The 55,881-nt window shown below is 62.7% G+C and carries 54 protein-coding genes (1 of these 54 only partly in view); 40 read left to right on the top strand and 14 right to left on the bottom strand.

The genetic code is table 11. The annotated features are described in order from the left end of the window. From AC1DYR_RS16050 to AC1DYR_RS16035, 4 genes are all read left to right on the top strand, one after another. Nucleotides 1-1,068, top strand: partial view of an HPP family protein gene (locus AC1DYR_RS16050; protein WP_477705980.1) — the 3' portion only. Its footprint begins 90 nt before the window's first position; the window shows 1,068 of its 1,158 coding nt (coding positions 91-1,158); its start codon lies off the left edge, out of view; its stop codon occupies nt 1,066-1,068. A gap of 347 nt (nt 1,069-1,415) precedes the next feature. Next, nucleotides 1,416-1,757: an Hpt domain-containing protein gene (locus AC1DYR_RS16045; RefSeq protein WP_477705979.1), complete on the top strand. Its 342-nt coding sequence runs from the start codon at nt 1,416-1,418 to the stop codon at nt 1,755-1,757. Between the two features lie 30 nt (nt 1,758-1,787). After that, a complete protein-coding gene (locus tag AC1DYR_RS16040; RefSeq protein WP_477705978.1) occupies nt 1,788-4,688 on the top strand; it encodes a PAS domain S-box protein in 2,901 nt (966 codons plus the stop codon). A gap of 3 nt (nt 4,689-4,691) precedes the next feature. Beyond that, nucleotides 4,692-5,075: a response regulator gene (locus AC1DYR_RS16035; protein WP_477705977.1), complete on the top strand. Its 384-nt coding sequence runs from the start codon at nt 4,692-4,694 to the stop codon at nt 5,073-5,075. Between the two features lie 222 nt (nt 5,076-5,297). Here the strand turns inward: AC1DYR_RS16035 and AC1DYR_RS16030 are convergent, their stop codons facing one another. After that, complete coding sequence (locus tag AC1DYR_RS16030) at nt 5,298-6,164, bottom strand: exodeoxyribonuclease III (protein ID WP_477705976.1); 867 nt, start codon at nt 6,162-6,164, stop codon at nt 5,298-5,300. 11 nt (nt 6,165-6,175) lie between these two features. Between AC1DYR_RS16030 and pyrE the strand changes: the two genes are divergently transcribed. Continuing rightward, a complete protein-coding gene (gene pyrE, locus AC1DYR_RS16025) occupies nt 6,176-6,916 on the top strand; it encodes an orotate phosphoribosyltransferase (RefSeq protein WP_477705975.1) in 741 nt (246 codons plus the stop codon). A gap of 9 nt (nt 6,917-6,925) precedes the next feature. Further along, nucleotides 6,926-7,594, top strand: a complete 669-nt coding sequence (locus tag AC1DYR_RS16020) for a DUF4124 domain-containing protein (protein WP_477705974.1) — start codon at nt 6,926-6,928, stop codon at nt 7,592-7,594. A gap of 39 nt (nt 7,595-7,633) precedes the next feature. On the opposite strand, the gene gatB is transcribed toward AC1DYR_RS16020, so the two are convergent. From gatB to gatC, 3 genes are read right to left on the bottom strand one after another with little or no spacing between them, the layout of a single operon-like run. Beyond that, a complete protein-coding gene (gene gatB, locus AC1DYR_RS16015) occupies nt 7,634-9,094 on the bottom strand; it encodes an Asp-tRNA(Asn)/Glu-tRNA(Gln) amidotransferase subunit GatB (RefSeq protein ID WP_477706203.1) in 1,461 nt (486 codons plus the stop codon). Nucleotides 9,095-9,134: 40 nt separating this feature from the next. After that, the gene (gatA, locus tag AC1DYR_RS16010) at nt 9,135-10,649 is read right to left on the bottom strand and encodes an Asp-tRNA(Asn)/Glu-tRNA(Gln) amidotransferase subunit GatA (protein WP_477705973.1); all 1,515 of its coding nucleotides are present in this window, start codon (nt 10,647-10,649) and stop codon (nt 9,135-9,137) included. An 8-nt stretch (nt 10,650-10,657) separates the two neighbouring features. Further along, the gene (gene gatC, locus AC1DYR_RS16005) at nt 10,658-10,957 is read right to left on the bottom strand and encodes an Asp-tRNA(Asn)/Glu-tRNA(Gln) amidotransferase subunit GatC (RefSeq protein WP_477705972.1); all 300 of its coding nucleotides are present in this window, start codon (nt 10,955-10,957) and stop codon (nt 10,658-10,660) included. A gap of 283 nt (nt 10,958-11,240) precedes the next feature. On the opposite strand from gatC, the gene AC1DYR_RS16000 reads away from it, so the two are divergent. From AC1DYR_RS16000 to mrdA, 4 genes are all read left to right on the top strand, one after another. Beyond that, on the top strand, nt 11,241-12,284 hold the full coding sequence (locus AC1DYR_RS16000; RefSeq protein ID WP_457281706.1) for a rod shape-determining protein: 1,044 nt from the start codon (nt 11,241-11,243) through the stop codon (nt 12,282-12,284). A 58-nt stretch (nt 12,285-12,342) separates the two neighbouring features. After that, complete coding sequence (gene mreC / locus AC1DYR_RS15995; protein WP_477705971.1) at nt 12,343-13,263, top strand: rod shape-determining protein MreC; 921 nt, start codon at nt 12,343-12,345, stop codon at nt 13,261-13,263. Continuing rightward, complete coding sequence (gene mreD / locus AC1DYR_RS15990) at nt 13,260-13,778, top strand: rod shape-determining protein MreD (RefSeq protein WP_477705970.1); 519 nt, start codon at nt 13,260-13,262, stop codon at nt 13,776-13,778. Before mreC ends, mreD begins: the two co-directional genes overlap by 4 nt. A gap of 94 nt (nt 13,779-13,872) precedes the next feature. Then, on the top strand, nt 13,873-15,951 hold the full coding sequence (gene mrdA / locus AC1DYR_RS15985) for a penicillin-binding protein 2 (protein ID WP_477705969.1): 2,079 nt from the start codon (nt 13,873-13,875) through the stop codon (nt 15,949-15,951). A gap of 168 nt (nt 15,952-16,119) precedes the next feature. Here mrdA and AC1DYR_RS15980 read toward each other — a convergent pair whose 3' ends face one another. Next, nucleotides 16,120-16,878, bottom strand: a complete 759-nt coding sequence (locus AC1DYR_RS15980) for a TSUP family transporter (protein WP_477705968.1) — start codon at nt 16,876-16,878, stop codon at nt 16,120-16,122. A 485-nt stretch (nt 16,879-17,363) separates the two neighbouring features. On the opposite strand from AC1DYR_RS15980, the gene AC1DYR_RS15975 reads away from it, so the two are divergent. From AC1DYR_RS15975 to AC1DYR_RS15930, 10 genes are all read left to right on the top strand, one after another. Beyond that, nucleotides 17,364-18,872, top strand: coding sequence for an ammonium transporter (locus tag AC1DYR_RS15975; RefSeq protein ID WP_477705967.1), 1,509 nt, complete (start codon nt 17,364-17,366; stop codon nt 18,870-18,872). Between the two features lie 40 nt (nt 18,873-18,912). Next, nucleotides 18,913-19,374 (top strand): hypothetical protein, encoded by a 462-nt coding sequence (locus tag AC1DYR_RS15970; RefSeq protein ID WP_477705966.1) that lies wholly within the window; start codon nt 18,913-18,915, stop codon nt 19,372-19,374. 251 nt (nt 19,375-19,625) lie between these two features. Continuing rightward, entirely contained in the window at nt 19,626-20,459 is an 834-nt protein-coding gene (locus tag AC1DYR_RS15965) for a phosphate/phosphite/phosphonate ABC transporter substrate-binding protein (RefSeq protein ID WP_477705965.1), read from the top strand. Nucleotides 20,460-20,782: 323 nt separating this feature from the next. Beyond that, complete coding sequence (locus AC1DYR_RS15960) at nt 20,783-21,556, top strand: crotonase/enoyl-CoA hydratase family protein (RefSeq protein ID WP_477670249.1); 774 nt, start codon at nt 20,783-20,785, stop codon at nt 21,554-21,556. Between the two features lie 68 nt (nt 21,557-21,624). Continuing rightward, nucleotides 21,625-23,481, top strand: coding sequence for a feruloyl-CoA synthase (locus tag AC1DYR_RS15955; protein WP_477705964.1), 1,857 nt, complete (start codon nt 21,625-21,627; stop codon nt 23,479-23,481). A 19-nt stretch (nt 23,482-23,500) separates the two neighbouring features. Beyond that, on the top strand, nt 23,501-24,763 hold the full coding sequence (locus AC1DYR_RS15950; protein ID WP_477705963.1) for a thiolase family protein: 1,263 nt from the start codon (nt 23,501-23,503) through the stop codon (nt 24,761-24,763). A gap of 73 nt (nt 24,764-24,836) precedes the next feature. Further along, nucleotides 24,837-25,622, top strand: coding sequence for an SDR family NAD(P)-dependent oxidoreductase (locus tag AC1DYR_RS15945; protein ID WP_477705962.1), 786 nt, complete (start codon nt 24,837-24,839; stop codon nt 25,620-25,622). A gap of 5 nt (nt 25,623-25,627) precedes the next feature. Beyond that, nucleotides 25,628-26,047, top strand: coding sequence for an acyl-CoA thioesterase (locus AC1DYR_RS15940; RefSeq protein ID WP_477705961.1), 420 nt, complete (start codon nt 25,628-25,630; stop codon nt 26,045-26,047). A gap of 96 nt (nt 26,048-26,143) precedes the next feature. Then, the gene (locus tag AC1DYR_RS15935; RefSeq protein WP_477705960.1) at nt 26,144-27,136 is read left to right on the top strand and encodes a Bug family tripartite tricarboxylate transporter substrate binding protein; all 993 of its coding nucleotides are present in this window, start codon (nt 26,144-26,146) and stop codon (nt 27,134-27,136) included. Between the two features lie 144 nt (nt 27,137-27,280). Continuing rightward, nucleotides 27,281-27,739 (top strand): MarR family winged helix-turn-helix transcriptional regulator, encoded by a 459-nt coding sequence (locus tag AC1DYR_RS15930; RefSeq protein WP_457281691.1) that lies wholly within the window; start codon nt 27,281-27,283, stop codon nt 27,737-27,739. 60 nt (nt 27,740-27,799) lie between these two features. Here AC1DYR_RS15930 and AC1DYR_RS15925 read toward each other — a convergent pair whose 3' ends face one another. Then, nucleotides 27,800-29,533, bottom strand: coding sequence for a GMC family oxidoreductase (locus AC1DYR_RS15925; protein ID WP_477705959.1), 1,734 nt, complete (start codon nt 29,531-29,533; stop codon nt 27,800-27,802). A gap of 373 nt (nt 29,534-29,906) precedes the next feature. On the opposite strand from AC1DYR_RS15925, the gene AC1DYR_RS15920 reads away from it, so the two are divergent. From AC1DYR_RS15920 to creD, 6 genes are all read left to right on the top strand, one after another. Beyond that, complete coding sequence (locus tag AC1DYR_RS15920; RefSeq protein ID WP_477705958.1) at nt 29,907-31,037, top strand: MlaE family ABC transporter permease; 1,131 nt, start codon at nt 29,907-29,909, stop codon at nt 31,035-31,037. A gap of 142 nt (nt 31,038-31,179) precedes the next feature. Continuing rightward, on the top strand, nt 31,180-31,968 hold the full coding sequence (locus AC1DYR_RS15915) for an ABC transporter ATP-binding protein (RefSeq protein ID WP_477705957.1): 789 nt from the start codon (nt 31,180-31,182) through the stop codon (nt 31,966-31,968). Nucleotides 31,969-32,002: 34 nt separating this feature from the next. Next, nucleotides 32,003-32,935 (top strand): MlaD family protein, encoded by a 933-nt coding sequence (locus tag AC1DYR_RS15910; protein WP_477705956.1) that lies wholly within the window; start codon nt 32,003-32,005, stop codon nt 32,933-32,935. A gap of 95 nt (nt 32,936-33,030) precedes the next feature. Beyond that, a complete protein-coding gene (locus tag AC1DYR_RS15905; RefSeq protein WP_477705955.1) occupies nt 33,031-33,645 on the top strand; it encodes an ABC-type transport auxiliary lipoprotein family protein in 615 nt (204 codons plus the stop codon). A gap of 13 nt (nt 33,646-33,658) precedes the next feature. Further along, on the top strand, nt 33,659-34,219 hold the full coding sequence (locus AC1DYR_RS15900) for a Crp/Fnr family transcriptional regulator (RefSeq protein WP_477647965.1): 561 nt from the start codon (nt 33,659-33,661) through the stop codon (nt 34,217-34,219). A gap of 266 nt (nt 34,220-34,485) precedes the next feature. After that, nucleotides 34,486-35,862 carry a cell envelope integrity protein CreD gene (gene creD, locus AC1DYR_RS15895; RefSeq protein ID WP_477705954.1) on the top strand — a complete coding sequence of 459 codons (1,377 nt, stop codon included), beginning with the start codon at nt 34,486-34,488 and terminating at the stop codon, nt 35,860-35,862. Between the two features lie 14 nt (nt 35,863-35,876). On the opposite strand, the gene creC is transcribed toward creD, so the two are convergent. From creC to AC1DYR_RS15875, 4 genes are all read right to left on the bottom strand, one after another. Then, complete coding sequence (creC, locus tag AC1DYR_RS15890; protein ID WP_477705953.1) at nt 35,877-37,274, bottom strand: two-component system sensor histidine kinase CreC; 1,398 nt, start codon at nt 37,272-37,274, stop codon at nt 35,877-35,879. Between the two features lie 118 nt (nt 37,275-37,392). Next, a complete protein-coding gene (creB, locus tag AC1DYR_RS15885) occupies nt 37,393-38,076 on the bottom strand; it encodes a two-component system response regulator CreB (RefSeq protein ID WP_477705952.1) in 684 nt (227 codons plus the stop codon). A 115-nt stretch (nt 38,077-38,191) separates the two neighbouring features. Continuing rightward, a complete protein-coding gene (locus AC1DYR_RS15880; RefSeq protein ID WP_457281681.1) occupies nt 38,192-38,824 on the bottom strand; it encodes a MarC family protein in 633 nt (210 codons plus the stop codon). A 151-nt stretch (nt 38,825-38,975) separates the two neighbouring features. Then, entirely contained in the window at nt 38,976-39,722 is a 747-nt protein-coding gene (locus tag AC1DYR_RS15875; RefSeq protein WP_477705951.1) for an SDR family oxidoreductase, read from the bottom strand. Nucleotides 39,723-39,863: 141 nt separating this feature from the next. On the opposite strand from AC1DYR_RS15875, the gene AC1DYR_RS15870 reads away from it, so the two are divergent. From AC1DYR_RS15870 to AC1DYR_RS15855, 4 genes are all read left to right on the top strand, one after another. After that, nucleotides 39,864-40,478: a DsbA family protein gene (locus AC1DYR_RS15870; protein ID WP_477705950.1), complete on the top strand. Its 615-nt coding sequence runs from the start codon at nt 39,864-39,866 to the stop codon at nt 40,476-40,478. Between the two features lie 47 nt (nt 40,479-40,525). Then, on the top strand, nt 40,526-41,215 hold the full coding sequence (locus AC1DYR_RS15865) for a dienelactone hydrolase family protein (RefSeq protein ID WP_477647970.1): 690 nt from the start codon (nt 40,526-40,528) through the stop codon (nt 41,213-41,215). Between the two features lie 77 nt (nt 41,216-41,292). Next, nucleotides 41,293-42,141 (top strand): amidohydrolase family protein, encoded by an 849-nt coding sequence (locus AC1DYR_RS15860; protein WP_477705949.1) that lies wholly within the window; start codon nt 41,293-41,295, stop codon nt 42,139-42,141. Nucleotides 42,142-42,286: 145 nt separating this feature from the next. Then, a complete protein-coding gene (locus AC1DYR_RS15855) occupies nt 42,287-42,952 on the top strand; it encodes a glutathione S-transferase family protein (RefSeq protein WP_477705948.1) in 666 nt (221 codons plus the stop codon). 4 nt (nt 42,953-42,956) lie between these two features. Here AC1DYR_RS15855 and AC1DYR_RS15850 read toward each other — a convergent pair whose 3' ends face one another. The 4 genes from AC1DYR_RS15850 to hemB form a co-directional block, all read right to left on the bottom strand. Next, nucleotides 42,957-43,517 carry a DUF1003 domain-containing protein gene (locus AC1DYR_RS15850; RefSeq protein WP_477705947.1) on the bottom strand — a complete coding sequence of 187 codons (561 nt, stop codon included), beginning with the start codon at nt 43,515-43,517 and terminating at the stop codon, nt 42,957-42,959. 40 nt (nt 43,518-43,557) lie between these two features. Beyond that, nucleotides 43,558-44,316, bottom strand: coding sequence for a DUF72 domain-containing protein (locus AC1DYR_RS15845; protein WP_477705946.1), 759 nt, complete (start codon nt 44,314-44,316; stop codon nt 43,558-43,560). A gap of 45 nt (nt 44,317-44,361) precedes the next feature. Further along, nucleotides 44,362-45,477, bottom strand: a complete 1,116-nt coding sequence (locus AC1DYR_RS15840) for a magnesium transporter CorA family protein (RefSeq protein ID WP_477705945.1) — start codon at nt 45,475-45,477, stop codon at nt 44,362-44,364. A 113-nt stretch (nt 45,478-45,590) separates the two neighbouring features. Further along, nucleotides 45,591-46,607 carry a porphobilinogen synthase gene (hemB, locus tag AC1DYR_RS15835; RefSeq protein WP_477705944.1) on the bottom strand — a complete coding sequence of 339 codons (1,017 nt, stop codon included), beginning with the start codon at nt 46,605-46,607 and terminating at the stop codon, nt 45,591-45,593. A gap of 471 nt (nt 46,608-47,078) precedes the next feature. Here hemB and AC1DYR_RS15830 point away from each other — a divergent pair, with 471 nt between their 5' ends. The 10 genes from AC1DYR_RS15830 to AC1DYR_RS15785 form a co-directional block, all read left to right on the top strand. Continuing rightward, entirely contained in the window at nt 47,079-47,507 is a 429-nt protein-coding gene (locus tag AC1DYR_RS15830; RefSeq protein WP_457281673.1) for a CopD family protein, read from the top strand. A gap of 137 nt (nt 47,508-47,644) precedes the next feature. Beyond that, entirely contained in the window at nt 47,645-48,760 is a 1,116-nt protein-coding gene (locus AC1DYR_RS15825) for a VanZ family protein (protein WP_477705943.1), read from the top strand. A gap of 173 nt (nt 48,761-48,933) precedes the next feature. Next, a complete protein-coding gene (locus tag AC1DYR_RS15820; protein WP_477705942.1) occupies nt 48,934-49,206 on the top strand; it encodes a DUF2798 domain-containing protein in 273 nt (90 codons plus the stop codon). Nucleotides 49,207-49,257: 51 nt separating this feature from the next. Next, nucleotides 49,258-49,596, top strand: a complete 339-nt coding sequence (locus AC1DYR_RS15815; protein WP_477705941.1) for a (2Fe-2S) ferredoxin domain-containing protein — start codon at nt 49,258-49,260, stop codon at nt 49,594-49,596. 115 nt (nt 49,597-49,711) lie between these two features. Continuing rightward, on the top strand, nt 49,712-50,353 hold the full coding sequence (locus AC1DYR_RS15810) for an alpha/beta hydrolase (protein ID WP_477706202.1): 642 nt from the start codon (nt 49,712-49,714) through the stop codon (nt 50,351-50,353). A 62-nt stretch (nt 50,354-50,415) separates the two neighbouring features. Continuing rightward, the gene (locus tag AC1DYR_RS15805; protein WP_477705940.1) at nt 50,416-51,636 is read left to right on the top strand and encodes a D-alanyl-D-alanine carboxypeptidase family protein; all 1,221 of its coding nucleotides are present in this window, start codon (nt 50,416-50,418) and stop codon (nt 51,634-51,636) included. Nucleotides 51,637-52,031: 395 nt separating this feature from the next. Beyond that, the gene (gene rpsL, locus AC1DYR_RS15800) at nt 52,032-52,409 is read left to right on the top strand and encodes a 30S ribosomal protein S12 (RefSeq protein ID WP_092130055.1); all 378 of its coding nucleotides are present in this window, start codon (nt 52,032-52,034) and stop codon (nt 52,407-52,409) included. 225 nt (nt 52,410-52,634) lie between these two features. Next, nucleotides 52,635-53,108, top strand: coding sequence for a 30S ribosomal protein S7 (gene rpsG, locus AC1DYR_RS15795; RefSeq protein WP_011481226.1), 474 nt, complete (start codon nt 52,635-52,637; stop codon nt 53,106-53,108). Nucleotides 53,109-53,330: 222 nt separating this feature from the next. After that, nucleotides 53,331-55,433 carry an elongation factor G gene (fusA, locus tag AC1DYR_RS15790; protein ID WP_457281667.1) on the top strand — a complete coding sequence of 701 codons (2,103 nt, stop codon included), beginning with the start codon at nt 53,331-53,333 and terminating at the stop codon, nt 55,431-55,433. Nucleotides 55,434-55,580: 147 nt separating this feature from the next. Beyond that, nucleotides 55,581-55,881 (top strand): GTP-binding protein (locus AC1DYR_RS15785; protein ID WP_477705939.1); only part of this gene is annotated, 301 nt, incomplete at its 3' end.

Raw genomic sequence — 55,881 nt, 5'->3', positions numbered from 1 at the left:
ATTGTGATCGGTTCGCTGCTGGGCATTTTCGTGACAGGGCTGCTGTGCCACCTGGCTGACCGGATGATGCCGGGCCTGCCCTGGCTGGTGGCGCCGCTCGGCGCCAGCGCCGTGCTGGTGTATGCCGTGCCGGCCAGCCCGATGGCGCAGCCCTGGAATGTGGTGGGCGGCAACACGTTGTCGGCGCTGGCGGGTATTGCGGGCGTGCACGGCATGCATCTGCTGGGCTCTGCGCAACTCGCTGCCGCATTGGGCGTGGGAACCGCCATTGCGCTCATGCTCGCCTTGCGCTGCCTGCACCCGCCAGGCGGCGCTACTGCCTTGATGGTGGTGCTGGGCGGCGTCTCCGACCCGCTGTTTGCGTTTTATCCCGTGATGCTCAACTCGGTGTTGCTGGTGGGTGTGGGTGTCGCCTATAACAACGCCACGCGGCGGGCCTATCCCCACACGCAACTGGCGCCCCCAGGCCCCACGCCGTCCGCAGAAGACCAACTGCTTGATGCGGACCTGGACGCCGTGCTGGCGCGCTACAACCAGGTGCTGGACGTCAGCCGCGACGATCTCAAGACCTTGCTGGCCGAAACGCGGCTGCGCGCTTACGACCGCAAACTGGCGGAAGTCCGCTGCGCCGACGTCATGTCGCGCGATCTCGTCACGGTGGAATTCGGCACTCCGCTGGAAGAGGCATGGGCCCTGCTGAGGGAGCGCCGCATCAAGGCCTTGCCGGTGGTGGACCGCAGCTTCCGCATCGCAGGCATCATCACGCAGGCAGACTTCATGCGGGCGGCAGAACTCGATTTGTACGAAGGCTTTGACGCCAAGCTGAGGCAGCTGGTGCGCACCACGCGCAGCGTTTATTCCGACAAACCCGAAGTCGTTGGCCAGATCATGACCCGTAATGTGCGGGTGGCGGGCATGCACCGGCGGCTGCTGGAACTGGTGCCGCTGTTCGGCAGCACCGGTCACCACCACATTCCCATCATCGGGGAGGAGGGGCGGCTGGTGGGAATTATTACCCAGTCTGATGTGGTGGCCGCACTGGGGCGGGCTGCCGATCCATCGGTTTGATGCGCGCAATGCGCCCAGTTATTGAATACTAATATATTCATTTACCACGTAAATTCCGGACTTCACTCCATAAAGCAATCCACAAGAATTAGTGAACTGCCGTTGCAGATGATCTACTCATGACATCCGGACGGAAGGGGTGCATCCCAAGGCGAAACCTCGTACTTGTCCTACGCTGTGTTTTGGAACCTGAGCCGTAAGATAAGCCGCATGTGCTTTCTTCTTCATCAGGGGCAACCTGCGTGCCCGCGTTGCTTGCATGCCAAGGCGATTTCGGGGTTGGCCGCCAGTTGCTCCTACGGCACTGCATCAAATAGCGCACGGCGGACGCCAGCTTTCCGGATGCCATGACGCAACCCAACCCGGCCCTGCTCGCATTTATGGAGGAGCAGCGCGCCGACTACAGCCGCTCGTTGCCGCGCCGTCTTGAGCAGGTGGCGGCCTTATGGCAACAAGTCCTCAACGGCGACGATCTGGCACAGACTCTGCCAACCCTGGAGCGCCATGCGCACAGCCTGGCTGGATCTGCGGCAACCTTCGGATGGGCCGACCTCGGCCTTGCGGCCCAGGCGCTGGAACTGGCCATAGAACCTCATGTCGGTGCCGGCCAGCCGCTCTCGCCGCAGGTGCAGGCCGAAGTCGGACGGGCAGTTAAGGCACTGCAGCAGCGCTTTCCCGGTACTGCGTGAACGCCTACGATCAGATCGCACAAAATGTCCATGTTTTCCTCCAACGCTTTTCTGGTCAAGATCAAAATCGCATTGGCTGCAGGCCTTGTGCTGATGATGGTTGTGGGTGCGGCCTCGTACATCGGCATCGACCGCCTGATTGAAACGGCGCAATCCCGGGTGCGCACGGAAGACACGCTGGTGATGCTCGAGCGTGCGGACTCCGGCCTTCGCACGGCCGAGTCCACATTGCGGCAGTATCTTCTGAGCGGCAGCCCCCAGGAGCTGGAGGAGTTCCAGCGGGCTCGGGTCGAGTTGCGCGCGATCAGGTCACGCATGCGCAGCGCCAACGTGCTGCAGGAGGCCGTAGAGTTTGACGAACTGATCAACCAGCGCGCCCTGATCGCGAACCAGTCCATCGCGGCGCGCAAGGCGTCCGGCCCCGAAGCCGCTGCGACCGTTCTTGGCAGTGATGCCAGCCGGCAATTGAGGCTGCGCACCGACGGGTTGCTGGAAAACGCGCGTAATCGCGAGGTCCATAAGTGGCGTGACGCGCAGGCCGCGGCGGAGCATAGCGCCCAGTGGGCTCAGGGCTTCATCATCGCGGGAAACCTGCTGTTTGCCTGCATGCTGGCCTGGATGGTCTATGTGGTCAAGCACTATGAGCACGTGCGAAAACGCGGCGAAGAGCAATTGCGCGACACAGAAGTCATGAGCCGCAGCATTACCGAGGGAATGGTCGAAACGGTGATCACCACCACGTCCGACGACATCGTTCTGGAGGCCAACGCGGCGGCTTTGCAACTCTTTGGGTACGAGAAAAGCGATCTGATCGGCCGTGACGTGTCGGAGTTGGTGCCGCCGCGGTTTCGCCAGCAATACAAGGATTTCACCTCCATGATGCGCGAGCAGCCGGAAACATTCCGGATATCCGGGCAGGAAGTGCGCGCCCTGCGCAAAGATGGCAGCGAGTTCATGGTCAGCGTGTCCTTTAGTGATGTGCAGGTCGGCGGCCGCCGCCTTTTCACCGCGTTGATGCATGACATTACCGAGAGCAAGCGCATCAGCAAGGCCTTGCGGGCGAGTGAGTCCCAGCTGCGCCAGGTCACCGATACGGTGCCGGCCCTCATTGCCTACCTCGATACGGAGCAGCGCTTTCGCTTTCACAACCGCGCTTACGAAGCTGCTTTCGGCCTGAGCTTCGAGCAGATCGACGGGCACCCCCTGGCGGAAGTCCTGGGTCCGCAGATTTACGAAACCGTACGGGAGAAAGTGGAAGAAGTGCTGAGCGGCAAGCCGGTCCGTTACGAACGCACCCAGGTGACGCCGCAAGGCGACCGCAGGCACTTCGCGATGCAGTATTTCCCCCGCTACGGCGAAGGCGCCGCCAAAGACAAGGTCATCGGGTTCTTCTCAATGGGCACGGACATCACCGAGCTCAGGCGTATCGACCGCATGAAGACCGAATTCGTGTCCACTGTGAGCCATGAGTTGCGCACGCCGCTGACGTCCATACGCGGCTCTCTGGGGCTGATTTCCGGCGGCGTGGCCGGTGAGCTGCCTGCGGCGGTGAAGAACCTGGTGGGCATTGCCCAAAGCAACTGTGAACGACTGATCCGGCTGATCAACGACATCCTGGACAGTGAAAAAATCGAGTCCGGCAAATTGCGCCTGGACCTGCAGGTGGTGGACCTGCGGCAACTGGTGCAGCAGGCGCTGGTCGCCAATGAGGGATTTGCCAGCCAGCACCGGGTAGATCTCGTGTTGCGGGCGCCTGACGTCGCCCTGCAGGCACGGATCGACGCTGACCGCATGACCCAGGTTTTGACCAATCTTCTGTCCAACGCGGTCAAATTTTCGCCACCGGGCAGCCCGGTGGAGGTCAGGCTGTCACGGTCGGCGCAGCGCGTTCGGGTCGAAGTGATTGATGTCGGCCCCGGCATTCCCGAAGAGTTCCACGGGCGCATTTTCCAGAAATTCTCGCAGGCGGATTCTTCCGACACCCGGCAAAAGGGGGGAACCGGCCTCGGCCTGAATATTTCCCGCGCGCTGGTGGAGAAGATGGACGGCACGATTGGCTTCAGCAGTGCGGAAGGCGTGGGAACCACCTTCTTTTTTGAGGTGCCGGAATGGACGAACCCGGTGCCACTGCTGCAGCCCGTGCGGATACAGCCGGCTGTTTCAACCCGGCCCCGCATCCTGATCTGCGAAGGTGATCCCGACGTAGCCAGGCTGATCAGCATGATGCTGAGCAAGGCCGGTTTCGACTCCGACATGACACACAGCGCGGAGCAGGCGCTGGCTTGCCTGGCGGCCAATAGCTACGATGCGGTGACGGTAGACCTGAAACTGCCTGGGCAAAACGGCGTGGCCTTTATCGGCCAGCTGCGGGAGGACGAAAGAACCCGCCACCTGCCTGTTGTGGTGATCTCGGCCATGGCCGAGCAGGGGCAGTTGCAGTTCAACCGCAAGCCGCACACGGTGTCGGACTGGCTGAAGAAACCCATTGACGAGCGGTTGCTTATTCACAGCTTGCGACGGGCCGTTGTCAGCGTGGATGAAGGCAAACCGCGCGTTCTGCATGTCGAAGACGACCAGGATATCCAGCAAATCACGGCCGCCATTGCACAGGATTTTGCGACCTTCGAATTTGCCACAACGCTGGACGAGGCTCGCGCGCTTCTGCGCCAGCATTCATTCGACCTGATCCTGCTGGACCTGTCGCTCGGCAGCCATTCGGGCTGGGACCTGTTCGAGGATATCGACGCCCTGGATCCGCGCCCGCCGGTGATCGTATTCTCGGCCGGCGACGTAAACCCGGCGGATGGCAAGCAGGCCGATGCGGTACTGGTCAAGGCCCATACTTCCAATACCGAACTGCTCAATACAATCCAGCGTGTGCTTCAGATTCCAGCCGACTCCCGCCCTACCCAATCCCAACCCCTGAGCTAAGCCATGACCAAACCACTGACCCGTATCTTGTATGTCGAAGACGAACCCGACATTCGTATGGTTGCGCAGATGGCGCTGGAAGCCGTAGGCGGTTTTACCGTTATCGCCTGCGCTTCGGGCCAGGAGGCGTTGGATGCCGCACCGGGCGCCGGGGCCGACCTGTTGCTGCTGGACGTGATGATGCCCGGCATGGACGGGCCCAGCACGCTCAAAGGTCTTCGGGCATTGCCGGCAACGGCCGACACGCCGGTGATTTTCATGACTGCGAAGGTGCAGGCTGCGGAGGTCGCGGTGTACAAGGGCCTGGGCGCCATGGAGGTGATTCCCAAGCCGTTTGACCCGATGGAGCTGTCGACCCAGATCCAGCGCATCTGGGCCGGGCAGTAGAGCCCCCACAGTCGTTCACTGCGTGTAACTCCTTGCCCCCCGAGGGGGCCGCCCGCCTGCGGTCTGGCAAAGCCAGTCCCGCGGCTCATACTGGCTTGAAGATCCAGGGCGTATGCAGTGGGAGTATTTCACCAGCAAGGGCCGAGGGTCCGGCTTCGCCGGCCCCAGGCGCTGCCCCCTGGAAGGGGGGGACAGGCTACACGTAGTGAGCCTGGGCGGGGGTTATAGCTTGAAGTCATAGTCCACGCTCATGGGGGCGTGGTCTGAAAACCGCTGTTCCTTGTAGATATGTTCGCTGCGGGCCAGTGCGGCGAACGCCGGGGTGGCGAGGTGATAGTCCAGCCGCCATCCCACGTTTTTGGCATAGGCCTGGCCGCGGTTGCTCCACCAGGTGTAGGCCGCGTCCGTGGCTGCGGGCTGCAGCTTGCGGTAGACGTCGACCATGCCGCCGCCCTTGAGCGAGGGGCCTGTGCGCTCTGTCAGCTCCTGTGCGGCTTCGTTGGCCAGCTCGGCATCGCGCAGCAGCTCGGTCATCCAGGCACGTTCTTCGGGCAGGAAGCCGCTGTTCTTCTTATTACCCTTGAAGTTTTTCAGGTCGATTTCCTGGTGCGCGATATTGATGTCGCCGCACAGCACGAAGTCGCGCGTTTCCTTCAGGGCCAGCAGGCGCGGATAAAACTCGGCCAGGAAGCGGAATTTGGCGGCCTGGCGTTCTTCGCCCGAAGAGCCGCTCGGGAAATAGCAGCTGATGATGGACAGCTTGGGGCTTTGCTTGCGCCCGGGCCTGTCAAAGCGCAGTTCCACATAACGTCCTTCGGCATCGAATTCGGTGGAGCCGTAGCCCACGATGACGTCGCTGGGTTCGTGCCGCGTGTACACACCGACGCCGGAGTAGCCTTTTTTCTCGGCGAAATGAAAATGGCCTCTCATGCCGGCGATTTCCTCGAACCGGCCGCTCATGTCGGCGGCCTGGGCTTTGAGCTCCTGCACACAAATACAATCCGGCATGGATTGTGCAACCCAGTCCAGCAGCCCCTTGCTGGCTGCGGAGCGGATACCGTTGAGGTTGAGGCTGGTTAACTTAAACATGGGACTTTCAAATGAGCACGGCTGGCGAAAAGGGCGATCAGGACAACAAGGACGGTGCGCTGGCACAGGAATTCGTGCAGTTTGCCGTCGAGTCGGGCGTGCTGCGCTTCGGGCAATTCAAGACCAAGGCCGGGCGCATGAGCCCCTATTTTTTCAATGCCGGCCTGTTCGACGACGGGGCCAAGCTGGGCCGGCTCGCGCAATTCTATGCGCGCCACCTGCTCGCCGAAGAAAAGCGCAGCGGCCTAGAATTCGACATGATTTTCGGGCCCGCCTACAAGGGAATTCCGCTGGCTGCCGCGGTGGCCGTCGAGCTGGCGCGGCTGGGGCGCAATTTTCCGTTCGCCTACAACCGCAAGGAAGCCAAGGAGCACGGTGAAGGCGGTACGCTGGTAGGCGCTCCGGTCAAGGGCCGTGTGCTGATCATTGACGACGTCATGTCCGCCGGCACCGCCGCCCGCGAATCCATTGCCATCATCCGGGCGGCCGGGGCCATTCCCCACGCTGTGGCGCTGGCGCTGGACCGGCAGGAGAAGGCCACTGAGAACGGTGTGGATGTGAACCACAGTGCTGTGCAATATGTAACGAATCAGTTGGGCTTGCAGGTTTGTGCGATTGCGCGCCTGACCGACTTGCTGCAGTATCTCTCCAGGCAGGGGGGCACGTCGGCAGCAAGCGCTCCTGAAACGTTATCTTTGCAAGCGCACTACCAGTCGGTGCTGGCCTATCGGGAACGATACGGCGTCAATTAAGGATTCGAATTGCTCCTGCGAACCCTGTTCACGGTCATCTGTATTTCAATCATGTGCCTGGCCGTCCCCGTTTCAGCGCAGAACATCTACACCTGTGTTGACGGCAAGGGCCGCAAGATCACGGCAGATCGCCCGATCATTGAATGCATAGACCGCACGCAACAGGAACTGGGCCCCACCGGCCTGGTCAAGCGCCAGATGGGCCCGTCGCTGACCGCGCAGGAGCGCACCGCCCTCGAGGAAAAAGAGAAGGCCGCAGCTGAAGTGCGCGCACGCGAAGCCGAGGAAAAACGGCGTGACCGCGCCCTGTTGCTGCGCTATCCGCGCCGGGAGGTGCATGACCAGGAACGCTTCACCGCGCTGGCCCAGATCGATGAGGTCATCAAGGCTGCGAGTAAAAGAACGGTGGAGCTGTCCGAGCAGCGCAAGAGCATCAACAGCGAGCTCGAGTTTTACGCGAAAGACCCCGCCAAGGCACCTCCTGCGCTGAAACGCAGGATCGAGGAAAACGACAGCAGCGCCCTGGTGCAGAAGAAATTCATCCAGGACCAGGAGCAGGAAAAAAAACGCGTCAACCAGCGGTTTGACGAAGAGCTGGCCAAGCTCAAGCAGCTGTGGACCGTTGCCGGCGTGCCTGCCATTGCGGCCAGTGGTGTTGCTGGCGCCGCAAAAAATTAGCGGCTCGCCTGTGGGCCGCTGTTAACCCCGTCAGAACGGTCAGCCCAGCTTCTTTTTGAGCAACTCGTTCACCTGGGCCGGATTGGCCTTGCCTTTGGTGGCTTTCATGGCCTGGCCGACCAGGGCGTTCATGGCTTTGGCATTGCCCGACCGAACTTCCTCGACGTTTTTGGCGTTGGCGGCAAGAACATCGTCGATGATTTTTTCGAGTTCACCGGTGTCGCTCATCTGCTTGAGACCCTTGGCCTCGATGATGGCGTCTACGTCCTGGCCCTCGCCGGTCCACAACGCATCAAACACCTGCCTGGCCGCATTGTTGGAAACCGTGCCGTCCGCAATCCGGCCAATCAGTGCGGCAAGTTGCGCTACGCTGACGGCGGAAGTTTCAATCGATTTCTCTTCACTGTTCAGCCGCCGCGACAACTCGCCCATGACCCAGTTGCTGGCCAGCTTGGGCTGTTTGCTGAGTGTCGCCACCGCTTCGAAATAAGCTGCTATTGCCTTGCTTTGGGTGAGCTGGCCGGCGTCGTATTCGGGCAGGGCGTAATCTGCCACAAAACGCGCGGCCATGACGCGCGGCAGTTCTGACATGTCGGCGCGGGTCTTTTCCACCCAGTCTCGGCCGATCACCAGTGGCGGCAAATCCGGGTCGGGAAAGTAGCGGTAGTCCGCGGCATCTTCCTTGGTCCGCATCGAACGCGTCTCGCCCGTGTCCGGATCAAACAGCACCGTGGCCTGCTGAATCGTATGGCCGTCTTCAATCTGTTCGATCTGCCAGCGCACTTCGAAGTCGATGGCCTGCTGCATGAACTTGAAGCTGTTCAGATTCTTGATCTCACGGCGGGTGCCCAGCTCGGCACCGGGTTTGCGCACCGACACGTTGGCGTCGCAGCGGAAGCTGCCTTCCTGCATGTTGCCGTCGCAAATGCCGATCCAGGTGACGATCTTGTGCAGCTCCTTGGCGTACGCCACCGCCTCTGCGGACGAACGCATGTCGGGCTCGGTCACGATTTCGAGAAGCGGCGTGCCGGCACGGTTCAAATCGATACCGCTCATGCCAATGAAGTCTTCGTGCAGGGACTTGCCGGCGTCTTCCTCAAGATGGGCGCGCACCAGGCGCACCGAGCGTTTCTCGCCGTCCAGAAAAAACTCGACACTGCCGCCTTGCACCACTGGAATCTCGAACTGGCTGATCTGGTAGCCCTTGGGCAGATCGGGATAGAAGTAATTCTTGCGCGCAAACACGCTTTGCTCGGCGATGTGAGCATTGACGGCCAGGCCGAACTCGATGGCCCGTTGCACAGCACCCTTGTTCATCACCGGCAAGGCGCCGGGCAGGGCGAAGTCCACCGCGGAGGCCTGTGTGTTCGGCTCGGCGCCGAATGCGGTGGAGGCACGGCTGAAAATTTTCGATTGCGTGGTGAGCTGCGTGTGGGTCTCAAAGCCGATGATGACTTCGTAACCTTGCACCAGCGGCCCGGTGGGGCGACCGGCCTGCATTTCGGCGAAAGGGTTGACGGTGGGTTGGGTCTGGCTCATGTCAAATCACTTGGAGGCTTGGGGGCTGGCGCAGGTGCCAGTCGGTCGCCAACTGAAACTGGTGCGCGGCGCCCAGCAGTTGCGCTTCCTTGAAGTAGTTGCCGATCAGCTGCAGGCCTACGGGCATGCCGCTCGTGCCGAAACCCGCCGGCACGCTCATGCCGGGCAGGCCGGCGAGGCTCGATGAGAGCGTGTAGATGTCGGCGAGGTAGCTGGCCACCGGGTCGTCCGACTTTTCGCCGATCTTCCAGGCCACGGTGGGCGAAACAGGGCCTGCAATGATGTCGCACTGCGTGAAAGCGGTCTGGAAATCCTGCGCGATCAGGCGGCGGATTTTCTGCGCCTTGAGATAGTAGGCGTCGTAGTAACCGTGCGACAGCACATAGGTGCCGATCATGATGCGGCGCGTGGCCTCGTCGCCAAAGCCTTCCGAACGTGACTTTTTGTACATGTCGTTCAGGTCGGTGTAATTTGCTGCGCGATGCCCATAGCGCACGCCGTCAAAGCGACTCAGATTGCTGCTGGCTTCGGCCGGCGCGATCACGTAGTACACGGGGATGGACAGCTCGGTGAGCGGCAGGCTCACGTCAATCAATGTGGCACCCAGCTTTTCGTACTCGGCCAGTGCGGTGCGCACGGCGGCCAGCACGTCAGGTGCGCAACCCGCACCGAAGAATTGCGTGGGCAGCCCTATTCTCAAGCCTTTTAACGGTTTTGCGCCCGCAGATTGTGCGCCGGCAGCTATCAAATCAGTAGCATAGTCAGTGACGGGCAGGTCCAGCGAGGTGGAGTCGCGATCCGGGTCGGGCCCGGCCATGCTCGAGAGCAGCAGGGCGCAGTCGAGCGCGCTGCGCGCCATCGGGCCGGCCTGGTCCAGGCTGGAGGCAAAGGCCACCATGCCGTAGCGTGAGCAGCGGCCGTAGGTGGGCTTGATGCCGGTGATGCCGGTGAGCGACGCAGGCTGGCGGATTGATCCGCCGGTGTCAGTGCCGGTCGCGGCGGGCACCAGGCGGGCCGCTACGGCGGCCGCAGAGCCACCAGAGGAACCGCCGGGAATGCGTTCGAGATCCCAGGGGTTTTTGACGGGCTTGTAGGCGCTGTTGTCGTTGCCCGAACCCATGGCGAACTCATCGCAGTTGAGCTTGCCCAGCATGACCATGCCGGCCGCGCCGAGCTTGCCCACCACGGTCGCATCAAAGGGGCTGCGGTAGTTTTCCAGGATTTTTGAGCCGGCTGTCGTGGGGAAGTCGCGCGTGACGAAAACGTCCTTGTGCGCCAGCGGCACGCCCAGCAAGGGAGTGCGTTCACCGGCGGCGAGGCGCGCGTCGGCGGCTCTGGCTTGCGCCAGCGACACGTCGGCATTGGTGGCCAGGAAGGCGCCCAGCTTTTCCTGCTGGATGCGGGCCAGAAAATGCTGCGTGACTTCAACACTGGAGACTTCGCGGGCGGCCAGTTTGGCGGCCAGCTGGGCAACGCCCAGGTCGTGGAGATCAGAAGAAGCGGAAGAAGATTTCATGGCGCCGCTCATTCGATCACCTTGGGCACGAGGAAAAGGCCGCGCTCCACGGCGGGCGCACTCACCTGGCTGGCTTCACGCTGGTTGGGCTCGCTGGCGACGTCTTCGCGCAGGCGCAGGGCCACTTCACCGATCACCGCGGCCGGATGGGCCAAAGGTTCCACCCCGTCGGTATTGACGGCTTTCATCTGCTCGACCAGGGCGAAAAAGCCGTTGAGTCGGGCCAGGGTGTGCTCGGTTTCGTCGGGACGCAATTCCAGCCGCGCCAGGTTGGCGACGCGGGCGATGTCTTGGGGTGTCAATGCCATGGGGTAGGGATGAAGGAAATACGGGAGAAAATAAACCAGAAAACAGGGGCTGAAACGAGGTGTAAAGCTGAAAAAACAGGCAGGCTAAAGCTATTGATCTATAGGGGATGCGTTATTATCCCGCCTTTGGTGTGAAATCAGGGTTGGATGCGGGCTTTAGGCGTTTTTTAGGTGCCGGAAGCAGATTTCAGAGCGCCTCTGGCTCAACTTCCCCATAATTGCTTGATCAATAAAAAGGCGATGGAGCAACGAAGTTTGCTCATGCTCAACCGGACTCCTGCATATGTTTGAATCATTCCGTCGGTACTTCTCCACCGACCTGGCCATTGACCTTGGCACCGCCAACACCCTGATTTTTGTACGCGACCGCGGTATTGTGCTGGATGAACCCTCTGTGGTTGCCATCCGCCATGAAGGCGGCCCGCAGGGCAAAAAAACCATCCAGGCCGTCGGCCACGAAGCCAAGGCCATGCTGGGCAAGGTCCCCGGCAACATCGAGGCCATCCGCCCGATGAAAGACGGCGTGATCGCCGACTTCACGGTGACCGAGCAGATGCTCAAGCAGTTCATCAAGATGGTGCACCCGCGCAGCCTGTTCAAGCCCAGCCCGCGCATCATCATCTGTGTGCCCTGCGGCTCCACCCAGGTTGAGCGTCGCGCCATCCGCGAAAGCGCACTCGGCGCCGGTGCCAGCGATGTGTACCTGATTGAAGAACCGATGGCTGCGGCGATTGGCGCGGGCCTGCCCGTGTCGGAAGCCAGCGGCTCCATGGTGGTCGACATCGGCGGCGGCACGACCGAAGTCGGCGTGATCTCGCTGGGCGGCATGGTCTACAAGGGCAGCGTGCGTGTCGGCGGCGACCGCTTCGACGAAGCCATCATCAACTACATCCGCCGCAACTACGGCATGCTGATCGGCGAGCCCACCGCCGAGGCCATCAAGAAGAGCATCGGTTCGGCCTTCCCCGGCTCCGAAGTCAAGGAAATGGAAGTCAAGGGCCGCAACCTCTCCGAAGGCGTGCCGCGCAGCTTCACGATCTCCAGCAACGAAATCCTCGAAGCCCTGACCGACCCGCTCAACAACATCGTCAGCGCCGTCAAAAACGCGCTGGAGCAGACGCCGCCCGAGCTGGGCGCCGATATTGCGGAGCGCGGCATGATGCTGACCGGCGGCGGCGCCTTGCTGCGCGACCTGGACCGCCTGCTGGCCGAGGAAACCGGCCTGCCGGTGCTGGTGGCCGAAGACCCGCTCACATGTGTGGTGCGCGGCTGTGGCATTGCGCTGGAGCGCATGGACCGCCTGGGTTCCATCTTCACCTCGGAATAAGCGTCTTCACTTCATGCTGCACGCCGGGCATGAAGCGGGGCCAGCCTGACAGCGAACCATGCCTTTAGGAACCCTCGACAGATCCCCGCCGCCCTTTTTCAAACAGGGGCCGTCAGCGCTGTCCAAGCTGGTGTTTTTCAGTGCGCTGTCGCTGTTCCTGATGGTGGCCGACACGCGTTTTCGCATCACCCAGCCGGTGCGCGCCGCGCTGGCCACTGCGCTGTATCCGGTGCAATGGCTGGCGCTGCAACCGGTGCGGGCCGTCAAAAGCAGCGGTGAATATTTCACCACCCTGAATGATGCAAAAAACAGCAGCGAAGATGCCAGCCGCAAGCTCGCGCTGCAGTCACTGCGCGCCGGCCAGGTCGAGCAGCTTACGCAGGAGAACAATCGCCTGCGCAAACTCATGGGCCTGCGCGAACAGCTCGGCACCCCGGTGATGGCTGCCGAGGTGCTGTATGACGCGGCCGACCCTTACACCCGCAAGGTGATCATCGACAAAGGCATGGCGCAGGGCGTTGACCTGGGCTCGCCGGTGCTGGACGAGGCCGGCGTGCTGGGCCAGGTCACCCGCGTGCATCCTCTGGTCAGCGAAGTGACCTTGCTGGTCGACCGCGACCTGGCCATTCCGGTGCTCAATGTGCGCACCGGCGCGCGCAGCGTGGCCTATGGCGACCCGACCGTTTCGGGCAGCGGCCTGGAGCTGCGCTTCATGGGCAGCAACTCGGACGTGCAGCAAGGCGACCTGCTGACCACCAGCGGCGTCGACGGCGTCTACCCGGCCGGCCTGCCGGTGGCCAAAATCAGCCGCATCGAGCGGCGCGCGGAATCGGCGTTCGCAAAAATTTTCTGCACACCGCAGGCGCTCGTGACGGGTGCGCGGCACGTCATCGTGGTCAAGCCCGGCACCGGCCAGATTCCGCCACGGCCCGACGACACGCCCGAGCCCGCGCCCAAGAAGAAAGGGGCTTCGAAATGATCATGCCATCGGGCCAGCAGCTGCTGCTGCCGGCCAACCCCGTCTTCATCTGGTGCAGCCTGATCGCTGCGCTGCTGCTGGACATGCTGCCCTTGGGCCGCGTGCCGTGGATGCCCGATTTCCTGGCCCTGGTGCTGGTGTTCTGGAACGTGCACCAGCCGCTGCGTGTCGGCATCGGCGTGGCTTTCATGTTCGGCCTGGGCATGGACGTGCACCAGTCTTCGCTGCTCGGTCAGCATGCGCTGTCGTATACGGCGCTGAGCTTTTTTGCCACCATGATCCATCGCCGCCTGCTCTGGTTCACGGTGCCGTCGCAGGCTGTACAGGTGCTGCCGCTGTTTGCGGTAGCCCATGGCGTGGAGCTGGTGATCCGCATGATCGGCGGCGGAATTTTCCCGGGCTGGATCATGCTGCTGGCGCCGCTGATAGAGGCCGTTCTGTGGCCGGTGGTGAGCGTGCTGCTGCTGGTGCCGCAGCGCCGCGCGCCGGACCCCGATCAAAACCGACCTCTATAGATGGCCCCCACGCTGGACATGGCCCCTACGGTCGCTCACTTCGTATTACCTTCTCATTGCGGGCACTTCTTTGCGGTTGTAGAGTCGGACCACCATGACTGAACTTCGCAACGTAGAAGCCGACCTGTCGCGCTTTCGTGCGCGGGTGCTGGTGGCCAGCTTTGCGGTGCTGTGTGCTTTTTCTCTGCTGGCGGCGCGGCTGGTGTATTTGCAGGTGTACCGCCATGCCGACCTGAACGAGCAGGCCGAAAGCAACCGGACGGCCATCGTGCCCATCGTGCCCAACCGGGGTTTGATCCTGGACCGCAATGGCGTTGTGCTGGCCACCAACTATTCGGCCTACACGCTGGAGATCACGCCTTCCAAGGTCGACAACCTGGAAGAAACCATTGCCGCGCTGGAAAAGGTGGTCGACATCCAGGTGCGCGACAAGCGGCGTTTCAAGCGTTTGCGCGAAGAATCCAAAAGTTTTGAATCGCTGCCCATACGCACGCGCCTGACCGACGAAGAAGTCGCCCGGTTCGCGGCGCAGCGTTTCCGTTTCCCGGGTGTGGACATCAAGGCCAGGCTGTTTCGCAGCTACCCCTATGGCGAATTGGGCAGCCACGTGGTGGGCTACATCGGCCGCATCAACCAGGCAGAAAAAGAAGTCATCGAAGGCAGCGAAGACGAAGGCAACTACCGCGGCACCGACTACATCGGCAAGCTCGGCGTCGAGCAGAGTTTTGAGCAGCAGCTGCACGGCACCACCGGTGTCGAGCAGGTCGAGACCTCTGCGGGTGGCCGCGCCATGCGCAAGCTCGCCAGCAACCCGGCCACGCCCGGCAACACCGTCATGCTGTCGCTGGACATCCGCCTGCAGAAGCTGGTGGAAGACATGTTCGGCGACCGGCGCGGCGCGCTGGTGGCGATGGACCCGAAGACCGGCGACGTGCTGGCGTTTGTCAGCAAACCGACGTTCGATCCCAACCTGTTCGTGGACGGCATCGACACGGAGAGCTGGCAATACCTGCGGGATTCGCTGGACAAGCCGCTGCTCAACCGCGCGCTGCGCGGCACCTACCCGCCGGGCTCCACCTACAAGCCCTTCATGGCCATGGCGGCGCTGGAAACCGGAAAGCGCTCCGCCAGCTTCATCGTCAACGACAACGCCTCCTGGAGTTTCGGCGGCCACGTCTTCCGCAGCCACGGCGATATTGCGCTGGGGGCGGTGGACATGTACCGCGCCATCGTGAAGTCCAGCAATGTGTACTTTTATTCGCTGGCCAACGAACTCGGCGTGGACGCCATGCACGACTTCATGCAGCCGCTTGGCTTTGGACAGATCACCGGCATCGATATCAGCGGCGAGGTCACGGGCGTGCTGCCCAGCCAGGACTGGAAGCGCAAGGCCTACAAAAGGCCGGAGCACCAGAAGTGGTACCCCGGTGAAACCATTTCGCTGGGGATCGGGCAGGGCTACAACACCTTCACCATGCTGCAGCTGGCGCAGGCCACGGCCGTGCTGGCCAACAACGGCGTCAAGCACCGGCCGCGGCTGGTGATAGGCACGCAGGACCCGGTGACGCGCGTGATGCACCCGCTGCCCGCCGACTTGCCGGAAAACCTGGGCTACAAGGCCGAAAACATCGCGATCGTGCGCAAGGCCCTGGTTGGCGTCACCCAGGAAGGCACCTCGGCACGCGTGTTTGCCGGGGCGGGCTACCTGAGCGGCGGCAAAACCGGCACAGCCCAGGCGGTCACCATCGGCCAGAAAGACAAGTACAACAGCAGCAAGATGGAAGAGTACCAGCGCGACCACGCTGTTTACATGGCATTTGCGCCGGCGGAAGACCCCAAGATCGCGCTGGCGGTGATTGTGGAAAACGCCGGCTGGGGTGCCGGGGTGGCGGCGCCGATTGCACGGCGTGTTTTTGACTATGTGCTGCTGGGCCAGTACCCGAGCGAGGAAGACATGGTGGCGGTGCAGAAGGGGCTGGCGGCAGCGCCCATCGGCAAGCCGCGCCAGGCCGCCGACGTCGCCGGCCTGCTGTCGGCCGGCGCAGCAGGCGCTTCCCCCGGCCCCACGAACGCCGCGGCAGCCGCTGCCGCCAAGGCCAGGACGGCGGCGATTGCGGAAGCGCTCAGCAAGCTGCCGCCGCCCATGGCGGCGGCGGGCATCAACCCCGATTGACCCGGTCGTTGCTATCGATTTGATAGCTGCTTGCGCATGCCTCTATTGGGCTGAGCACCAATTTTGTCATTGAACGGTGATGGCCGGATTTCAAGCCAAATTCGCCGAGAACCCATACAGGACATGCGCAAGAAGCTATCAAATCGATAGCAAACTGGCGGCACGTCGTCAGCGCGCAAATGCGTCAAAAGCGGTTTTCAGGATCAGCACGCTGACTACGGCGATAAACACCCCGCGCACAAAACCCGCCCCATGTTTGAGGGCCAGCCGGGTCCCCAGCAGGCTGCCCGCCACGTTGGCCACCGCCATCGTGAGGGCGAAATGCCACCAGACATGGCCCTTCCAGGCAAAGAGCGCCAGCGCCGCCAGGTTGGTGGCGGTGTTGAGCAGCTTGGCCGAAGCCGATGCGTTTAAAAAGTCATAACCCAGCCAGCGCACAAATAAAAATACAAAGAAGCTTCCGGTACCCGGGCCGAAGAAGCCGTCATAAAACCCAAGCACCAGCCCGATGCAGCAGGCTGCCGCGGTTTCGGCATGCCCGGTAAAGCGGGGCGCGTGGTGGCGGCCCAGTTCCTTCCTGGCCAGGGTATAGAGCAGCACTGCCAGCAGCACAAAGGGCAGGGCCTTGCGCAAGAAGCCCGGGGAGATGATGGTGACCAGCCAGGCGCCTGCCAGCGAGCCGGTAAAACCCGCAGCCGCCGCCGGCAGCAGCGCCGCCCAGCGAAGCTCCACGCGGCGGGCATATTGGGCTGTGGCGACTGCCGTGCCCCAGACAGAAGCTCCCTTGTTGACCCCAAACAGGGTCGCCGGATGCGTGGTGGGGAAAACCGCAAACAGGGCCGGCACCAGGATCAGCCCGCCGCCTCCGACGATAGAGTCCACAAAACCGGCGAGCAGGGAGGCCAACGAGACGATGAATAATTCCATGGCCCGGATTGTCTCATCGCACAGAATCGGGTTGCGCTATCAAATAGATAGCTGTTCTCGCTCGTCAATCAAGGGTTATGAGGGTTTTTGAGGAATGACTTCATCAGGGTGGAGGCATAAAAAAAGCGCTGGGGTTGCCAGCGCTTTTTGCAAATCTGCATCTCTTGTGGAATGCCGCTTTGCTTGTGTACTTCTTAATGACTGTCTCGTGTCTCCTCGGCTCCTCGCGTTGCGAGCAGCTAGGCTCGTCAGCAAGTCATCCAATATAGCTGGCGCACTGTCCTAGTGCATTGGGGGTTTCCCGCCCCTTGGGCTTTGGGCTGCCCGTTGTGCCTGCGGCGGATTTTGGGGCGCCGTACGACCTTGCTGCGCACTTTTGCTGTACATATTTTCCGTCGCAGCCCCATCACACGAGCTACTGCAGTATTGGCACGACTTATGCCTGTTGTTACCAATTGTTGGTTGAATGAACAGGCGGGCACCGTATGCATATGAACAGATTTCTGGCTTTGGGTATGTCTTTATGCTTGGGCCTGGCATGTCAGCAAGCCCTTGCACAGACTGCGGCACCCGCCGCCGCATCTCCCGCCACTTCCCCTGCGGCAGCAGTGACAGCCAGTGCTCCGGAGGCCGCGCCGTCCCCCACACCTGCCACTGCTCCTGCTGCGCCTCTTGCCACCCCGGCGGCTGCCGCCTCTGCGCCCCTTCCTGTGCCTCCTGCGGCTGCCCCGGCACCGTTGACGCAGCCAGGGCTGGTCGGCGTGGAGACCCTCAATGGTGCCGACACCGCCTGGATGATGACCTCCACCGCACTGGTATTGCTCATGACCTTGCCCGGCATCGCCCTTTTCTACGGCGGCATGGTGCGCAGGAAAAGCGTGCTCAACGTCATGGCCTGCGTCGTCGCCATCTGTGCCGTTGTCAGCCTGCTCTGGTTTGCGGTGGGCTACTCCATCGCTTTCACGCCTGGTAAAGGTGCGCTTGGGCATTATCTGGGTGGTCCCGAGCGACTCTGGTTTACCGGGCTGGACTACGTGAAGGACGCGCAGAAGGTGGCCGTGAGCCATATCGCGCCCAACATTCCCGAGTCGGTCTACGCCATGTTCCAACTGACGTTTGCCATCATCACGGCCGCGCTGGTGGTCGGCTCGTTTGTGGAGCGCATGCGGTTCTCCGCGATGCTGGTGTTCATGTCGCTGTGGACCGTCGTCGTCTACGCCCCCATTGCCCACTGGGTCTGGGAGCCCAATGGCTGGCTGGCACGCATGGGCGCGCTGGACTTTGCCGGCGGCTCGGTCGTGCACATCAATGCCGGTATTGCCGGGCTGGTCTGTGCCTATGCGCTCGGGCCGCGTCACGGCTACGGCCGTGAACCATTTACGCCTTTCAACCTGGGCCTGACGATGGCCGGTGCCGGCATGCTGTGGGTCGGCTGGTTTGGCTTTAACGCCGGCTCCGCCGTGGCCTCCGACGGCCGGGCCGGCCTCGCGATGGCCGTCACGCACATCGCGGCGGCCGCGGGCGCGCTCTCATGGATGGCGGCCGAATGGATTGTTCGCGGGCGTCCTTCCCTGCTGGGACTGTGCTCGGGCCTGGTCGCCGGACTGGTCGCCATCACGCCGGCGGCGGGCTTTGTCTCGCCGCGCGCGGCCCTGGTGTTTGGCCTTGTGGCGGGGCTCGCTTGTTACTGGGGCGCTACGGGCCTGAAGCGCCTGCTCAACGCCGACGATTCGCTGGACGTGTTCGGCGTGCACGGTGTGGGCGGCATTGTGGGTTCGCTGCTGACCGGCATTTTTGCCAGCAAGGCCATCTCCGGTGTCGAGGGCAGCCTGGTGACCCAGGCGATCGGCGCCGGCGCCGTCATGTTCTACAGCCTGTTCATGACGGCGCTGGCCTTGTGGGTCACCTCGCTGATCGTCAGCCTGCGCGTCAGCGAAGCCTCGGAAAGCGATGGCCTGGACATTACCCAGCACGCCGAGCGGCTGGGCACCTGACTGATTGACCACGGGATTCCAATTTCAAGGACAGCGCACCATGCCTTCCAGTGAAAAAATCGCCATTGCAGCCCACCTGCATGTTCTGCTGCGTCGCAAAACCGGCCGCGTGACCGACACCGAATGGATGGCCGGCAACCAGGAATACGCCGCCGAAATAGCGCGTTTTGCGCGGGAAAAGGCCGCCGAAGACGGCCACGTGGACCTGGCGGTGTGGGCCGACCGGCTGGAAGAAATCATGGCCACCCCCGAGCCCAAGGCGCGCGTGCCGCTTGTGCAGTTGGTGTCCGAAGTGGTGAAGGAGCGCAGCCAGCCGGTGCTTGCCCCGGCGCCTGTGCCCGACCGCCAGAGCGCCCGGTCGATCGATACCGAGGAAGAGGTCTATCCTGAATCAGGCTTTATCGAGTCGACATTCGGCGCCATCTTCGGCGAGGGCGAGTCGCCGCGGGAGCGCCGCCAGCGCGACCCGAACGCGCCGCGCTATGTGAAGGGCCTGCGATAACTTGTAGCCCCTGTCTCGGCTCACTGCGTGTAGCCGGAACCCCCCTCAGGGTGGCAACACCTGCAGCCCGGCAAAGCCGGTTCTGCGGTGGTGGTCTGCGGCATCTTCCGATTGTGTCATCGGGGTGTAAATGCAGGCGGGCACCCACCATGTCATGAGGATGGTGGAAAAAGTTGACAGGGGTAAATTGCGCTAGCCAGCGCCGGACACACGCAGTAGCATGCGTGAGCTCTATATATAAGGAGGGGCTTATGCTGAGGAGTTGGATATTGGGGGCCTTGGTGCTGGCGTGCAGCCAGTTTTGTATGGGCACGGCAAATGCCCAGGCGCAGGCCCAGCAGCTGATACTGGGCATCAGCGAAGGCACTTCGGGCGGGCTGGACCACGCCCAGGTGATTGCCAAATACCAGGGGCTGGCCGAGGTGATCGGCAAGGCCATGAAGGCCAAGGTCAGCGTGGTGTTTGCGCGCGAATTCAAGCAGCTGGAAGAAGGCATGCAGACCGGCCGTTTCGACCTGGTGATGGCGCGCCCGAGCGACTACCCGGCGCGCGGCATGCGCGACTACGGTTACAGCTATATCGCCAGCACCAAGCCTGACGGACAGTGCTTCATCATTGCGCCCAAGGGCTCGGCCCTCAAGACCATCGACGACGTCAAGGGCAAGCGGATTGCCTTGCCCGAGCAAATCGCCTATATGTCCCGCTTCTGTGCCGCAGAGCTCAGGGACAAAGGCATCCTGGTGGACAAGGAAAACGTGCAGTTCGTGCGCGAACAGGCTGCCGTCGGGTTCTACCTGGACAACAAGTTTGCCGATGTGGGCGGTGTTGCTTCCTACTCGGGCATCGGCAAAAAATGGGAAAAAGACGGCGGCCGCATCCTGCACAAGAGCGTGGCGCAGCCTTACTTTCCGCTGGTGGCCCATAAACGCGTCAAGCCCGAACAGCTCAAGGCGATCCAGGAGGAATTGCTGGCGCTGCCCGCCAGCGATGCCGGCAAGGACGTGCTCAAGCGCATCGGCATCGAGCAGTTCGACACCACGTCGGAAGCCCGCATGCGCGAGCTGCTGAAGTGGCTCAATATTTGAGCCAGCCTTTTGCTGACTGTTGCCGGCCCCAGGCTTTGCCGCAGCGCCGCGGCTGACTGACCACAAGCGCACCAGCGTCAGCAGTGGCACACCCCCAGTGTGCCGAATCGCCGTCTGCCGGGCGACACAATTTTCTTCATCCCCTGCGGGGAAAGCCATCCTTCATCCAGGTTTTCCTCCTGCAGATTGCCTTGCGGGCCGGTGAGTCCGCCGTGCAAACATGCCTTGGTACGCCCTAGGGTTTTCACTAGAAAAAAAAGGCCTAATCACGTTGTAATAGTTATTATTCATAACCATAATTGGTTTCCGGAAACACACTTCACATGACCCCAAAATACCTTCATCTCGAAATGCACGGCAATGTCGCCGTGGTCCGCCTGGCGCGCCCCGCCAAACGCAACGCCCTGGGTGACGCCCTGATCCTGGCACTGCGTAACCTGTTCGAAAGCCTCCCTTCCGAAACAAAAGCCGCCGTGCTTTGCGGCGAGGGTGACCACTTCTGCGCGGGCCTGGACCTGAGCGAACTCAAGGAGCGTGACGCCAGCCAGGGCCTGCACCATTCGCGCATGTGGCATGCAGCGCTGGAGCGGGTGCAGTACGGCCCGGTGCCCGTGATCGCGGCCCTGCACGGTGCCGTGGTCGGCGGCGGGCTGGAGCTGGCAAGTGCCTGCCATATCCGGGTTGCCGACGAAAGCGCTTTCTACGCGCTGCCCGAAGGCTCGCGCGGCATCTTTGTCGGTGGTGGCGGTGCGGTGCGCATCCCGCGGCTGATCGGCGCCGCACGGATGACCGACATGATGCTGACCGGCCGTGTCTACAACGCGGTGGACGGTGAGCGCATAGGCATCGCGCAATACCTGGTGCCCGAGGGCCAGGCTTTCGCCAAAGCCCTTGAACTGGCCACTCGCGTGGCAGAAAACGCACCGCTGACCAACTACGCCCTGATGCATGCGTTGCCGCGCATTGCCGAGCAACCGGCAGACCAGGGGTTCTTCACCGAGGCCCTGATGGCCGCAGTGGCGCAAAGCGCACCCGAAGCCAAGAGCCGAGTGAAAGACTTCCTGGACGGCAAGGCCCGCAAGGTCCAGAAGGGCTGACCAGGCCGGGCGGGCAGGCGAGAGAGACATCCAGAAAAAAGACAGAAGACAAAACAGAAGAGACAACCATGAGCGCCCCGAAATTTCGTCCCATGGCCTTTGGCGTGACCCGTGTGGTCCTGCGCGACGGCGTACCCGGCGTGCGCTACCTGCGCGCAGACCAGGCCCTGCAAGCCTTCCCGACCCGTATCACCGACCGCCTGCAGCATTGGGCGCAGAGCGTACCCGGCCGCACCTTCATGGCGCGGCGTGAAAAGCTGGCCGACGGCAAAACAGGCGACTGGCGGCATGTGACCTATGCCGAAGCTTGGGTCTCGGCCCGCAACATCGCGCAGGGACTGATTGACCGGGGCCTGAGTGCCGAACGCCCGGTGGTCATCCTGTCGGAAAACGACCTGGAGCATGCGTTGCTGGCGCTGGGTTGCATGCTGGCCGGCGTGCCCTTTGTACCGACGTCTCCGCCCTACAGTCTGGTCAGTCAGGACTACGACAAGCTGCGCCACGTGCTCAAGACCGTGACGCCGGGCCTGGTGTTTGCCGCCGACGGCGCCCGCTACGCCAGGGCCATCAACGCAGCCATCGGCGACGACGTCGAGGTGGTGCTGGCTACCGGGCAGGTCGAAGGGCGCGCCACCACGGCGTTTGCCGAACTGGCTGCAACGCCGGCCACGGATGCCGTAGACCGCGCCATGCAGGCCACGGGGCCGGACACGATCGTGAAATTCCTGTTCACCAGCGGCTCCACCAAGATGCCCAAGGCGGTGATCAATACCCAGCGCATGTGGTGTGCCAACCAGCAGCAAATGGCGCAATCCATGCCGGTGCTGCAGGACGAGCCACCGGTGCTGGTCGACTGGCTCCCCTGGAACCACACCTTCGGCGGCAACCACAACTTCGGCATGGTGGTGTTCCACGGCGGAACGCTCTACATCGACGACGGCAAACCGACCCCAGCGCTGATGCACGAAACCCTGCGCAACCTGCGCGAAATTGCTCCCACGGTCTACTTCAACGTGCCCACCGGCTTTGAGGCCATCGCCCATGCCATGAAGGCGGACGCGGAGCTGCGGCGCAAGCTGCTGTCGCGCGTGAAGATGTTTTTTTATGCCGGCGCTGCGCTGGCCCAGCCCGTGTGGGACAGCTTGTACGAGTCCGAGGAAAAGGAAGTGGGCGAGCGCATTGTCATGGCGACTGGCCTGGGCATGACCGAGTCCGCGCCGTTCGCCATCTTCGTGACCAACCCTAACGTGAAAGCCGGCGACCTCGGCGTGCCCGCGCCCGGCATCGAGCTCAAGCTGGTGGACACCGACGGCAAGACCGAGGTGCGCTACAAGGGCCCCAACATCACGCCCGGCTACTGGCGCGCACCGCAGGAGACGGCAGCAGCCTTTGACGAAGAGGGCTTCTTTTGTACCGGGGACGCCGTCAAATGGATTGACGAGGGCAACATTCACCTCGGGCTCAAGTTCGACGGGCGCATCGCCGAGGACTTCAAGCTGGCCACGGGCACCTTTGTCAGTGTGGGCCCGCTGCGCGCAAAGATCGTCGCTGCGGGAGCGCCTTACGTGCAGGACGTGGTACTCACGGGCATCAACCTCAAGGAAGTGGGCGCACTGGTTTTCCCGACGCCCGCCGTGCGCACGCTGGCCGGACTGCCGCCCGATGCGCCGCTGCGCCAGGCCGTTGAAAGCCCGCAGGTGGTGGCGCACTTTCAGGAGATGATGAACAAGCTCGCAGAGGGCGCGACCGGCAGCGCCAGCTGCATCCGGCGCCTGCACCTGATGCATGAGCCGCCCTCATTCGACAAGGGTGAAGTCACCGACAAAGGCTCCATCAACCAGCGCGCCGTGCTGACGCACCGCGAAGCTTTGGTGGTAGCCCTGCACGACGACACGGCGCACCCCATCGTCAAACCCGCACCATAAAACCCGACGCACAAGCACCATGCCATCCAAAGGATTTTTCTCCGCTTTCCAAGACGTCTGGATGCTCGACGGCATCCGCACGCCCATGGTCGACTACTGTGGCGCCATTGGCCATATCTCCCCCACCGACCTCGGCATCAAGGCGGCACGCGCCGTGCTCCAGCGCTCCGGTGTCAGTGGCAGCGATATCGATTCGGTGATTGCCGGCAACATGGCGCCGGGCGATTTCGAGCAGTTCATGCTGCCGCGCCATATCGGCCTTTACGCCGGGGTGCCTGTGGAGGTGCCGGCCATCATGGTGCAGCGCATCTGCGGCACCGGCTTCGAATTGTTCCGCCAGGCCGGTGAGCAGATCCAGAGCGGAGCCGCCAGCGTGGCGCTGGTCGTCGGCGCCGAGAGCATGACGCGCAATCCGATCGCCGCCTTCGAACACCGCACCGGCTTCAAGCTGGGTGCACCCGTCGGCTTCAAGGACTTCATGTGGGAGGCCCTGAAGGACTCCGCAGCCGGCATCGACATGATCCAGACCGCGGAAAACCTGGCGAAGAAATACGGAATCACGCGGGAAGCCGTCGATGAATTTGCCTCCAGCTCGTTCGCCAAAGCCGTGGCGGCCCGCGAGGCGGGTTTTCACGCCGGTGAAATTGTGCCGGTGGTCACGGAAGAATTTGAACTCGCCGGCTACGCCACGCGCGGCATACGCCTGCAGGGCAAAGTCACGGAAGTCGCACAGGACACCCACGCACGTTTGTCCCCTGTCGAGGTCCTGGCCAAACTCCGGGTGGTTCACGCCGGCGGGGTGCAGACCGGCGGCAACAGTGCAGCGCTGGTGGATGCGGCAGCTGCTGCCGTGGTGGCTTCGGGCGAGTACGTGAAAGCGCATGGAAAAAAACCGCTGGCACGTGTCGTGGCTGCCGCGGTGGTGGGTGTGCCGCCTGAAATCATGGGCATAGGCCCCGCGCCGGCGATTCGCCTGCTGCTGGAGCGCTGCGGCCTGACGCTGGACCAGATCGGCCGCTTCGAGATCAACGAAGCCCAGGGCGCGCAAACGCTGGCAGTGGCGCGTGAACTGAACCTCGATCTGCGCAAGCTCAATGTCAATGGCGGCGCCATCGCGATGGGTCACCCGCTGGCGGTCACCGGTGTCCGCCTGACGGTCACCGTCGCGCGTGAAATGCAACGCGCGGGTGTGCGTTACGGCATTGCATCCGCATGCGTGGGCGGCGGGCAGGGCATTGCCCTGTTGCTTGAAAACCCCGAGGGGGCAGAGTTTCTTGAGTAAATAGTGGCTGCAGCGCACAACGGACGAGCGCAAGCGGCTATAAAAATAATAGCAACCGATCTGGAGACAAGGCATGAAGATTGAAGGACTTGCGGCGCTGGTAACGGGGGGCGGCTCGGGGCTGGGCGAAGCCACTGCCCGCGAGTTGGCACGCCTGGGCGCCAGGGTTGCCGTGCTGGACGTGAATCTCGCCGGTGCGGAAAAAGTCGCGGCCGACATTTGCGCTACGCACGGAAGCGGCACTGCAGTGGCGTGCCAGTGCGACATCACCGACAGCGCCAGCCTCGCAGCCGCGCTGGAAAAGGCCGCAGCCGCGCATGGCCCTGCCCGCATCCTGATGAACATTGCCGGCATCGGCTCGGCCAGGCGCGTGGTGGCCAAAGACGGCAGCCCCGCGCCGCTCGAAGACTTCGCCAAAGTCGTCACCATCAACCTGGTGGGGACCTACAACGCCAGCCGCCTGTTTGCGGCCGCCTGCGCCAAACTGCCCGCGCTGGAAGACGGCCAGCGCGGCGTCATGATGTTCACGGCCTCGGTGGCGGCCTTTGACGGCCAGGTGGGCCAGCAGGCTTACAGCGCCTCCAAGGGCGGCCTGGTCGGCATGACACTGCCGATGGCGCGCGACCTGGCGCAGCACGGCATCCGCGTCTGTACAGTGGCGCCGGGCCTGTTCGCGACGCCGCTGATGCAGCAATTGCCCGAAGCGGTGCAGGCTTCGCTGGCCGCCAGTATTCCTTTTCCGCAGCGCCTGGGCAAGCCCGAAGAGTTTGCCCAGCTGGCCGCGCACATCGTGGCCAACGACCATCTCAACGGTGAAGTCATCCGGCTGGATGGCGCATTGCGCATGGCGCCAAGGTGAACAGCGTGAGCAAGACCGTTGTTTACGAAGTTTGCGTTGCGTTTGGCGACTGCGACCCCGCAGGGATCGTGTTCTTTCCCAATTTCTCGCGGTGGATGGACGCCTCGTCGCTGAACTTCTTCGTCAAGTGCGGCGTGCCGACCTGGCGTGAGCTTGTCAAGACCACCGGCATCATCGGCACGCCGCTGCTCGAGATCAATACCCGGTTCAGCCAGCCTGCCGTCTATGGTGAGACGCTGCAGATTCACACAAGCATTGAGGAATGGCGCGACAAGGTCTTCATCCAGAAGCATGTGATCAAACGCGGTGATGACCTGATCTGCGAAGGCCGTGAAACCCGGGCCTTCTGCATCCGCCGTCCGGAGAATCCTGAGCGCATCAAGGCCATTGCCGTGCCGCAAGACATTCGGGCCCTGTGCAGCTGACGCTTCGGGCGTTCCGTTTTTGTTTCTGCCTTTCAGTTTTTGATTTCGGTTTTGTTTTTTCGACCCGTTGGACATCATTAAAAAAGGAGACATTTCATGCAAACACGCCGTCATTTTGTGCAGGCAGCCGCAACGCTCACCGCAGCCGCCGGCTTCGCCCCGTTCTCTGCCCATGCGAGCCCGCTGGAGCAGGTCAAGATCATTTACGGATTCCCCGCCGGCAGTGCGGGCGACATCTGCGCGCGCCGCGTCGGTGACAGGATGGGCGGCACCGCCTATTCCAAGAACAACGCCATCGTGGACACCAAGGCCGGCGCCGGCGGCCGCATCGCGCTGGAGACGCTGAAGATGGCGCCGGCGGACGGCTCCGTCATCGCCATGTCGCCGTTTTCCTGCATGTCGCTGTACCCGCACATCTACAAAAAGCTGGCCTACGACCCGTTCGCCGATTTTGTGACCGTGGGCACTGCTTCCATGATTCACCATGGGCTGGCGGTCGGGCCGCTGGTGCCGGCTTCGGTGAAGACGGTTCAGGACTTCCTGGTATGGGCCAGGGCCAACCCGAAGGATGCGAGTTATGGCTCACCCGCGGCGGGATCCACCCCGCACTTTATCGGCGCGCTGCTGGGCCTGAACAACCAGGTGGAGCTCAAGCATGTGCCATACCGCGGTTCCGTGCCGGGCGTGACCGATGTGGTGGGCGGCCAGCTCGCCGCGATGGTGACACCGCACGGCGACTTCATCCCCAACCACAAGGCAGGCAAGCTGCGCATCCTGGCAACGTCCGGCAAGCAGCGCTCACCCTTTGTGCCGGAAGTTCCGACCTTCGCCGAGCAGGGTTTTGCCGACCTGACTGTGGAGGAATGGTTCGGTTTTTATGCGCCGGCTAAAACACCGGCCGGTGTGATCGCCACCGCCAACGCGGCCATCAATGCGGCCATCAAGGACAAGTCCGTCATCGACTCGCTGACGGTGGTGGGCCTGATTCCCTTCGGCGGCACGGCAGAGGACATGGCGACCAGCCAGAAGCACGAACTCGACCGCTGGGGGCCGCTGATCAAGAAAATCGGTTTTACCGCCGAGTCCTGATCAGAACGCGGCGCCAATGACTGATGCCGGGCGCCCTGAGGCGCCCGACCATGGATCGGCACCGCTTGGCATAATCGGGGCTGGACTGGCCGCATGCCGTGCGGCGGCCCGTATTGCCCGATGACGAAAGCTTCCTGACCACCTATGCCAGCGTCCCTCAAACCAGCGCCCGCTGTCGAAGAAGTCGATACCTCCTACCTTGAAACCCTGATTGGCTACAACGCCACGCGTGCGTCGCTCAAGGTCATTGAACTGTTCATGAAACGGATGGCGGTGTATGACCTCCGTCACGTGGATTTTTCAATCCTGTCGCTGATCACGCACAACCCGGGCATCACCTCGCGCCAGCTGTGCAGTGCGCTGAGCATCCTGCCGCCCAACCTCGTCGGGAAAATCGGCACGCTGGAAAAGCGCGAGCTCGTTCACCGCAAGCCGCACCCGCAGGACGGCCGTGCTGTGGGCCTGTACCTCACTGAGGCAGGCGAGGCGCTGATGCGGGAGGCCGAGCGCACTGCCACCAGCCTCGAATCAGATGCCACCGAGCGGCTGAGCGCGGCGGAAAAGAAGACGCTGGTGCGTCTTCTGCAAAAAATCTATCTTTGATCTGTTTCGAAGGGGCGGTACTGCCAGAGGCATTCGGGCAGCTTCGGCACAGCGCTGCCTTCAAATGCCAGCCTGAATCCATTCGGCGGCCTTTTCCGCAATCATGAGCGTGGGCGAGTTGGTGTTGCCGCTGGTGATGAGCGGCATCACACCGGCATCCACCACGCGCAGGCCGCGAACACCGCGGACCCGGAGGTGCGAATCCACCACCGCCATGGGGTCGTCTTCCTTGCCCATTTTGGTCGTGCCCACCGGGTGGAAGATGGTGGTGGCAATGTCGCCCGCCAGCCGTGTGAGTTCTTCATCCGTCTGGAACTGCACGCCGGGCTTGAATTCTTCGGGTTTGTATTTGGCCAGCGCGTCCTGGCCGACGATCTTGCGGGTCACGCGCAGGGAGTCGGCGGCCACCTGCCGGTCTTCGGCCGTGCTCAGGTAGTTGGGGGAAATCGCCGGTGCATCCTCAAAGCGGTTGCTCTTGATGTGCACGGTACCGCGGCTGGTCGGGTTGAGGTTGCATACGCTGGCGGTGAAAGCGTTGAAGCTGTGCAGCGGCTCGCCGAAAGCGTCCAGCGACAGCGGCTGCACGTGGTATTCGATGTTGGGGTAAGGCTGGTCGGGCGATGAGCGCGTGAAGGCGCCCAGCTGCGACGGTGCCATGCTCATGGGACCGGTCTGCTTCAATGCGTACTCCAGCCCGATGCGGGCCTTGCCCCACAGCGTGTTGGCCATGGTGTTGAGCGACAGCCCCCAGCGCTGGTCGCCGTGCACCTTGTAGACCGAGCGGATCTGCAAATGGTCCTGCAGGTTGGCGCCCACGCCGGGCAGGTCCTGCAACACAGGAATGCCGTGCTGTTGCAGCAGGGTGGCCGGGCCAATGCCTGAAAGCTGCAGGATTTGCGGCGAGCCGATGCTGCCTGCGCACAAAATGACCTCTCCCATGTGCCCCGAGTCGCGTGTCGAATGCGCCGTCACCCGCTCGTCGCCGGCCCACACTTCCACGCCGGTGCAGCGCTGGCTGCCATCGGCCTGCGTTTGAACCACCAGCTTGCACACCTGGGCGTTGTTCCACAGCTCAAAATTGGGCCGGGCATAGCAGGCGGGACGCAGAAAGGCCTTGGCGGTGTTCCAGCGCCAGCCTTTTTTCTGGTTGACCTCAAAGTAGCCGACGCCCTCGTTGTCACCCCGGTTGAAGTCGGAAGTCGCCGGGATCCCGGCTTGTTGCGCCGCTTCGGCAAATGCATCGAGGATGTCCCAGCGCAGGCGCTGTTTCTCGACGCGCCATTCGCCGCCCGAATTGTGGTGGCGCAGCAGCTTCTGGTAGGGCTGGCTCTTGTCCTGCATGAGCTCGGGTGCCACGCCGCGCGCACCGTGCATCGCGTTGGCACCCTTGTGGTGGTCTTCGTGCAGCTTGAAATGCGGCAACGCGTTGTCCCATCGCCAGGCCATGTCGCCCGTCAGCTGGGCCCACTGGTCGTAGTCGCGTGCCTGGCCACGCATGTAGATCATGCCGTTGATGCTGGAGCAGCCGCCCAGCGTCTTGCCGCGAGGGTAGCGCAGTGCCCGCCCGTTGAGGCCGGCGTCCGGCTCGGTGTTGTAGAGCCAGTCGGTGCGCGGGTTGCCGATGCAGTGCAGGTAGCCTACCGGGATGTGGATCCAGTGGTAGTCGTCCTTGCGGCCAGCCTCAATGAGCAAGACACGCTTGGACGCATCGGCGCTCAGCCGGTTGGCCAGCAGGCAACCTGCCGTGCCTGCGCCGACGATGATGTAGTCAAAGACCTGGCTGTCGTCTTGCATGGATGTTTTGTCTCTTGGCTTTCAGCCGTGTGTTTTTGAGGGGCCGGGTAGCCGTGCTGTTTTGGCAGTGTTCCTTCAGTGTTCCTTCGCCGCAGGCTCCCATCCTGCCATCCCAGCCTAACGCGAGGCTGACCGCGCGGCAGTGGTTCGATTGTGGCAAAAACGGCGCCATCCCTGCGGCGGGGATTACCCGCTGGCCTTTCCTTCCGGCACGGGGTCCCGGCGGGTTGTAGGACCAAGGCGATAGCGCGTTTTTGGGCTGTGTATTTGTGTTTCCTGCAGTTACCATGACTGTTTTGCAAATCGGGCGCCGCCCGTCATTGCAGACTGCCGGCAAGCGCCGGGCACCACCGGACGCCTTTACCGAATGCACATGGAAGAATCCACGCCCCGCATCGAACAGCAGGACACGCCGCAAGGCCGGCTGTTTGTCGTTCGCGGTGCCTGGACGGCAGCCGGCCTCACGGCCCAGGAAGTCTGGCAAGGTTTGACGGCGCAACTGCAAGCCCTGCAGGGCGACGCAGCCCAATCGGCCGGCTGGAATCTGGAGCCGCTCGAAAAGCTTGACCACCTGGGGGCGCAGGTGCTGTGGAACCATTGGGGGCGCGACTGGCCTGCGCAACTGCAAGTGCATGCGAGCCAGCGCGCGGTGCTCGAAACCGTCGCCAAGTTCAGTGCGGATCCGCCGAAACCCCGCAAGCCCGACTGGACCGAGCCCTTTATCCTGCTCGGCACAAGGGTGCTGCGCCTGGTCGACCACCTCAAAGGTCTGGTCCGCCTGATCGGGCAGCTGCTGCTCGACATCATCCGGCTTTTCAGGCATCCGCAGGAAGGTCCCTGGCGTGACCTGTCGGGCCACCTGTTTCATATCGGCGCCACCGCCTTGCCCATCACCGCGCTGGTGGGGTTTTTGATTGGCGTGGTGCTGGCCTACCTGATTTCGCAGCAGCTGCGGCAGTTCGGCGCCGACGCCTTCATCGTGAACATCCTGGGCATCTCGTTGATCCGCGAACTCGGCCCGGTGCTGGCCGCCATCCTGATCGCCGGGCGCAGCGGTTCGGCCATCACCGCGCAGATCGGTGTCATGCGGGTCACCGAAGAGCTCGACGCCATGCGCGTCATGGGCATCGCGCGGGGCTTTCGCCTGGTCATGCCGCGCGCGCTGGCGCTGGCCGTGGTGATGCCGCTCATCAGCGTGTGGACCACCATCGCGGCGTTGCTGGGCGGCATGCTGGCCGCTGACATTTCCATGGACGTCACGCCGTCCTACTTCATCAATTCGCTGCCGGCCGCGGTGGACGTGGCCAATCTCACGCTGGCCACGGCCAAATCCGTTGTGTTCGGGGTGTTGATTGCGCTGGTCGGCTGCCACTACGGCCTGCGCGTCAAACCCAACACCGAAAGCCTGGGGCAGGGCACCACGGCGTCAGTTGTGACGTCGATCACGGTGGTAATTCTTGTTGACGCATTGTTCGCCGTATTGTTCAAGAGCGTAGGCATATGAATGTAGCCCCCACGTTTCCCCACTGCGTGTGGGTCGCTGCCCCCCGAGGGGGCCGTCCGCCTGCGGTCTGGCAAAGCCAGTCCCGCGGCTCATGCTGGCCTTCTCCCGACTCGCTTAGCATCGTCTCTGAGGCGGTTTTCCCATGACCGAACCTATCGTCGATATCAAAAAACTCTGGACCGTGTTCCAGAACGGCGACAAGAAGGCCGTGGTGCACAAGGACCTGGACCTGACGGTGGAGCGGGGCGAGGTGTTGTCGCTGGTGGGCGGGTCAGGCACCGGCAAAACCGTATTGCTGCGCCAGATACTGGGGCTGGAAAAACCCACCCAGGGCGAGATCACTGTGCTGGGCCGGCCGGCCGCCGAACTCGGCAAGCGTGGAGCGGCCAGCCGTGTCGGCATGCTGTTCCAGCAGGGTGCGCTGTTTTCCGCCTTCACCGTGCTTGAGAACATCGCCTTTCCGTTGCGTGAGCTCAAGACCTTGCCGCGCACACTGGTCTACGAAGCGGCCATGGTCAAACTGCAAATGGTGGGCCTGGCCCCCGACACGGCCGACAAGATGCCGAGCGATCTGTCGGGCGGCATGATCAAGCGCGTGGCCCTGGCGCGCGCCCTCATCATGGACCCGCCGTTGCTGCTGCTCGACGAGCCCACTGCGGGCCTGGACCCGGAAAGCTCCGACAGTTTTGTCTCGCTGCTGCGTTCGCTGCATCGCGACATGGAGCTCACGGTGGTGATGGTGACGCACGACCTGGATACGCTCTTTGAGCTCAGCACGCGCATCGCCGTGCTGGCCGAGCAGAAAGTCATCGTTAACGATGTGCCCAAGGAAGTGGTGGCATTTCCGCATCCGTTTATCCACGAATTTTTCCTCGGAGAAAGAGGGCAACGCGCCATGGAACTGCTGCGCGAATACCCTTTCACCGTATGAGCACACATCCTCAATTTGAAGAGAGGTCTTGACTATGGAAAACAAAGCCCATGCCATGGCCGCCGGCGCATTTGTGCTGGTGGTGACCGCCCTGCTGGCCCTGCTGGCCATCTGGCTGACGCGCGACAACACCGAGCGCGACCTGTACGACATGAGCACCAGCGAAACTGTTTCGGGCCTGCAGCCGCAGGCAACAGTGCGGTTTCGCGGCGTGCCGGTCGGCAAGGTTGAGGTCATCGGGTTTGACACCAAGGTCAAGGGCAATGTGCTGATCCGTGTCTCGATCGACCGCAGCGCCCCGGTCACCAAATCCACTTTTGCCACGGTGGCATCGCAAGGTGTCACGGGGCTGGGTTTCATCCAGCTCGACGACGACGGAAAGTCCGCCGAGCGGCTGGCGGTGAACGACGACGACCCGCCGCGCATTCCGCTGAAACCGGGCGGACTGGACAAACTGCTCAAGCAAAGCGAAGTGATCTTCAACCAGGTCGAAGAAGCCAGCACGCGTTTGAACAAACTGCTGTCCGACGAGAACCAGGCGGCAGTGACTTCCGCCATCACGCAACTCGGCGAAGCGGCCAGCGGCATCAACCGTGTGGCCAAAGGGCTGGAGCCTACCGTGGCGAGCCTGCCGGGCCTGTCGCGCGATGCCACGGCCACGCTGAAATCCGTCAGGACGGCTGCCGACGACGTCAGCGCCACCGCCACGCGCCTGAGTGAAAAAGGCGGGCCGCTCGACAAGCTGTCCGAAGGCGGCGCGGCGCTGGCCTCGGGGGTGGAGACCTTCAGCGCCGGCACGCTGCCCAAGCTGGGCGAAGTGGCCGACGAAACGGCCCGCACCATGCGTCAGTTGCGCCGCACGGTCAACGCGGTAGATGACAACCCGCAGTCACTGATTTTCGGCAACGGTCCACCGGTGCCCGGTCCGGGCGAGCCCGGTTTTTCTGCCAACGGAGAGAAAAAATGACATTCGATTTTTTCAGAACTTGCTCATTTGCTATTAATTCAATAGCTGCTTGCGCCCGTCCATCAAGGGCTGTAGGCGCCTTTTCCTTGATATTCATGGCGCTGGCGGTCAGCGGCTGCTCGGGCCTGCCCGACAAACCCACGCGGGCCACCATGTATGACTTCGGTCCTGGCCCTTTGGCCATTCAGCCCAGCACGCGGCAGGCGCCGTTGCCGCCGCTGGCGCTTGACGACGTCTCCACCTCCGGCGGCGCGCTCGACAATATGGCGGTGCTGTACCGGCTGGCGTATACCGACGCACAGCAGCTGCGGCCGTACTCGCAGGCGCGCTGGAGCATGCCGCCCGCACAACTGGTGCGCCAGCGCCTGCGCGAACAGCTTGGCCAGCGCCGCGCCGTGTTCAGCGCCGGTTCCAGCGTGGCCCTCAACCGCAGCCAGAACGCGGTGCTGCCGCTGCTGCTGCGCCTGGACCTTGAAGAGTTCAGCCACCTGTTTACGGCGCCGAACGTCAGCGTCGGCCTGATCCGCCTGCGCGCCACGCTGCTCGAAATCACCCCCGCAGGCGAGAAGCTGGTGGGGCAGCGCAATGTCATCGTGCAGCGTCCTGCGCCCAGCAACGACGCTCCCGGCGGCGTCCGGGCCCTCACGGCAGCCACCGACGCCGCCATCGAGGAATTGGACCAATGGCTGCAGCAAACCCCTGCGCGCTGAAACGCCTTGCCCCATGAAAACGCTGGAAGAACAACTGGATGCCGCCGGGCTGCATGTGTTCGGCTGCTGCGAACAGCTGAGCGCTTACGGCCCAGACCTGCTGCAGAATTCGCAGCTGCTGCAGGACTTCACACCCGCCGAAGCCGACATCCTGGGAGCGTCCATGCTGCTGGTTCGCGCCGAGCCGGGGCAGGTGATGATCCGCGAAGGCGAAGCCGGCGACTGGATGATGCTGATCCTCAAGGGTACGGTCGATGTGACCAAACGCCTGGAATCGGCGGCCGAAGCGGCGCAGGCCGAAGCTGGCGCGGAACCGGTCGTCTCTCGCGTGGCCGTGGTGCGCAGCGGCGCGGCAATAGGCGACATGTCCATGCTCGACAGCGAGCCGCGCTATGCCACCTGCACCGCCATCGAATCTGTCGAGGCTGGCGTCTGGGGCCGCCATGAAATTGCCCTGCTGATTCGCGACCACCCCGGCGTGGGCGCCAAGCTGCTGGTCAAGATCACGCAGATGATGGCCCAGCGCCTGCGCAACACCAGCAATCAGCTAGTCAAGTTGCTTCGCAAGAAATAGAACCACCCCCGTCCGGGCTCACTGCGTGTAGCCCGTTCCCCCCTACAAGGGGGCGCTGAAATTGGTACACCCCTATCGGGCTCACTGCGTGTAGCCCTTTTCCCCTTGCAGGGGACGGCGCCTGCGGCCCGGCAAAGCCGGTTCCGCGGCTGCCCGCTGGTAAATACCTCCCACTTCACCCTCACTTCACACAGGCAGGCTGCAGTTCATCCTGGCCTCACACAGGATTTGCACACTTCCCTTCGTTGTTCAAACGAAAGGAAGACATGAAACAAAAATTCTTCGCGCTGGCCCTGGTGGTGGTTTTGCTGGTCCTTGCGCTGTTCCAGATCAGCGGCGTGGTGCACGACCGCCAGACCTACCGGCAGATCGCCATCCAGAGCGTGGCGCAGAGCCTGGCCGGCCCGCAGACGCTGACCGGCCCGCTGATCCACCGGGCTTGCACCGAGGAGTGGGACGTCAAGTATGAGGACAAGAAAGTACAAACCGAGCGGCGCGAGTTCACCCTGGTGGCCGCGCCGGCTTCGCTGACCGTCAAGGGCGGCAGCAAACTCGAGGCGCGCGCCCGCGGCCTGCATGCGACGCAGGCCTTTAATCTCAAGGCCGACATCGTGGCCGAATGGACCGACACCGAAGCGCTCAAGCCCGTGGCCGAACACGCCGGCTCACGCATGAACTGCGGCCAGCCACTCTTGATGATGGCGGTGTCCGATTCGCGCGGCATACGCCATGCCAGCGTCAAGATCGGCGAGCAGGTGCTGGCGCTCAAGCCCGGCACTTTCTACGGCAGCTACCCGCGCGGCGTGCATGCGCCGCTGTCCATGGTCATGATGGGCATGGCGCCGCTGCAGGCGAAACTGGAACTTGAACTCGTGGGCACTGAAAGTATTTCGGTGGTGCCATTAGGCGGCGACACCCGGGTACAGCTCACCTCCAACTGGCCGCACCCGAGTTTTGGCGGGCAGTTTCTCCCGGTGGACCGCAAAGTGACGGACCAGGGTTTTGAAGCCAGCTGGCGCATCAGCTCGCTGGCCAGCACGGCGCAGCAGAACGTGACACAGGGGGATGCGGAAAAACGCAGGGGCGTTTGCCCGAATCAGGGCTACGGATCGCCTAATGCCCCCTGCGTGGAGGCCTTCAGCGTGACCTTTGTGGATCCGTCCAACACCTATGCGCTCAGCGACAAGGCCACCAAGTACGGCTTGCTGTTTATCGGCCTCACGTTTCTGGCCGTGGGGCTGTTCGAGTTCATGAAGTCACTGCGCGTGCACCCGATCCAGTACCTGCTGGTGGGTGCGGCCATGAGCATGTTTTTCCTGTTGCTTGTGAGCCTTTCGGAGCACATGCCCTTTGAAACTGCTTATGCGATTGCCGCCGCCGCCTGTGTGCTGCTGCTGACCTATTACGCCAGCCACATGCTGGGACGCTGGTCGCGTGGCCTGCCGTTTGGCCTGGGCATCGCCACGCTGTACGGCATGTTGTTTGTGCTGCTGCGGATGGAGCAAACAGCCTTGTTGCTGGGTGCAGTGGCCTTGTTCGCCGTGCTTGCGGCCATCATGATGCTGACGCGGCAGGTGGATTGGTACGCACGGTTCAAACAGGCTGAACCGGTCAAACCTGAACCGGCAAAGGTGGCCGCGTGATGCGCGCGCCGCGGTTAGAAATGCAGCTCGACCCGCAGCCCGGGCTGCGTGTTGCGCACCACCATGCGCCCGCCGTGCAGCAGCATGATCTGCCGCACGATGGCCAGCCCCAGGCCCGAGCCTTTGGTGTGTCCGTCAGGCCGCACGGTCGAGAAAAAGCGCTCGCCCAGGCGGGGCAGGGCGTAGTCCGCCACGCCGGGCCCGGCATCTTGCACGGCGATGAAGTCTGGCCCCGCTTCCAGGGTGATCGCAGAGCCCTCGGGTGCGAACGAGCGCGCGTTTTCCAGCAGGTTGCTCAGCGCCAGGCCCAGGAGGCCGGGCTCCGCATGCACGTCGGCATGTTCCGGACGGATTACGACTTTGATCGCATGCTGGGTCCGGCCGGCGCCGGTCTCCAGCTCAAAAGACTGGAGGAAGCCGGCCCACGCAAGGCGCTCGCGCTCTACCTGTGCATGGCGTTGCTCCAGCTTCGTCAGCTCGAGCATGCGGTCCACCAGCGCCTGCATGCGGCCGGACTGGGCCAGTACCTGCCCGGAAAACTCGCGGCGCGCGTGTTCGGGAAGCTCGTCCTGCAAGAGCTCGCCTGCGCTGCGGATCGCGGCGAGCGGGCTCTTGAGCTCATGGGTCAGGGCGCGCACGTAATCTTCTATGTACTCGTGGCCCTCCAGCTTCAGGCGCATGGCATCGACTGCCATGGCCAGATCGCCAAGCTCGCCCGGTATTTGCGGAACCGCGGGTTTCTCGCCCTGGCCGACGGCGTTGGCATAGCGGCGCAGCTTGCGAATGCTCCACACCACCCACAGCGTCACGGCCACACCGATGGCCAGCGACAACACCAGCAACAGCAGGCCGCTTAGGAAAATCTTCCGTTCGGCCCGGTCGATGAAGGCCTGGATGGTGGACATCGGTTTGGCGACGGTCAGCACGCCGATGATTTTGCCGTCCTGCTGCACCGGTGCGGCGACGTACATCACGGAGCTGCGATCGTCCTGCTGCACTTCACGGGTGGCGCGCGCGCCGTACTCGCCGCGCAGCGTGCGGGCCACATCGCGCCAGCGCGAATAGTCCTGGCCGGTCGCCACATTGTCCGAGTCAAACACCACCTTGCCGGCGGCGTCGGTCACGTACACCCGGAAGTCCAGCGATTGCTTGGCCAGGCCCCAGATCTGCGCGTCAATCGGCCGCTGCGCGTAGTTGCGCACATGGCCGGCGAAGCGCCCGTTGGCGATGGCGCCGGCCGAGAGATCGTCGCTGGCCAGTTCGGCCAGGATGTTGGCGGTGTCCACCATCATGTCTTCCATGACCTCGCGTACGCTGGGCTTGACTTCGGCCATGAAGACACGCAGCACAAAAAAAGCCGCAAGGCCCGTGACCAGAAAAAAACCGAACAGTAGACGGATTCCTAGACGCATACCTATTGATGTACAACGGGTTGTGCCAGCAGGGGCCGTGGAACCGGCTTTGCCGGGCCACAGGCGCCACCCCTTGAGGGGGAGGCGGCTACACGCAGTGAGTCCGCAACAGGGTGTTTCATTTTTTCAGGGAGTAGCCCATGCCGCGGTGTGTGACGATGTAGTCATGCTCCGGCGCTGCTTCCTGCAGCTTGGCGCGCAAGGTCTTGATGTGCGTGTCTACGGTGCGGTCTGTGCTGTCCGAATCCGCTCCCCAGACGGCGCTGAGCAGTTCGTCGCGCGACCGGATGCGTTCGCGGTGGCGTAACAGTTCGGCCAGCAGGCCGAACTCGCGGCGCGTCAGGTTGAGCGGGTGGCCGTGCAGGCTTGCCCGTTGGCCTTCGGCGTCGATCTCGAAAGGGGTCTTGCCGGCGGGTGGTGCTGCGGAGACGGGCATGCGCGCGCGACGGAGAAGGCTGCGCACGCGCGCCAGCAACTCGCGCGGACTGAAGGGTTTGCTCACATAGTCGTCGGCGCCCAGTTCCAGCCCGAGCACACGGTCGATCTCCTCGCCCTGCGCGCTCAGCATCAGCACCGGCAGGCTGCCGGCGGCGCGCAGTTCACGGCACAGATCGAAACCGCTGCCGTCGGGCAAGCCGACATCCAGGATCACGGCGTCGGGCAGCTGCAGCGCAAGCTGGCGGCGCGCATCGCCCAGCAGCAGGCTGTGTGTCACGCTGAGGCCGTCGCGCTCCAGCGTGTAGATGATGGACCGGGCAATCGCCGGGTCGTCTTCAACAAGAAGAATGCGCGCGCTGGCCATCAGACTTCCCTGGATATTCCAACAGGGGCCGCGGAACCGGCTTTGCCGGGCCGCAGGCGCAGCGCCCCCTCGGGGGGCAGAGAGCTACACGCAGTGAGCGAACGTGGGGGCTCCATTAACTTCGCAGAATGGGGAACAACTTGCCGAGGCCGCCGGCCATCACCTCAACGGCCAATGCAGCGAGGATCAGACCCATCAGCCGCGTCATGACGTTGATACCGGTCTTGCCCAGCACGCGGGCAATCGGCTCGGCCAGCGAAAAGCTGATGGCAGTCACCAGCGCAATCACCACACCGTAGCCCACCAGCGCGGCAACCTGCAGGGCCGTCTGTGCCTTTTCGGCGTAAATCACCACGGTCGACATGGTGGCCGGGCCGGTCAGCAGCGGAATGGTGAGCGGCACCACCGCGATGCTGGCGCCGCGCGCGGCCTTCTCGGCGCCGTCTTCCATTTCATTGGTCAGGGGTTTGGCTTCGGCCGGTTGCGCATTCAGCATGTTCATCGAGCTGATCAGCAGCAGCATGCCGCCGCCGACCTGGAAGCTTGCCAGCGAGATACTGAAGAAGTCGAGGATCTGCAGGCCCAACAGTGCGCTGATGGCGATAACGACAAAAGCCGAAAAGGCTGCCACCAGGATGGTACGGCGGCGCTGCTCGTCTGAGAAACCCTGCGTGTAGTGGATGAAAAACGGCACGATGGCCAGCGGGTTGACGATGGCCAGCAGCGTGACAAGCGGTTTGAAATCCATCGTTTTTCCTTAGAGGCAACTCAAGTGGCAAGAGCAAAAGCGGTCTGCCCAACAAATTCCAGCAGGGGCCGCGGAACCGGCTTTGCCGGGCCGCAGGCGCAGCGCCCCCTCGGGGGGCAGCGCATTACGCGAAGCGAAAAGCGTGGGGGCACTACCTCCCTCCCGCGACGTCGAGCAGTGCACCTGTTGTATAGCTCGCATTGTCGCCGAGCAGCCAGACAATCGACTCCGCCACTTCGCCGGCGGTACCCGGCCGCTGCATGGGCACCAGCGGCGCCAGTTCACGGGCCCGGTCGGGCAAGCCGCCCGAAGCGTGAATGTCGGTGTCGATGATGCCCGGGCGCACGCCGTTCACACGAATGCCTTCGGTGGCCACTTCCTTGGCCAGCCCGACCGTGAAGGTGTCGATGGCGCCCTTGGCGGCTGCGTAGTCCACATACTGGCCGGGCCCGCCCAGCCGCGCTGCGGCGCTCGAGACGTTGACGATGGCGCCGCCCGCACCGCCGTGGCGCGTGCTCATGCGTTTGACGGCTTCGCGTGCGCAGAGGAACGAGCCGAACACATTGATTTCGAACATGCGCCGCACCCTTTCCAGCGTCATGGCGTCGACGCGGCTGGTGCGGTCGACCACGCCGGCATTGTTGACGAGGCCGTCCAGCCGGCCGAGCCTGGCATCCACTTTTTCAAACATGGCAAGCACCTGCGCCTCGTCGGCCACGTCGGCCTGAACCGTGATGGCCTGGCCGCCGCCCTGGCGGATCTGCCGCGCCACTTCGTCGGCTGCCAGCGAGTTGCTGGTGTAGTTGACGGCCACCGCCCAACCCTGGCGTGCCGCGAGCAGGGCGCATGCGGCGCCAATGCCGCGCGAGCCGCCTGTGATCAAAACAACTTTTGACAAACCGGACCTCCTGCAGAAAATGGCAATCCCGGGTAAAAACGGGGATTCACCAATGTAACTTAAGCTGCGTGAAACCCGCACCGCGTGGGGGCTCCGGCTACCACGTGACACACCCATCCAGCCAACCTGGAGGAGACCATCTTGAGCACCACCGTCGACTATTACTTCACCCCGCAAAGCCCCTGGACTTATCTGGGCCACGAGCGTTTTGCGCAGATCGCCCGCACGGCCGGCGCCACCGTGCGGGTGCTGCCCATTGATCTGGGCGGCAAGGTCTTCCCGATCTCGGGCGGGCTGCCGCTGGGCCAGCGCGCGCCGCAGCGCCAGGCTTACCGGCTGCTGGAGCTGCAGCGCTTTTCCGACTTTCTGCATGCGCCACTGAACGTCAAGCCCAAGTTTTTCCCCGTGGCGGGCGACGATGCGTCGCGCCTCATCATCGCGGTCGACCAGCATGACGGCACTGAAGCCGCGATGAAAATCGGCGGCGCCATCTTCAGCGCGGTGTGGGTGCGCGAGCGCCACATCGCCGACGAAAAAGTGCTGGCCGAACTGCTCGCCGAATGCGGCTTGCCGGCCGGGCGGCTGGAGCAATCCTTCAGCCAGGCGGTGCAGGAGCGCTATGAAGCCAACACACAGCAGGCGATCGACGCCGGCGTGTTCGGCGCGCCCAGTTATGTCATCGACGGCGAACTGTTCTGGGGCCAGGACCGGCTCGATTTTGTAGAGCGCGCACTGGCCGCCAAAGCCAACCCCTGAGTCAACCGATTTTTCGACACTTTCATTGACATCAAGGAGATTGCACCGTGGGTAAATTCATCGATCTGACGGCCGCTGACGGCTTTGTGTTTCCGGCCTACGTGGCCGAGCCTGCGGGAAAACCCAAGGCCGCCGTGGTGGTCCTGCAGGAAATTTTTGGCGTCAACTCGCACATCCAGGCCGTGACGGACCGCTTCGCTGCCCAGGGTTACCTGGCGGTAGCGCCGGCGACGTTTCACCGCGTCAAGCCCGGCGTTGACATGGGCTACGACGACGCCACGATCAAAGAGGGCATCGCGCTGAAGGCTGCCGTCAACGGGTTGCCCGCGCCGGGCGTGCTGACGGACATCCAGGCCGCCATCGACCACGCGGCAAAGGCTGGCGGCGGCAAGGTCGGCATCATTGGTTTTTGCTGGGGCGGCTTTCTGGCCTGGCGCGCTGCGTGCCTGCTCAAGGGCCTGAGCGCGGCGGTGCCCTATTACGGCGGCGGCATGACGGCCCCGGCCGAGATCGCCCTGCAACCGCAATGTCCGGTGCTGGCCCACTTCAGCGACCGCGACCATTCGATTCCGCTGGACACCATCCACGCCTTTATCAAAGCGCATCCGGAAGTCGAGACGCATATCTACTCGGCCGACCACGGCTTTAACTGCGACCAGCGCGGCGCGTACGACGAAGCCGCGGCCAAGCTGGCGCGCGAGCGCTCGCTGGCGTTTTTTGCGGACAAGCTGGCCTGATCATGTGCGGCATGCCGGGTTTTAAGTGTTTTAGGCTTCCAGCCAAGGCGGGACGTTGGCTTGCAGCTACTGTTTTGATGGCAAATGCCGCGCCCACCCTGGCCGCCGACTACACCGGCCCGCTGTTCGACACGCACCTGCATTACAACGAAGAAGCCTGGAACGGCAACGCCGGTCCACATGGGCCCGCCGATGTTCTTGTCCGCATGAAACGCAACGGCGTCAAAGCCATCGTTGCCAACTCGCGGCCCAACGACGGCACCAGGTCACTCGCCGCGATGCCCGAAACCCGCCAGGCCGGCGTCACCGTGGTGCCCTTTATCCGCCTCTACCGCAACCGCGCCGACTACGACAACTGGTTTCGCGACGAGACGATTTACGAGATGGTGCAGGCCGAGTTTGCCCGTGGCGTCACCGGCGACCAGGCCGGGCCGTACAAAGGCATTGGCGAGTTCCACCTCTACGACAGCGCCAACGCCAATGGCCCGGTGGCCAAAAAGCTGATGCAGTTCGCCGCGAAGAACAAGCTGGCGGTGCTCTCGCATGTAGACGACACGGCGATCGACCTGCTGATGGCCCACGCGCCCGACGCGCGCCTCATCTGGGCGCACACCGGCATAGGCGGCGCGCCCGTGGCCCGCGTCGATGCGCTGCTCAGCAAATACCCGCAGCTCATGGGTGAGCTGTCTTACCGGCCTGGATTGACTTGCGAAGGCGGCAAGCTTTGCCCGGAATGGCGCGTCATCGTGCTCAAGTATCCGGGCCGCTTCATGATCGGCTCCGACACCTGGGTCAACCAGCGCTGGCTGTATTACGACGAACTCATGAAAGGCTACCGCACCTGGCTGGGCGACCTGCCTGCCGACGTGGCCCGCAAGATCGCTTGGGGCAATGCGGCCGCCATCTATGGTGTGGCCGAAGAATAACTATTCTCAAAAAGGATCGCATCGAGATGCAAGACGACGAGACTCTTCAACCCAGCATGAGCCGCGGGACTGGCTTCGCCAGACCGCAGGCGGGCGGCCCCCTCGGGGGGCAGCGCATTACACGAAGTGAAAAGCGTGGGGGCACATGACTTATCAACTGCACTACTCTCCGAGTTCCGCCGCCATGGCGCCCCACATCCTGCTTCAGGAACTGGGTGTGCCCTTTGAAAAAGTCCTTGTCGATACCAGCACGGGTGCGCACCGGTCGGAGGCTTACCGCAAGCTCAACCCCAACGGCCTGATCCCGACGCTGGTCGACGGCGATCTGGTGCTGTATGAGACCGCCGCGATCTGCCTGCACCTGTGCGACACGCATCCCGAGGCCGGTCTGGCCCCAGCCGTCGGCACCACCGAACGTGCGCATTTCTACAAATGGCTGATCTGGCTGACCAACACCATGCAGTCGGCGCTGATTATTTACTTCTATACCGACCGCTGGATGAACCCCGGCAACGACGCCGGCGTAGCCGAGTTGAAGTCGCATGCCGAAGCCAAAGTCGGCCTGATGCTGGACCAGCTGGACGCGGAGCTGGCAAGGCTGGAGAAAATCCATGACCAACCCTGGCTGTTGGGTGCGGCGTATTCGGCGGTAGATATCTATGCGCTGACGCTGTGCCGCTGGACGCGCAACTTTGCGTCGTCGCCGGCGCGCAACCGGCCCCACCTCGGACCTTACCTGCAGCGTGCGCTGGCGCGGCCTGCCGTGATCAAGGCCTTCCATGCTGAAGGGCTGGCCCAGCCTTGGGTCTGAGTCTCTAGCCTTTCGCCGCAGGCGGGTTGTCGCGTTGCGCCTGCTCGATCTGGGCGACCAGCTTTTCGGGGTCGGTGTCTTCCTTGAGGATGGGAATGTCCGGGTCGCCCTCGATGTTGGCGCCTACCTTTTTGGCGATGCGCTCCAGGATCTGGATCATCTTGGTGTTTTCCTGCTCGGTCAGCAGGTTGATCTGAAGGTCCAGCTGGTTGCGCCTGTCACTGATGCGCAATTCATAGTTCTGGCTGATCAGGATAAAAGAAGAGAGAAAGATGGCTTCCAGGGACACCACGAGTGTCAGGAAGGTAAAGGGGTAGGGGTCGAAATGCGCCAGCCCCGGCCACGAGTTGATGCTGATCCAGAACGCAAACGCAGCAACATGCATCCAGACAAAAGGCATGGAGCCGCAAAAACCGGCGACAAAGGCGGCGATGCGGTCGGCCCGGCTGCGGTTGGCCAGTGCCGTTTCTTCCACGCGCCGCATGGCTTCGACATTTTCGCGCGTCAGGTCATCGGCGCAGGTTGTATGGCCGTTCAGCGCCCTCCTGCCTGCTTGATTGCTCATGGAACATCCTTTTCGGGGCGCTGCTACCCGTTCCTGCAGATCAGCTTCGTGCCAGCTTGCCGGTGAGGAGCAGCGCGTCGGGCACCGCAGCGCCGTTGGCCGTATTGTCAAAGATGCACCAGACGCCGGCGTCAGACGCCGCCGCAAGCTCAAGCCGGACGGCGAGCGTATCCAGCACATCGGGTGCGTAGGCCGAGTAATACATCTTCGGCGACCCATGCAGCCGCACATAAACCAGGCCGGGGTGTCCACCCGGCTGGGCGGCCGTGTCAAACAGAACCGGGTCGGCCAGGACGCGAGCCACCTTCATGGCCTTGAGCAGGCCGTCGGCCGCCGCCGTGAACCAGCTGGCATGGCGCGGCTCCAGCGCAAGGCCGCCGGCATGGCGTTGCCGCAGTGCGGTGAGGAAGCTGGTGGCAGTTGCTGGATCAAAAGCCAGGCTGGGCGGCAGCTGCACCAGCAGGCAACCGAGTTTGTCGCCCAGGCAGCGGGCCTGTGCCAGGAAAGTGTCCAGCAGGGCATCGCAGCGGCGCAGCCGTTGCTCGTGCGTGATGGCTTTGGGCAGTTTGACGGAAAAGCGGAAATGCGCCGGTACAGCGGCGGCCCACCGCGCATAGGTGGCCGGCTGGTGCGGGCGGTAGAAGGAAGAATTGATCTCGACCGCATTAAAACGGGCGGCGTAGCGTTCAAGGTGGCTGCCGTCCGGCGGAAATTCGGGCCAGGTGTCGCGCGGCAGGCTCCAGCCTGCACAGCCAACCTTCACGCCGCAAGGATTGTGAGGCCGGGTTTCACGCTGCATGGCGGCAGATCGCGGGGGCTTTCGGGAACCGTTGCGGGCGCCGTCTCAGCGGCGCGTCCTGGCCAGGTACTGCTTGCGCCAGAACACCGTGGCGACCACCACGACGATCAGGACCATGAACCCGAAGGTCCACCAGAAACCGGTGGACGCGTGAAGAAAGGGCATGAACTCGAAGTTCATGCCGAAGAACCCGGTGATCAGGTTCAGCGGCAGGAAGATGGCGGTGAGCGCCGTCAGCGTGCGCATGATGTCGTTGGTGCGGTTGCTTTGCGCCGAGAAATGCATTTGCACCGCGGTTTCGGCGCTTTGCTCCATGCGGCGCACATGGTGCACCACACGTTCAATGTGCTCGAGCACATCGCGTGAGCGGATTTTGAGAAGTTCGCGCTCGCGCACTGCGGCGGGTGTGCCGCCTTCGGGCCAGGTTTCAATCGAATCGATCCAGTCCTGCAGTGCGGCCCGCTGGTCTTCGCAGATTTCATCGAGGTGGTGCATGGCCAGCCGCGCATCGAGCACCGAGCTCCAGTTGGTAAAGCGTGTGCCGGGCCGCAGCAGCTCGGACTGCCAGTGGTCAAGCTGGCGCGTGAGTTCGCGCCGCAGCTCGAGGTAGCCGTCGACCATCTGGTTCACGATGCGCAGCATCAGGTCGGCGGGGCTGGCGGGCAGCTTGACGCCGCTGGAGCGCGACTCCGCCGTGGTCGCATTGAGCAGGCGGGCCGCGTAGGCATCGCGCACCGCGCAGTCGGCGGGGTGCACCGTCAGCAACACCTTGTCAAACACCGCAAAGCCGACCGGGCTGGTGTCGATGCGCTTGAGGACCGGCGGGCCACTGCGTTTCATGCGCTCGTGCAACGGTTCGCCGGGCTGGCTGAGGTCGGTTTCGGATTGCCCGGCCGCCAGGCGGCGGAACACCAGGATGTCGTACTGCGAGGTGTAGTCGTAGTGCGAGGGGAGCTGGTTGTTCAGCAGGTCGGACACATGCAGATCCACCAGCTGGGTGCCGCACAGGGTTTGCAGTGCCGCCTGGATCTGCGCCTGCATCACCTCGAACTCGCGGCGGGCACAGGCAATCCAGACGAAACCCTGCGCCGGCAACTGGGCCGGCAGGGTGTCCGTCTCGATGATGCCCTGGGTGCCGGAAGCGATGGTGAAAACGCGCATGAAAGCTCTTTTATCCTTGTTTTGAGTGTCAAATCGGCGTTCTGCCCTACTAGAACTTGCGCCGGCAGCTATGATTTTAATAGCGACCCCGTGCGCGGCACCTGCCGCTCGGCTCAGCCTTGCCGCAGCTTGCGGGCAGCGTCGATGGCGAAATACGTCAGCACGCCATCTGCGCCCGCACGCTTGAAGGCCAGCAGGCTTTCCATCATCACGGCGTCGTGGTCCAGCCAGCCGTTTTGCGCGGCCGCTTTGATCATCGCGTATTCGCCGCTGACCTGGTAGGCGAAGGTGGGCACGCCGAATTCGTCTTTCACGCGGCGCACCACGTCCAGGTAGGGCATGCCGGGTTTGACCATCACCATGTCGGCGCCTTCGGCGATGTCCATGGCCACCTCGCGCAGCGCTTCGTCGCTGTTGCCCGGGTCCATCTGGTAGGTCTTTTTGTCGGCTTTGCCCAGGTTGTTGGCCGAGCCGACCGCGTCACGGAACGGGCCGTAGAACGCGCTCGCGTACTTGGCGCTGTAGGCCATGATGCGGGTGTGGATCAGTTTTTTGGCCTCCAGTGTCTGGCGGATGGCGCCAATGCGGCCATCCATCATGTCGCTGGGCGCGACCATGTCGACGCCGGCTTCCGCCTGGCAAAGCGCCTGGCGCACCAGCATGGCCACCGTCTCTTCATTGAGGATGTAACCATTTTCATCCGGCAGGCCGTCCTGCCCATGCGTGGTGAAGGGGTCCAGCGCCACGTCGGTCATCACCCCCAGGTCGGGAAAATGCTTTTTCAGCGCCCGCACCACCCGCGGGATCAGGCCATCGGGATTGGTGGCCTCGACGCCGTCGTAGGTTTTGAGCGAGGCGTCCACCACGGGGAACAAGGCCATCACCGGGATGCCCAGCTTCACGCATTCTTCCGCCACCGGCAGCAGCAGGTCAAGGCTCAGCCTTTCAACGCCGGGCATGGAGGCCACCGCCTGGCGCTGCTGCTGGCCGTCCACCACAAAGACGGGATAAATGAGATCGTGCGGGGTAAGTGCGTGTTCACGTACCAGGTTGCGGGTGAAGGCATCACGGCGCAAGCGCCGCGGGCGCCCGGCGGGAAAGGGCGCGAAGTTGGGGGCGTGCTGTGTCATGCGCAAATTGTGCCAAAGGTTGATCAAGGCCTGAAAGTATTTGGCCTGACGTTATCTGCGCCATCTATACATATATAGAAAGAGGATAGAGGAGGCCTGGTGGCCACCATTTCAGAGGACGGTCAGTTTTACATGGGATTACTTAGTTAACTTATGAAATCATTGCCAATGCCCAGCCGGCGTGGTTAGAATTGCTACGTGTGGTTACCAATTTGGCAACTGCATCCCGCTTTTCCTCCCTGAGCGGGGCCTTTGCGTGTGACAGCAAAAAGGCTTACCAGCCCGGTTGGCCCAGTGCCACCCGGGCATTTTTTTGGCCCGTGGCCACGGCGCTGCCATTGTCTCAAGGGATGGGTGCGGGTTTTAAACCAGCATGAGCCGCGGAACCGGCTTGCCGGGCCGCAGGCGGGCGGCCCCCTCGGGGGGCAGCGACCCACACGAAGTGGGGGAGCGTGGGGGCTACACTTCCTTATGCTCTGGGTCAAATCACTTCACATCGTTTTCATCGCCAGCTGGTTTGCCGGGCTGTTTTACCTGCCGCGCATTTTTGTGAACCTGGCCATGGTGCCGCCGGAAAGCGTGGCCGAGCGCGAGCGGCTCATATTGATGGCACGCAAGCTCATGCGTTTCACCACCATCCTGGCCGTGCCGGCGTTGGGCTTTGGCCTGTGGCTGTACCTGGGTTACGGCATAGGCCGCGGGCCTGGCAACGGCTGGATGCACGCCAAGCTCGCCGTTGTGGTGCTGGTGATCGGCTACCACCACGCCTGCGGCCGCCTGCTGGCCAGGTTCGTCGCCAACCGCAACGCCCGCAGCCACAAATGGTTTCGCTGGTTCAATGAAGTGCCGGTGCTGTTGTTGTTAGCGGCCGTCATCCTGGTCGTGGTCAAGCCCTTCTAACAATCAAAGGGAACGCAGTGCCTTCCCCGAATTCACCAGCAGAAGCGGGCGAACCGGCTTCGCCGGGCGCCTCGCGTCGCCCCCTGCAAGGGGGGGAGGAACTACACGAAGCGAAGCGCAGTGAGAACGGCGGGGGTGTGCAACATTCCAATAGGGGTGTTCACAAGACCACCGCGTGGCCGCTGGCGCTGGCCACCATCTGCCTGATTGTTTACGCCAGCCTTTATCCCTTTGCCGACTGGCGCGACCAGGGCATCTCGCCCTTCAGGTTCCTGACAGCGCCCCTGCCGCAGTACTGGACCGGCTTTGATGTGGGCGCCAACCTGTTGGGCTACGCGCTGCTGGGCTTCCTGCTGGCGCTGTCGGCACTGCGAAGCCGGCGTGTTTCCTGGGCCGTGACGGTGGCGGTGCTGGTCAGCGCGCTGCTGTCGCTGGCCATGGAAACGCTGCAAAGCTACCTGCCTTCGCGCATTCCCTCCAATGTCGACCTGGCGCTCAACACTGCCGGCGCATGGCTGGGCGCGTGCTGTGCGTGGGCGCTGGAAAAAACCGGCATCGTCGACCGCTGGAGCCGCTTTCGGGCGCGCTGGTTCGCGCAGGATGCGCGAGGGGCGCTGGTGTTGCTGATGCTCTGGCCGCCCGCCTTGCTATTCCCTGCCTCCGTGCCCCTGGGGCTGGGGCAGGTGTTCGAGCGTCTGGAGTCGGCACTGGCCGAGGTGCTGACCGACACGCCGTTCCTCGAATGGATGCCGGTGCGTGACATGGAGCTGCAGCCGCTGGTGCCAATTGCCGAATTGTTGTGCGTGGCGCTGGGCGCGCTGATTCCCTGCCTGCTCGGCTATTGCGTGATCCGCACGCTGTGGCAGCGCGCGGCGTTTTCGGCGGCCATCATCGCGGTCGGCATTGCCGCATCGGCGCTGTCGGCCGCGCTGAGCTACGGGCCGGACCACGCCTGGGCCTGGCTGGACCTGCCGGTGCAGGTGGGCATCGGGTTTGCCGTTGTGCTGGCGGCGCTGCTGCTGCCTGTGCCGCGCCGGGCGGCGGCGGCGCTGGCCTTGCTGGCGCTGACCGTCCATTTGGGGCTACTTAACCAGGCGCCCGCCGACCCGTACTTTGCACAAACCCTGCAAACCTGGGAGCAGGGCCGCTTTATCCGTTTTCACGGCCTGGTGCAGTGGCTGGGCTGGCTGTGGCCGTATGCAGCTTTGCTGTATGTGCTGGTACGGCTTTCAGGACGCGAGCCGCGGCCTTGATGCGCGCCGGTGATTTGCCTCTGCTAATATCGGCCTGCGATTTCCCTCAAGAGTTGCCGTAAGCGTTTACGTCAATCAACGCGCCTACACCGCCGGCCATGCCGGGGTTGTGTTTCCGGCATGCCATCGGCTGCAGGGAAGGCGCCTTGACTGGACGGCTTATGGAACCCTGTATGAACTCTTCGAAATCTTCATCGCGCACCCTTTTCGGTTTCACAAAGCTCCCCGCCCGCAGCACGCGCTGGGTCACACCCTTGCTGCTTTCCGTGTTGATGACCTGTATCGTGTCGATCATCAGCACGCTCAAGGGCGTCGGTATCGCGCCCGGGGTCCTGCGCATCTGGCTGGGCGCATGGGCGCTTTCCTGGATCGTTGCATTCCCGACGCTGCTGCTGGCGCTTCCACTGGTGAAAAAAGCCACGGCGCTGGTCGTTGAAGCGCCTTGATCCCCGACGCAACGGGAACCTTCTCCGGTACACATCCACTAAAGTCACACCATGTCTGAACAAAATTCCTATTACGAACGCCATGTCTTCTTTTGCCTGAACCAGCGCGCCAACGGCGAAGACTGCTGCGCTGATCACCGGGCACAGCAAGGCTTTGATCGCTGCAAATCCCAGGTGAAAGCCGCGGGGCTGGCCGGGCCAGGCAAGGTGCGGGTCAACAAGGCCGGCTGCCTGGACCGCTGCGCAGCCGGCCCTGTGGCCGTGGTCTACCCCGAGGCGGTCTGGTACACCTATGTCGACGCCAGCGACATTGATGAAATTGTCGAGTCGCACCTGAAAAACGGCAAAGTCGTCGAGCGCCTGCTGGTGCCCGCGCACATCGGGCGCTAGGCTGGGGGAAGGCCGCTATTCCCGAAATTCGCATCTTTTGGCCTTCCAGCCCAATAGGGGTATGCGCAAGCAGCTCCTTATTTGATAGCAATCTGTTTGAATGGAATCCATCACCGTGAATTCGCAGACCCGCAAATCGATCATCCAGGGCCCCGCCGGTGCGCTTGAAATTGCTGTGGACCTTCCCGCCGGCGACTCGCGCGGCGTGGCGGTCATTGCGCATCCGCACCCGCTGTTTGCGGGCACCATGGACAACAAGGTGGTGCAGACGCTGGCCCGCGCCTTTGTGCAATGCGGATGGACCGCCGCCCGGTTCAACTTCCGCGGTGTGGGTGGCAGTGCCGGCAGCCATGACGAAGGCCGGGGCGAGCTCGAAGACCTGCTGGCCGTGGTGGAACATGCGGCACCGGCCAGCAGCGGCCACGTGCTGGCATTGGCCGGGTTTTCGTTCGGCGCCTTTGTCACCACCCACGCCTTTGAGCGCCTCCGCGCAGCCCGTGCCATTGAAAAGCTGGTGCTGGTCGGCACCAGCGTGACCCGCGCGCCTGCTGCACCCATCGACGAAGCCGCCCACCTGAAAACCCTGGTCGTGCACGGCGAGCAGGACGACACGGTGCTGTTGTCTGCCGTGCTGGACTGGGCGCGGCCGCAGGCACTGCCTGTTACCGTTGTGCCGGGGGGGAGCCACTTCTTTCATGGACAATTGCCTTTGTTGAAAAATCTGGTGGTTCGCCACCTGTTTTCGCACTCCGCCTGATGCTGTTTGCCCGGCGCTCCTTGACCCTTACCCTTTCACCGAATTTCACCGACCCCCTACTGATGCAAGCTTCACTCAAGGCCCTCCGCGCCGCCGCCCCCGGCCTGCGCGCTTTTGCCGCCACCGTGTTCCTGGCTTTCTCTGCGGCACTGCCCGTAGCGCATGCCCAGGTGCCGCAAGCGCCCGAAATCGCCGCACGTTCCTATTTGCTGCTGGATATCACCGCCAACCAGATCCTGGCCGCCAAGGACATCGATTCGCCGGTGGAGCCCGCATCGCTGACCAAGCTGATGACCGAATACCTGGTGTTCGATGCGCTCAAATCCAAAAAGATTGATTTGAAGCAGACCTTCCCCGTCAGTGAGCGTGCCTGGAAGATGCCAGGTTCGCGCATGTTCATCGACCCGAAGATGCAGGTGCCCGTGGAAGATCTGATCAAGGGCATGGTGGTGCAGTCAGGCAATGACGCCACCATGGCGCTCGCCGAAGGCGTGGGCGGCTCGGCCGAAAATTTTGTCCGCCTCATGAACGAGCAGGCCAAGGCGCTGGGCATGAAGTCCACGTCCTATAAAAACCCGGAAGGCCTGACCGAACCCGGCCACACGACCACCGCGCGTGACCTGAGCATCCTGTCCACCCGGCTGATGCAGGATTTCCCCGATTACATCGGCTATTCGGCGATCAAGAAGTACCGCTACCCCGGCACGCCCGCGGCCAACGACACCAACCGCAACACCCTGCTGTTCCGCGACCCGACGGTGGACGGCCTGAAAACCGGCCATACCGACGCCGCCGGCTATTGCATGATCGCCACCGCAAAGCGCGACTTTCCCAATCTGGGCGCTGCCGGCGCGCCGGGCGGGCGCCGTCTGCTGGCCATCGTGCTGGGCACCGCGAGTGACAGTGCCCGCGCCAATGAATCACAAAAACTGCTGAACTGGGGCTACACAGCCTATGAAGCCGTGAAGCTGTTCGACGCCGGCCAGGCCGTGATAACTCCGTCGGTCTGGAAAGGCACTTCCTCGACCGTGAAGCTGGGCCGTCCGCAGGCCATCGTGGTGGCCGTCGCTGCCGGCGGTGCTGCCAAAGTCAAAACCCAGGTGGCGCGGCCCGACCCGCTGGTAGCGCCGTTTGCCAAGGGCCAGGCTGTTGGCACGCTGAAGGTCACCTTGGGCGACAACCCTGCACCGGTGGCCGAAGTGCCGCTGGTGGCGCTGGAAGCGGTTGGCGAGGCCGGTATTCTGGGCCGGGCCTGGGACGCCATCCGGCTGTGGATTAAATAAGACGAATGGCATGGTGGGTCTGGGCGGATATACATTCACACCCGCCCCTTCCCGACACCGTTACCTCAGGTACGCTGGTTATACAGGGCGTTGACACCGGCGCTTTCTCCCGGTTTTTCAGGCAAATTGCGGGCCGCCAATACTTGTGTTGGAGATTGGCGGACTCTCCCCCAGGGCGTCCGGTGCGAAAACTCGTCTGGAGTGAGCGCTAACATCAAATCTTTGGGCGCCGAACTTCTCTTTGCCGGTCATTTCGTGTGTCCACGCCACGCGTTCTGCTTGAGGGATTCCCCTATCCGGTTTATACTAGAAGGCTTTTCCGCTTTCGTGGCGGGAAATATTTGTGGCCGTATCAACACGGTAAATTAGTTTTCAGACGTTTAGGGACGTTTTCAATGCCAACCATCAATCAGTTAGTCCGTCAGGGGCGCGAGGTCGAAAAGATCAAGTCCAAGAGCCCTGCGATGGAAAATTCTCCGCAGCGCCGCGGTGTGTGCACCCGTGTGTACACCACGACGCCTAAAAAGCCCAATTCCGCTCTGCGTAAGGTTGCCAAAGTGCGCCTGACCAACGGTTTTGAAATCATTTCCTACATCGGCGGCGAAGGCCACAACCTGCAGGAACACAGCGTGGTGCTGGTTCGCGGCGGTCGTGTCAAGGACTTGCCCGGTGTGCGTTACCACATCGTCCGTGGTTCGCTCGACTTGCAAGGCGTGAAAGACCGCAAGCAGTCGCGCTCCAAGTACGGTGCGAAGAAGCCAAAGGCCAAATAAGCCAAACCGGCTCGGGTTTTTCTCTTCGCTGAGAGCTCGCGCCAGAAGAAGTTGTCACAGAAGCCTGTGATCGTTCCTTCAAAACAAGGTGTTTCACTCGCCCTGGCAGGTGTTTGAAACGAAGTGACCCAAGTGCAAATAGTTGCACCGGTCGAGTAAGTGAGGGTTTGATAACTCTCGCGGTGTTGCCAAAAGCAATGCCAACTGAAGCAAAGAGGTGAAAAAATGCCACGTCGTCGCGAAGTCCCTAAACGTGAAATTCTTCCTGATCCAAAATTTGGCGATGTTGATCTCGCCAAGTTCATGAACGTGATCATGCAAGGCGGCAAAAAGGCCGTCGCAGAGCGCATCATTTATGGCGCGCTCGACTTTATCGAGAAAAAGAACCCCGGCAAAGACCCGCTTGAGGCTTTCCACATGGCCATCGGCAACATCAAGCCCATGGTTGAAGTGAAGTCCCGCCGCGTCGGCGGTGCCAACTACCAGGTGCCGGTTGAAGTGCGTCCTGTCCGTCGCATGGCTCTGGCCATGCGCTGGCTCAAGGAAGCCGCCAAGAAGCGTGGCGAGAAGTCCATGTCTTTGCGTCTGGCCAATGAGCTGATGGAAGCAACCGAAGGCCGCGGCGGCGCCATGAAAAAGCGTGACGAAGTTCACCGCATGGCAGAAGCCAACAAGGCGTTCAGCCACTTCCGCTTCTAATTTTCGATTGCAGTAATTGCTGCGCTGAATTGACGGGTTGCTGGTTGGTTTCAAGGTGCTGGGTGCCTTGATTGCCGGCCGTTCAACCCCAATTTCTGCCAGCCGGGTGTGGTGCACAACACCGTTCCCGGCCAGCAGACGCGTAGAAGAAATGAAGGATGCCCGGACTGCGGGCAGTCCTTCAACGAGTCTTTGTTCGTAACCCCGAACTGAAAGTAATTTATGTCCCGCGCTACCCCCATTTCACAATACCGCAACATCGGCATTTCCGCGCACATTGATGCCGGCAAGACCACCACCACCGAGCGGATCCTTTTTTATACCGGCGTGAACCACAAGATTGGTGAAGTTCACGACGGCGCTGCCACCATGGACTGGATGGAGCAAGAGCAGGAGCGCGGCATCACGATTACTTCCGCCGCCACCACCTGCTTCTGGAAGGGCATGGACACGTCCCTGCCTGAGCACCGCATCAACATCATCGACACCCCGGGCCACGTGGACTTCACGATTGAAGTCGAGCGCTCCATGCGCGTGCTTGACGGCGCCTGCATGGTGTACTGTGCCGTGGGTGGCGTTCAGCCCCAGTCGGAAACCGTCTGGCGCCAGGCCAACAAATACAAGGTTCCCCGCCTTGCGTTCGTCAACAAGATGGACCGCACCGGCGCGAACTTCTTCAAGGTCGTCGAGCAGATGAAGCTGCGCCTGAAGGCCAGCCCTGTGCCCATGGTGATCCCCATCGGCGCTGAAGAAAGCTTCACCGGCGTGGTTGACCTGCTGAAAATGAAGGCCATCATCTGGGATGAAGCCTCGCAAGGCATGAAGTTCACCTACAGCGATATTCCCGCCGAGCTCGTCGAGCTGGCCAAGGAATGGCGCGAGAAGATGGTTGAAGCTGCCGCCGAGTCCTCTGAAGAGCTGATGAACAAATACCTTGAAGAGGGTGATTTGACCGAAGCTGAAATCAAGCTGGGCATCCGCACGCGTACCATCGCCAGCGAAATCCAGCCGATGTACTGCGGCTCCGCCTTCAAGAACAAGGGCGTGCAGCGCATGCTGGACGCTGTGATTGAATTCATGCCGTCGCCGATCGACATTCCTCCCGTCAAGGGCATGGACGAAGATGAAGCGCCTGTCACCCGCAAAGCTGACGACGAAGAGAAATTCTCTGCGCTGGCATTCAAGCTGATGACGGACCCGTTTGTGGGCCAGCTCACCTTCGTGCGCGTTTACTCCGGCGTGCTGAAAAAGGGCGACAGCGTTTACAACCCGATCAAGGGCAAGAAAGAGCGTATCGGCCGTATCGTGCAGATGCACGCCAACAACCGCGAAGAAGTCAGTGAAATCCGCGCCGGCGACATCGCCGCCTGCGTGGGTCTGAAAGACGTGACCACCGGCGAAACCCTGTGCGATCCAGATGCCATCGTCATGCTCGAGCGCATGGTGTTCCCTGAGCCTGTGATTACGCAGGCCGTCGAACCCAAGACCAAGGCCGACCAGGAAAAAATGGGTATCGCCCTGCAGCGTCTGGCGCAGGAAGATCCTTCTTTCCGCGTCAAGACCGACGAAGAGTCCGGTCAGACCCTGATCGCCGGCATGGGTGAGCTGCATCTGGAAATTATTGTCGACCGCATGAAGCGTGAATTCGGCGTGGAAGCCAACGTCGGCAAGCCGCAAGTGGCTTACCGCGAAACCATCCGTAAAACGGTGGAAGACGCTGAAGGCAAGTTCGTGCGCCAGTCCGGTGGTAAGGGCCAGTACGGCCACGTCGTGCTCAAGATCGAGCCCAACGAAGCCGGCAAGGGCATCGAGTTCGTCGACGCCATCAAGGGCGGTGTGGTTCCTCGCGAATACATCCCTGCGGTGGAAAAGGGCATCAACGAAGCCGTCACGTCCGGCGTGCTGGCCGGTTATCCGGTGGTTGACGTCAAGGTCACGCTGCACTTCGGTTCCTACCACGATGTGGACTCGAACGAGCTGGCTTTCAAGATGGCTGCCATCTTCGGCTTCAAGGAAGGCTGCCGCAAGGCAAGCCCCGTGATTCTGGAGCCCATGATGGCCGTGGAAGTTGAAACGCCTGAAGACTACGCCGGCAACGTGATGGGCGATCTGTCCTCACGCCGCGGTATGGTGCAGGGCATGGAAGACATGGTCGGTGGCGGCAAGGCCATCAAGGCAGAAGTGCCGCTGTCTGAAATGTTCGGTTATTCGACCACGCTGCGTTCGATGTCGCAGGGCCGTGCAACGTACTCCATGGAGTTCAAGCACTACTCTGAAGCTCCGCGCAACGTGTCGGAAGCCATCATGGCTTCGCGCGCCAAGTAAATAACGTTCGCTGCCGGTCCCGGGTGGGATTGGCAGCTTTTTTCCTTGTCTGCGATTGTGTGCCACTTTGTACCCGTGCGAAGTGAATCAGCAACACAGTGCAGACGTTAAACCGTACACGGGCATGTTCTTTATCTGGAGAGAAAAATGGCAAAAGGCAAATTTGAGCGGACCAAGCCGCACGTCAACGTCGGCACGATTGGCCACGTGGACCATGGCAAGACGACGCTGACGGCGGCGATCACGACCGTTCTGGCATCCAAGTTCGGCGGCGAAGCCAAGGGCTACGACCAAATTGACGCGGCGCCCGAAGAAAAAGCACGCGGCATCACCATCAATACCGCCCACGTCGAGTACGAAACGGCCAACCGCCACTACGCCCACGTCGACTGCCCAGGCCACGCCGACTATGTGAAGAACATGATCACCGGCGCTGCCCGCTGCCCAG

The sequence above is a fragment of the Polaromonas sp. P1_F9 genome, from assembly GCF_056405615.1.
Note: the sequence above shows the minus strand (reverse complement) of the source record. Positions and strands in the feature narration are given on the sequence as shown.

What these genes read in the sequence shown, in the direction of transcription:
- AC1DYR_RS16045 (WP_477705979.1), top strand. Translation starts at nt 1,416, where the DNA reads ATGACGCAACCCAACCCGGCCCTGCTCGCATTTATGGAGGAGCAGCGC.
- AC1DYR_RS16040 (WP_477705978.1), top strand. Translation starts at nt 1,788, where the DNA reads ATGTTTTCCTCCAACGCTTTTCTGGTCAAGATCAAAATCGCATTGGCT.
- AC1DYR_RS16035 (WP_477705977.1), top strand. Translation starts at nt 4,692, where the DNA reads ATGACCAAACCACTGACCCGTATCTTGTATGTCGAAGACGAACCCGAC.
- AC1DYR_RS16030 (WP_477705976.1), bottom strand. Translation starts at nt 6,164, where the DNA reads ATGTTTAAGTTAACCAGCCTCAACCTCAACGGTATCCGCTCCGCAGCC.
- pyrE (WP_477705975.1), top strand. Translation starts at nt 6,176, where the DNA reads ATGAGCACGGCTGGCGAAAAGGGCGATCAGGACAACAAGGACGGTGCG.
- gatB (WP_477706203.1), bottom strand. Translation starts at nt 9,094, where the DNA reads ATGCAGGCCGGTCGCCCCACCGGGCCGCTGGTGCAAGGTTACGAAGTC.
- gatA (WP_477705973.1), bottom strand. Translation starts at nt 10,649, where the DNA reads ATGAAATCTTCTTCCGCTTCTTCTGATCTCCACGACCTGGGCGTTGCC.
- gatC (WP_477705972.1), bottom strand. Translation starts at nt 10,957, where the DNA reads ATGGCATTGACACCCCAAGACATCGCCCGCGTCGCCAACCTGGCGCGG.
- AC1DYR_RS16000 (WP_457281706.1), top strand. Translation starts at nt 11,241, where the DNA reads ATGTTTGAATCATTCCGTCGGTACTTCTCCACCGACCTGGCCATTGAC.
- mreC (WP_477705971.1), top strand. Translation starts at nt 12,343, where the DNA reads ATGCCTTTAGGAACCCTCGACAGATCCCCGCCGCCCTTTTTCAAACAG.
- mreD (WP_477705970.1), top strand. Translation starts at nt 13,260, where the DNA reads ATGATCATGCCATCGGGCCAGCAGCTGCTGCTGCCGGCCAACCCCGTC.
- mrdA (WP_477705969.1), top strand. Translation starts at nt 13,873, where the DNA reads ATGACTGAACTTCGCAACGTAGAAGCCGACCTGTCGCGCTTTCGTGCG.
- AC1DYR_RS15980 (WP_477705968.1), bottom strand. Translation starts at nt 16,878, where the DNA reads ATGGAATTATTCATCGTCTCGTTGGCCTCCCTGCTCGCCGGTTTTGTG.
- AC1DYR_RS15975 (WP_477705967.1), top strand. Translation starts at nt 17,364, where the DNA reads ATGCATATGAACAGATTTCTGGCTTTGGGTATGTCTTTATGCTTGGGC.
- AC1DYR_RS15970 (WP_477705966.1), top strand. Translation starts at nt 18,913, where the DNA reads ATGCCTTCCAGTGAAAAAATCGCCATTGCAGCCCACCTGCATGTTCTG.
- AC1DYR_RS15965 (WP_477705965.1), top strand. Translation starts at nt 19,626, where the DNA reads ATGCTGAGGAGTTGGATATTGGGGGCCTTGGTGCTGGCGTGCAGCCAG.
- AC1DYR_RS15960 (WP_477670249.1), top strand. Translation starts at nt 20,783, where the DNA reads ATGACCCCAAAATACCTTCATCTCGAAATGCACGGCAATGTCGCCGTG.
- AC1DYR_RS15955 (WP_477705964.1), top strand. Translation starts at nt 21,625, where the DNA reads ATGAGCGCCCCGAAATTTCGTCCCATGGCCTTTGGCGTGACCCGTGTG.
- AC1DYR_RS15950 (WP_477705963.1), top strand. Translation starts at nt 23,501, where the DNA reads ATGCCATCCAAAGGATTTTTCTCCGCTTTCCAAGACGTCTGGATGCTC.
- AC1DYR_RS15945 (WP_477705962.1), top strand. Translation starts at nt 24,837, where the DNA reads ATGAAGATTGAAGGACTTGCGGCGCTGGTAACGGGGGGCGGCTCGGGG.
- AC1DYR_RS15935 (WP_477705960.1), top strand. Translation starts at nt 26,144, where the DNA reads ATGCAAACACGCCGTCATTTTGTGCAGGCAGCCGCAACGCTCACCGCA.
- AC1DYR_RS15930 (WP_457281691.1), top strand. Translation starts at nt 27,281, where the DNA reads ATGCCAGCGTCCCTCAAACCAGCGCCCGCTGTCGAAGAAGTCGATACC.
- AC1DYR_RS15925 (WP_477705959.1), bottom strand. Translation starts at nt 29,533, where the DNA reads ATGCAAGACGACAGCCAGGTCTTTGACTACATCATCGTCGGCGCAGGC.
- AC1DYR_RS15920 (WP_477705958.1), top strand. Translation starts at nt 29,907, where the DNA reads ATGGAAGAATCCACGCCCCGCATCGAACAGCAGGACACGCCGCAAGGC.
- AC1DYR_RS15915 (WP_477705957.1), top strand. Translation starts at nt 31,180, where the DNA reads ATGACCGAACCTATCGTCGATATCAAAAAACTCTGGACCGTGTTCCAG.
- AC1DYR_RS15910 (WP_477705956.1), top strand. Translation starts at nt 32,003, where the DNA reads ATGGAAAACAAAGCCCATGCCATGGCCGCCGGCGCATTTGTGCTGGTG.
- AC1DYR_RS15905 (WP_477705955.1), top strand. Translation starts at nt 33,031, where the DNA reads ATGGCGCTGGCGGTCAGCGGCTGCTCGGGCCTGCCCGACAAACCCACG.
- AC1DYR_RS15900 (WP_477647965.1), top strand. Translation starts at nt 33,659, where the DNA reads ATGAAAACGCTGGAAGAACAACTGGATGCCGCCGGGCTGCATGTGTTC.
- creD (WP_477705954.1), top strand. Translation starts at nt 34,486, where the DNA reads ATGAAACAAAAATTCTTCGCGCTGGCCCTGGTGGTGGTTTTGCTGGTC.
- creC (WP_477705953.1), bottom strand. Translation starts at nt 37,274, where the DNA reads ATGCGTCTAGGAATCCGTCTACTGTTCGGTTTTTTTCTGGTCACGGGC.
- creB (WP_477705952.1), bottom strand. Translation starts at nt 38,076, where the DNA reads ATGGCCAGCGCGCGCATTCTTCTTGTTGAAGACGACCCGGCGATTGCC.
- AC1DYR_RS15880 (WP_457281681.1), bottom strand. Translation starts at nt 38,824, where the DNA reads ATGGATTTCAAACCGCTTGTCACGCTGCTGGCCATCGTCAACCCGCTG.
- AC1DYR_RS15860 (WP_477705949.1), top strand. Translation starts at nt 41,293, where the DNA reads ATGGCAAATGCCGCGCCCACCCTGGCCGCCGACTACACCGGCCCGCTG.
- AC1DYR_RS15855 (WP_477705948.1), top strand. Translation starts at nt 42,287, where the DNA reads ATGACTTATCAACTGCACTACTCTCCGAGTTCCGCCGCCATGGCGCCC.
- AC1DYR_RS15850 (WP_477705947.1), bottom strand. Translation starts at nt 43,517, where the DNA reads ATGAGCAATCAAGCAGGCAGGAGGGCGCTGAACGGCCATACAACCTGC.
- AC1DYR_RS15845 (WP_477705946.1), bottom strand. Translation starts at nt 44,316, where the DNA reads ATGCAGCGTGAAACCCGGCCTCACAATCCTTGCGGCGTGAAGGTTGGC.
- AC1DYR_RS15840 (WP_477705945.1), bottom strand. Translation starts at nt 45,477, where the DNA reads ATGCGCGTTTTCACCATCGCTTCCGGCACCCAGGGCATCATCGAGACG.
- hemB (WP_477705944.1), bottom strand. Translation starts at nt 46,607, where the DNA reads ATGACACAGCACGCCCCCAACTTCGCGCCCTTTCCCGCCGGGCGCCCG.
- AC1DYR_RS15830 (WP_457281673.1), top strand. Translation starts at nt 47,079, where the DNA reads ATGCTCTGGGTCAAATCACTTCACATCGTTTTCATCGCCAGCTGGTTT.
- AC1DYR_RS15820 (WP_477705942.1), top strand. Translation starts at nt 48,934, where the DNA reads ATGAACTCTTCGAAATCTTCATCGCGCACCCTTTTCGGTTTCACAAAG.
- AC1DYR_RS15815 (WP_477705941.1), top strand. Translation starts at nt 49,258, where the DNA reads ATGTCTGAACAAAATTCCTATTACGAACGCCATGTCTTCTTTTGCCTG.
- AC1DYR_RS15805 (WP_477705940.1), top strand. Translation starts at nt 50,416, where the DNA reads ATGCAAGCTTCACTCAAGGCCCTCCGCGCCGCCGCCCCCGGCCTGCGC.
- rpsL (WP_092130055.1), top strand. Translation starts at nt 52,032, where the DNA reads ATGCCAACCATCAATCAGTTAGTCCGTCAGGGGCGCGAGGTCGAAAAG.
- rpsG (WP_011481226.1), top strand. Translation starts at nt 52,635, where the DNA reads ATGCCACGTCGTCGCGAAGTCCCTAAACGTGAAATTCTTCCTGATCCA.
- fusA (WP_457281667.1), top strand. Translation starts at nt 53,331, where the DNA reads ATGTCCCGCGCTACCCCCATTTCACAATACCGCAACATCGGCATTTCC.